The sequence below is a fragment of the Streptomyces desertarenae genome, from assembly GCF_042681365.1.
Classification (GTDB): Bacteria; Actinomycetota; Actinomycetes; order Streptomycetales; family Streptomycetaceae; genus Streptomyces; species Streptomyces desertarenae.
The window spans coordinates 167,903-223,868 of record NZ_JBHUFU010000006.1 but is presented as its reverse complement, the minus strand read 5'-3'; the positions used below and the strand labels follow the sequence as shown (position 1 = coordinate 223,868).

General features: G+C 74.3%; 51 protein-coding genes (2 of these 51 cut by a window edge). 26 read left to right on the top strand and 25 right to left on the bottom strand.

What is annotated here, in order from left to right; genetic code table 11:
* Window positions 1–422, top strand: the final stretch of a protein-coding gene (locus ACFSJS_RS12560) for an ABC transporter permease (protein ID WP_380899475.1). 484 nt of this gene lie to the left of the window's left edge; the window shows 422 of its 906 coding nt (coding positions 485–906); its start codon lies off the left edge, out of view; it ends in the stop codon at window positions 420–422.
* A 145-nt stretch (window positions 423–567) separates the two neighbouring features.
* On the opposite strand, the gene ACFSJS_RS12555 is transcribed toward ACFSJS_RS12560, so the two are convergent.
* Window positions 568–2,220 carry a family 20 glycosylhydrolase gene (locus ACFSJS_RS12555; RefSeq protein ID WP_380899473.1) on the bottom strand — a complete coding sequence of 551 codons (1,653 nt, stop codon included), beginning with the start codon at window positions 2,218–2,220 and terminating at the stop codon, window positions 568–570.
* 256 nt (window positions 2,221–2,476) lie between these two features.
* On the opposite strand from ACFSJS_RS12555, the gene ACFSJS_RS12550 reads away from it, so the two are divergent.
* From ACFSJS_RS12550 to ACFSJS_RS12530, 5 genes are all read left to right on the top strand, one after another.
* The gene (locus tag ACFSJS_RS12550) at window positions 2,477–3,115 is read left to right on the top strand and encodes a 2-oxo-4-hydroxy-4-carboxy-5-ureidoimidazoline decarboxylase (RefSeq protein ID WP_380899471.1); all 639 of its coding nucleotides are present in this window, start codon (window positions 2,477–2,479) and stop codon (window positions 3,113–3,115) included.
* A gap of 137 nt (window positions 3,116–3,252) precedes the next feature.
* On the top strand, window positions 3,253–3,633 hold the full coding sequence (sdhC, locus tag ACFSJS_RS12545; RefSeq protein WP_093661581.1) for a succinate dehydrogenase, cytochrome b556 subunit: 381 nt from the start codon (window positions 3,253–3,255) through the stop codon (window positions 3,631–3,633).
* A gap of 4 nt (window positions 3,634–3,637) precedes the next feature.
* Window positions 3,638–4,069, top strand: coding sequence for a succinate dehydrogenase hydrophobic membrane anchor subunit (locus ACFSJS_RS12540; RefSeq protein WP_380899469.1), 432 nt, complete (start codon window positions 3,638–3,640; stop codon window positions 4,067–4,069).
* Between the two features lie 25 nt (window positions 4,070–4,094).
* Window positions 4,095–5,849: a succinate dehydrogenase flavoprotein subunit gene (sdhA, locus tag ACFSJS_RS12535; protein ID WP_380899467.1), complete on the top strand. Its 1,755-nt coding sequence runs from the start codon at window positions 4,095–4,097 to the stop codon at window positions 5,847–5,849.
* Window positions 5,849–6,613: a succinate dehydrogenase iron-sulfur subunit gene (locus tag ACFSJS_RS12530; RefSeq protein WP_380899465.1), complete on the top strand. Its 765-nt coding sequence runs from the start codon at window positions 5,849–5,851 to the stop codon at window positions 6,611–6,613. Before sdhA ends, ACFSJS_RS12530 begins: the two co-directional genes overlap by 1 nt.
* Window positions 6,614–6,762: 149 nt before the next feature.
* Here ACFSJS_RS12530 and ACFSJS_RS12525 read toward each other — a convergent pair whose 3' ends face one another.
* The gene (locus tag ACFSJS_RS12525; RefSeq protein WP_380899463.1) at window positions 6,763–8,142 is read right to left on the bottom strand and encodes a metallophosphoesterase; all 1,380 of its coding nucleotides are present in this window, start codon (window positions 8,140–8,142) and stop codon (window positions 6,763–6,765) included.
* 57 nt (window positions 8,143–8,199) lie between these two features.
* On the bottom strand, window positions 8,200–8,451 hold the full coding sequence (locus ACFSJS_RS12520) for an SCO4848 family membrane protein (protein WP_380899461.1): 252 nt from the start codon (window positions 8,449–8,451) through the stop codon (window positions 8,200–8,202).
* 171 nt (window positions 8,452–8,622) lie between these two features.
* Here ACFSJS_RS12520 and ACFSJS_RS12515 point away from each other — a divergent pair, with 171 nt between their 5' ends.
* Complete coding sequence (locus ACFSJS_RS12515) at window positions 8,623–10,104, top strand: D-alanyl-D-alanine carboxypeptidase family protein (RefSeq protein ID WP_417823718.1); 1,482 nt, start codon at window positions 8,623–8,625, stop codon at window positions 10,102–10,104.
* A gap of 93 nt (window positions 10,105–10,197) precedes the next feature.
* Here ACFSJS_RS12515 and ACFSJS_RS12510 read toward each other — a convergent pair whose 3' ends face one another.
* Window positions 10,198–10,779 carry a 2'-5' RNA ligase family protein gene (locus ACFSJS_RS12510; RefSeq protein WP_380899459.1) on the bottom strand — a complete coding sequence of 194 codons (582 nt, stop codon included), beginning with the start codon at window positions 10,777–10,779 and terminating at the stop codon, window positions 10,198–10,200.
* 56 nt (window positions 10,780–10,835) lie between these two features.
* Complete coding sequence (gene trpS, locus ACFSJS_RS12505) at window positions 10,836–11,849, bottom strand: tryptophan--tRNA ligase (RefSeq protein WP_380899457.1); 1,014 nt, start codon at window positions 11,847–11,849, stop codon at window positions 10,836–10,838.
* A 213-nt stretch (window positions 11,850–12,062) separates the two neighbouring features.
* Between trpS and rocD the strand changes: the two genes are divergently transcribed.
* Complete coding sequence (gene rocD, locus ACFSJS_RS12500) at window positions 12,063–13,304, top strand: ornithine--oxo-acid transaminase (protein ID WP_380899455.1); 1,242 nt, start codon at window positions 12,063–12,065, stop codon at window positions 13,302–13,304.
* Between the two features lie 40 nt (window positions 13,305–13,344).
* On the opposite strand, the gene pdxR is transcribed toward rocD, so the two are convergent.
* Window positions 13,345–14,778, bottom strand: coding sequence for a MocR-like pyridoxine biosynthesis transcription factor PdxR (pdxR, locus tag ACFSJS_RS12495; protein WP_380899453.1), 1,434 nt, complete (start codon window positions 14,776–14,778; stop codon window positions 13,345–13,347).
* A 47-nt stretch (window positions 14,779–14,825) separates the two neighbouring features.
* Here pdxR and ACFSJS_RS12490 point away from each other — a divergent pair, with 47 nt between their 5' ends.
* The 9 genes from ACFSJS_RS12490 to ACFSJS_RS12450 all read left to right on the top strand — a co-directional run bounded on the left by ACFSJS_RS12490 (window position 14,826) and on the right by ACFSJS_RS12450 (window position 22,452).
* On the top strand, window positions 14,826–15,320 hold the full coding sequence (locus ACFSJS_RS12490) for a carboxymuconolactone decarboxylase family protein (RefSeq protein WP_380899451.1): 495 nt from the start codon (window positions 14,826–14,828) through the stop codon (window positions 15,318–15,320).
* A complete protein-coding gene (locus tag ACFSJS_RS12485) occupies window positions 15,317–16,054 on the top strand; it encodes an isocitrate lyase/PEP mutase family protein (RefSeq protein WP_380899449.1) in 738 nt (245 codons plus the stop codon). The genes ACFSJS_RS12490 and ACFSJS_RS12485 overlap by 4 nt, the downstream gene beginning before the upstream one ends.
* Window positions 16,055–16,344: 290 nt before the next feature.
* Complete coding sequence (locus tag ACFSJS_RS12480; RefSeq protein ID WP_380899447.1) at window positions 16,345–16,899, top strand: ParH-like protein; 555 nt, start codon at window positions 16,345–16,347, stop codon at window positions 16,897–16,899.
* Window positions 16,896–18,083 (top strand): MAB_1171c family putative transporter, encoded by a 1,188-nt coding sequence (locus ACFSJS_RS12475; RefSeq protein WP_380899445.1) that lies wholly within the window; start codon window positions 16,896–16,898, stop codon window positions 18,081–18,083. Before ACFSJS_RS12480 ends, ACFSJS_RS12475 begins: the two co-directional genes overlap by 4 nt.
* Complete coding sequence (locus tag ACFSJS_RS12470; protein ID WP_380899443.1) at window positions 18,014–19,006, top strand: DNA-binding protein; 993 nt, start codon at window positions 18,014–18,016, stop codon at window positions 19,004–19,006. The genes ACFSJS_RS12475 and ACFSJS_RS12470 overlap by 70 nt, the downstream gene beginning before the upstream one ends.
* Window positions 19,007–19,043: 37 nt before the next feature.
* Entirely contained in the window at window positions 19,044–19,538 is a 495-nt protein-coding gene (locus tag ACFSJS_RS12465) for a DUF3574 domain-containing protein (protein ID WP_380899441.1), read from the top strand.
* Window positions 19,539–19,825: 287 nt separating this feature from the next.
* A complete protein-coding gene (locus tag ACFSJS_RS12460) occupies window positions 19,826–20,725 on the top strand; it encodes a macrolide 2'-phosphotransferase (protein WP_380899439.1) in 900 nt (299 codons plus the stop codon).
* 142 nt (window positions 20,726–20,867) lie between these two features.
* Window positions 20,868–21,920: a DNA polymerase III subunit beta family protein gene (locus ACFSJS_RS12455; RefSeq protein WP_380899679.1), complete on the top strand. Its 1,053-nt coding sequence runs from the start codon at window positions 20,868–20,870 to the stop codon at window positions 21,918–21,920.
* Window positions 21,921–21,942: 22 nt separating this feature from the next.
* Window positions 21,943–22,452 carry a hypothetical protein gene (locus ACFSJS_RS12450; RefSeq protein ID WP_380899437.1) on the top strand — a complete coding sequence of 170 codons (510 nt, stop codon included), beginning with the start codon at window positions 21,943–21,945 and terminating at the stop codon, window positions 22,450–22,452.
* 159 nt (window positions 22,453–22,611) lie between these two features.
* On the opposite strand, the gene ACFSJS_RS12445 is transcribed toward ACFSJS_RS12450, so the two are convergent.
* On the bottom strand, window positions 22,612–24,744 hold the full coding sequence (locus tag ACFSJS_RS12445; RefSeq protein ID WP_380899435.1) for a choice-of-anchor L domain-containing protein: 2,133 nt from the start codon (window positions 24,742–24,744) through the stop codon (window positions 22,612–22,614).
* Between the two features lie 419 nt (window positions 24,745–25,163).
* Between ACFSJS_RS12445 and ACFSJS_RS12440 the strand changes: the two genes are divergently transcribed.
* Together ACFSJS_RS12440 and ACFSJS_RS12435 are read left to right on the top strand one after the other, a co-directional pair.
* Window positions 25,164–25,760, top strand: coding sequence for a TetR/AcrR family transcriptional regulator (locus ACFSJS_RS12440; RefSeq protein ID WP_380899433.1), 597 nt, complete (start codon window positions 25,164–25,166; stop codon window positions 25,758–25,760).
* A gap of 106 nt (window positions 25,761–25,866) precedes the next feature.
* A complete protein-coding gene (locus tag ACFSJS_RS12435; protein ID WP_380899431.1) occupies window positions 25,867–27,051 on the top strand; it encodes an MFS transporter in 1,185 nt (394 codons plus the stop codon).
* Window positions 27,052–27,219: 168 nt separating this feature from the next.
* On the opposite strand, the gene ACFSJS_RS12430 is transcribed toward ACFSJS_RS12435, so the two are convergent.
* Window positions 27,220–27,708 (bottom strand): hypothetical protein, encoded by a 489-nt coding sequence (locus ACFSJS_RS12430; RefSeq protein WP_380899429.1) that lies wholly within the window; start codon window positions 27,706–27,708, stop codon window positions 27,220–27,222.
* Entirely contained in the window at window positions 27,705–27,950 is a 246-nt protein-coding gene (locus tag ACFSJS_RS12425; RefSeq protein ID WP_380899427.1) for a hypothetical protein, read from the bottom strand. Before ACFSJS_RS12425 ends, ACFSJS_RS12430 begins: the two co-directional genes overlap by 4 nt.
* 163 nt (window positions 27,951–28,113) lie before the next feature.
* Between ACFSJS_RS12425 and ACFSJS_RS12420 the strand changes: the two genes are divergently transcribed.
* Window positions 28,114–28,371, top strand: coding sequence for a GntR family transcriptional regulator (locus tag ACFSJS_RS12420; protein ID WP_380899425.1), 258 nt, complete (start codon window positions 28,114–28,116; stop codon window positions 28,369–28,371).
* Window positions 28,372–28,441: 70 nt separating this feature from the next.
* Here ACFSJS_RS12420 and ACFSJS_RS12415 read toward each other — a convergent pair whose 3' ends face one another.
* From ACFSJS_RS12415 to ACFSJS_RS12395, 5 genes are all read right to left on the bottom strand, one after another.
* Window positions 28,442–29,413, bottom strand: coding sequence for an ABC transporter substrate-binding protein (locus ACFSJS_RS12415; RefSeq protein WP_380899423.1), 972 nt, complete (start codon window positions 29,411–29,413; stop codon window positions 28,442–28,444).
* A 74-nt stretch (window positions 29,414–29,487) separates the two neighbouring features.
* Window positions 29,488–31,581 carry an ABC transporter permease subunit gene (locus ACFSJS_RS12410; RefSeq protein ID WP_380899421.1) on the bottom strand — a complete coding sequence of 698 codons (2,094 nt, stop codon included), beginning with the start codon at window positions 31,579–31,581 and terminating at the stop codon, window positions 29,488–29,490.
* A complete protein-coding gene (locus ACFSJS_RS12405; protein ID WP_380899419.1) occupies window positions 31,578–32,708 on the bottom strand; it encodes a quaternary amine ABC transporter ATP-binding protein in 1,131 nt (376 codons plus the stop codon). Before ACFSJS_RS12405 ends, ACFSJS_RS12410 begins: the two co-directional genes overlap by 4 nt.
* Window positions 32,705–34,273, bottom strand: coding sequence for a GMC family oxidoreductase (locus tag ACFSJS_RS12400; protein WP_380899417.1), 1,569 nt, complete (start codon window positions 34,271–34,273; stop codon window positions 32,705–32,707). Before ACFSJS_RS12400 ends, ACFSJS_RS12405 begins: the two co-directional genes overlap by 4 nt.
* A 91-nt stretch (window positions 34,274–34,364) precedes the next feature.
* The gene (locus tag ACFSJS_RS12395) at window positions 34,365–35,849 is read right to left on the bottom strand and encodes an aldehyde dehydrogenase family protein (protein ID WP_380899677.1); all 1,485 of its coding nucleotides are present in this window, start codon (window positions 35,847–35,849) and stop codon (window positions 34,365–34,367) included.
* A 443-nt stretch (window positions 35,850–36,292) separates the two neighbouring features.
* On the opposite strand from ACFSJS_RS12395, the gene ACFSJS_RS12390 reads away from it, so the two are divergent.
* Window positions 36,293–37,147: a metalloregulator ArsR/SmtB family transcription factor gene (locus tag ACFSJS_RS12390; RefSeq protein ID WP_380899415.1), complete on the top strand. Its 855-nt coding sequence runs from the start codon at window positions 36,293–36,295 to the stop codon at window positions 37,145–37,147.
* Window positions 37,144–37,743: a dihydrofolate reductase family protein gene (locus ACFSJS_RS12385; protein ID WP_380899413.1), complete on the top strand. Its 600-nt coding sequence runs from the start codon at window positions 37,144–37,146 to the stop codon at window positions 37,741–37,743. The genes ACFSJS_RS12390 and ACFSJS_RS12385 overlap by 4 nt, the downstream gene beginning before the upstream one ends.
* Before the next feature lie 267 nt (window positions 37,744–38,010).
* On the opposite strand, the gene ACFSJS_RS12380 is transcribed toward ACFSJS_RS12385, so the two are convergent.
* From ACFSJS_RS12380 to ACFSJS_RS12365, 4 genes are all read right to left on the bottom strand, one after another.
* Entirely contained in the window at window positions 38,011–39,000 is a 990-nt protein-coding gene (locus tag ACFSJS_RS12380; protein ID WP_380899411.1) for a malate dehydrogenase, read from the bottom strand.
* 273 nt (window positions 39,001–39,273) lie between these two features.
* Complete coding sequence (locus ACFSJS_RS12375; protein WP_380899409.1) at window positions 39,274–39,741, bottom strand: DUF2690 domain-containing protein; 468 nt, start codon at window positions 39,739–39,741, stop codon at window positions 39,274–39,276.
* 351 nt (window positions 39,742–40,092) lie between these two features.
* On the bottom strand, window positions 40,093–40,560 hold the full coding sequence (locus ACFSJS_RS12370; RefSeq protein WP_380899407.1) for a DUF3017 domain-containing protein: 468 nt from the start codon (window positions 40,558–40,560) through the stop codon (window positions 40,093–40,095).
* Complete coding sequence (locus ACFSJS_RS12365) at window positions 40,550–41,419, bottom strand: bifunctional methylenetetrahydrofolate dehydrogenase/methenyltetrahydrofolate cyclohydrolase (RefSeq protein ID WP_380899405.1); 870 nt, start codon at window positions 41,417–41,419, stop codon at window positions 40,550–40,552. Before ACFSJS_RS12365 ends, ACFSJS_RS12370 begins: the two co-directional genes overlap by 11 nt.
* 426 nt (window positions 41,420–41,845) lie before the next feature.
* Between ACFSJS_RS12365 and ACFSJS_RS12360 the strand changes: the two genes are divergently transcribed.
* On the top strand, window positions 41,846–42,505 hold the full coding sequence (locus ACFSJS_RS12360; RefSeq protein WP_380899403.1) for an RDD family protein: 660 nt from the start codon (window positions 41,846–41,848) through the stop codon (window positions 42,503–42,505).
* Between the two features lie 206 nt (window positions 42,506–42,711).
* Window positions 42,712–43,293 carry a hypothetical protein gene (locus ACFSJS_RS12355; RefSeq protein WP_380899401.1) on the top strand — a complete coding sequence of 194 codons (582 nt, stop codon included), beginning with the start codon at window positions 42,712–42,714 and terminating at the stop codon, window positions 43,291–43,293.
* A 138-nt stretch (window positions 43,294–43,431) separates the two neighbouring features.
* On the opposite strand, the gene purH is transcribed toward ACFSJS_RS12355, so the two are convergent.
* Together purH and purN are read right to left on the bottom strand one after the other, a co-directional pair.
* Window positions 43,432–45,009, bottom strand: coding sequence for a bifunctional phosphoribosylaminoimidazolecarboxamide formyltransferase/IMP cyclohydrolase (purH, locus tag ACFSJS_RS12350; RefSeq protein WP_380899400.1), 1,578 nt, complete (start codon window positions 45,007–45,009; stop codon window positions 43,432–43,434).
* Window positions 45,002–45,655, bottom strand: coding sequence for a phosphoribosylglycinamide formyltransferase (gene purN, locus ACFSJS_RS12345; RefSeq protein ID WP_380899399.1), 654 nt, complete (start codon window positions 45,653–45,655; stop codon window positions 45,002–45,004). Before purN ends, purH begins: the two co-directional genes overlap by 8 nt.
* 304 nt (window positions 45,656–45,959) lie before the next feature.
* Here purN and ACFSJS_RS12340 point away from each other — a divergent pair, with 304 nt between their 5' ends.
* Complete coding sequence (locus ACFSJS_RS12340; RefSeq protein WP_380899398.1) at window positions 45,960–46,910, top strand: hypothetical protein; 951 nt, start codon at window positions 45,960–45,962, stop codon at window positions 46,908–46,910.
* 21 nt (window positions 46,911–46,931) lie between these two features.
* On the opposite strand, the gene ACFSJS_RS12335 is transcribed toward ACFSJS_RS12340, so the two are convergent.
* Window positions 46,932–48,239: a cell division protein PerM gene (locus tag ACFSJS_RS12335; protein WP_380899675.1), complete on the bottom strand. Its 1,308-nt coding sequence runs from the start codon at window positions 48,237–48,239 to the stop codon at window positions 46,932–46,934.
* Between the two features lie 162 nt (window positions 48,240–48,401).
* Here ACFSJS_RS12335 and ACFSJS_RS12330 point away from each other — a divergent pair, with 162 nt between their 5' ends.
* On the top strand, window positions 48,402–49,379 hold the full coding sequence (locus ACFSJS_RS12330; protein ID WP_380899397.1) for an RNA polymerase sigma factor: 978 nt from the start codon (window positions 48,402–48,404) through the stop codon (window positions 49,377–49,379).
* 129 nt (window positions 49,380–49,508) lie between these two features.
* Here ACFSJS_RS12330 and sucD read toward each other — a convergent pair whose 3' ends face one another.
* The 4 genes from sucD to ACFSJS_RS12310 all read right to left on the bottom strand — a co-directional run.
* Window positions 49,509–50,393 (bottom strand): succinate--CoA ligase subunit alpha, encoded by an 885-nt coding sequence (gene sucD / locus ACFSJS_RS12325; RefSeq protein ID WP_380899396.1) that lies wholly within the window; start codon window positions 50,391–50,393, stop codon window positions 49,509–49,511.
* Window positions 50,394–50,418: 25 nt separating this feature from the next.
* Entirely contained in the window at window positions 50,419–51,591 is a 1,173-nt protein-coding gene (gene sucC / locus ACFSJS_RS12320; protein WP_380899395.1) for an ADP-forming succinate--CoA ligase subunit beta, read from the bottom strand.
* 268 nt (window positions 51,592–51,859) lie between these two features.
* Window positions 51,860–54,772, bottom strand: coding sequence for an NHLP bacteriocin export ABC transporter permease/ATPase subunit (locus tag ACFSJS_RS12315; protein ID WP_380899673.1), 2,913 nt, complete (start codon window positions 54,770–54,772; stop codon window positions 51,860–51,862).
* A 172-nt stretch (window positions 54,773–54,944) separates the two neighbouring features.
* Window positions 54,945–55,966: the final stretch of an NHLP family bacteriocin export ABC transporter peptidase/permease/ATPase subunit gene (locus ACFSJS_RS12310; RefSeq protein ID WP_380899394.1), read on the bottom strand. The gene runs 1,273 nt beyond the window's last position; only the last 1,022 of its 2,295 coding nucleotides appear in the window; its start codon lies off the right edge, out of view — the gene reads right to left on this strand; the stop codon is at window positions 54,945–54,947.

Here is a 55,966-nt window from a genome sequence, read left to right as displayed (position 1 = left end):
TGGCACTGGTGACGGGCACGGTGGCGTACGGCTGGGGCCCGCTGGAGCTGCCGACGGGCGGGACGCTGCCGGCGGGCGAGGCGGTGGGGCGGCTGGCGGTCGCGGTGGCGTACATCTTCACCGCCCAGCTGGTGACGGCCGCGCTGGCGTTCTGGCTGTCGACCGCCACCGACGCGCCGCTGGGCGCGGTGGGCGGCGCGATCGGCCTGACGATCGTCGGCACCATCCTGGACGCGGTCACCGCGCTGGGCGACTGGCGCGAGCTGCTGCCCGCCCACTGGCAGTTCGCCTGGGTGGACGTGTTCAACAGCGAGGTGGAGTGGGGCGGGATGGTCCGGGGCGCCTCGGTGTCGGTGGCGTACGCGGTGGTGCTGTTCGCGCTCGCCTTCCGCCACTTCCGGGCCAAGGACGTGGTGTCCTGACGCCGGCGGGCGCGGGGGCGCCCGGCGCCCGTGCGGTCGTCCGGCGGTGCGGCGGCGCTCCGCCGGGCCGGCCCGGCGGAGCGGCCCCCCGCGGCCGCCGGCGTCGGCGGTCCGACGGTCCCGGCCGCACCGCACCGGCGCCGCCTCACGTCACGCGGTCGGCCAGCTCCCGGAAGTCCGGCCAGTCCAGGGCGGGGGGTCCGGGGTTCCACAGCTTCTGGGCCAGGGCCCGCAGCGGCATCCGCACCCCGCGGGCGACCTGCTCGGCGGTCTGGGCCCCGGCCAGGTCGCACCAGACGGCCAGCCGTCCTCCCGGGACGCGGTCCGGTCCGGCCAGCTCGCCGGGGACGGGTTCGGTGCCGCGCAGCACGGCCGGGGTCCACTCCTCGTAGATGCGCTCCCCGGTGGGGTAGGTGAACTCGTTGGGTTCGCCGAGGACGTAGTAGAGGTACTCGTCGTTGAGGTTGACCACCTCCCAGCCCTCCTCCAGGTACTCCTCGGGCTCGCGGGCGCCGATCTCCTTGCCCGTCCAGTAGGTCACCTGGCGGGGCTCGCTGGGCCGCACGACCCCGCCGGGGTGCTGCCCGTCGTTCCACACCTGGGGAGTGAAGCCCTCCTTCCGCACGGTGGCGGCGCGGTCGTTGAGCCAGGCCGCCGCCAGGTCCCGGATGCCGGCGCGGGAGCCGTGCTCGCGGCGGGCGGCCCCGGCCAGCTCCGGGTAGGAGGCCTCGGGGTCGGAGGCCGCGAGCGCCCGGTACTCGTCGCCGCCCAGGTGCCAGTACGGGCCGGGTCCGGGCTGGTCGCGGAAGAGGGGGGCGTACTCGCGCAGCAGGTCGTCCACGAGGCGCGCCGAGCGCGGGTCGGAGATGTCGATCGCGCCGGGGGCGGGGTCGCCGTCGGCGTCGCGCAGCCGGAGCTCGGGGTGGGCCTCCAGGACGGCTCCGAGGTGGCCGGGCGAGTCGATCTCGGGGATGACGGCGATGTGCCGGGAGTTGGCCAGCTCGACGATCCGGCGCAGTTCGGCCTTGGTCAGGTGGGGGTCGGAGACGACCTCGGGGTGCGAGGTGCTCTCGACCCGGAAGGCCTGGTCGTCGGAGAGGTGGAGGTGGAGCTGGTTGAGCTTGAGGTCGGCCATCTCCCGGATGCGGTCCTCGATCCAGCCGGCGTCGAAGTGCTTGCGGGCGATGTCGAGCATGAAGCCGCGCTGGGGCCGGTCGGGCCAGTCCCGGACGGTGCCCGCGGGCATCCGCCCCCCGCCGCGGACGGCCTGGAGGAGGGTGCGGGTGCCGTGGAAGACCCCGGTGTCGGTGCGGCCGGTGACGGTGACCCTGCCGAAGGCGGCGGTCAGCGCGTAGCCCTCGCGGCCGCGCACCTCGTCCTCGGGGGCGTCGGGGTCCAGGACGAGTTCGACGTCGCCGGGCCCGGCGGGGCCGCCGGAGCGTCCGGCCTCCAGCTCCCCGGCGAGCAGGTCGGCCTCGTCGTCCAGCTCCCCGCCGGGGTCGGCCACGACGCGGGTGCCGGGGCCGGGCTGCCAGCCGATGCCGGGCTCGGGCTCCCACTGCCGCACGGCGGGGACCGCCCCGGGGGCCGGGGGCAGGAGGACGGCGGGGACGTCGGCGGCCTCCCCGGCCCAGCCGCCTCCGCCGTCTTCCCCGCCGTCGCCTCCGTCGCCGCCTCCCCCTCCGCCGCCGTCCGGCAGCACCAGGACGGCCGCCAGCACGGCGGCGGCCAGGGCGGCGAGCACGGCGGCGACGGCCGGCGGCTTCATGCGGGAGGTGCGCCTGCGTCTACGTCCCATGGGGTGACCGTATTGCCCCTTTCCAGTACTCAACCGTCAAGCATGCGCCCCAAGTCCTTCTCGTCCGGGTGAAAACCCACTTTCCACCGGGCGCCCTCTTCCGCGTATCGTTACCGTTGCGTCATCTTCCGTCACACGATCACCTCAGTCACCGGCACCATCACCAGAACGCACCGGTGCGGCCGCCGGACGGCCGCCGGCACCGCCGCCCGCGTCCCGTGACGCCCCCGACATCTCCCCCGTGCCCGAGGAGTCCATGCGCCTGCCCCCTCAGCGAAGCGAGGCGACGCCGCTCCACCGCCTCAACAGCGCCTCGCCCGCCGAGCTGCGGGACGCCCTGCTCACCTGCTGCGGCAGCCCGCGCTGGGCGGACAGCATCATCGAGCACCGCCCCTACCCGGACCTGGAGGCACTGCTCGCCGCGGCGGACGAGGCCGGCTACGACCTCACCGACGAGGATCTGTCCGAGGCGCTGAGCAGGGAGTCCTCGCCGGGGCCGGGCCACGGGGACCTGCTGTACGGCGGCCACCGGCTCACCATCTCCGGGCCGGGCGCGCTCGCCGCCCACACGGCGTTGCGCGCCGCGCACGCCGCGTACGAGAGCCGCTTCGGCTACGCCTTCGTCCTCTGCGTGGACGACGTCAGCGAGGAGGAGGCCGTCGGCCACGTCCTCGCCGCGATCCGCACGCGGCTGGGCAACGAGGCCGAGCAGGAGCGCGCCGTCGCCGCCGACGAGCTGCGCCGCATCGCGCGCGGGCGGCTGGCCCGGCTGGTGCTGGAGGGGCGGATGCCCCCCGGTCCGGGCGGTGGAACGGGGTCCGGACGCCAGGCCCCGGGGTCGGGACCGGGCACGGTTCCGCGGGATCTGGCTCCCAGCCCGGCCGTGCCTGATTGATCACATCTGGCCCCCCGGGGGAACCGTCGCCCCGGTATCTCGTTACCATGGCCATCGGCCGGTGGACCGTACCCGGCCGGGCCAGACCGACACCGAAGCCGGCCGGCCCCGTGATACCGCTCCCGGAGGGGATTTCCGTGCCGGCTGGAACGCTGTACCGCGGCCGGGAAGGCATGTGGTCCTGGGTGGCTCATCGAGTCACCGGCGTCCTCATCTTCTTCTTCCTGTTCGTGCACGTCCTGGACACGTCGCTCGTCCGCGTCTCCCCCGAGGCGTACGACGACACCGTGGCGGTCTACAAGACGCCTATCGTCGCGCTGCTGGAGTACGGCCTGGTGGCCGCCATCCTCTTCCACGCGCTCAACGGCCTTCGGGTCGTCGCCGTCGACTTCTGGTCGAAGGGCACCAAGTACCAGCGCCAGATGCTGTGGACCGTGATGGGCATCTGGATCGTGCTGATGATCGGGGCGCTGTACCCGGTCCTCGGGCACGCCGTGAGCGAGCTGTTCGGGAGCTGACGACATGGCCTTCGACGTAGACAACCCCGCCCCCCTCATCGAGCCGCCCCGCGCCCGCACGAGCCGGACCCCCAAGGTCACGCGCGGCAACTTCGAGATGCAGGCCTGGCTCTTCATGCGGCTGTCCGGCATCGTGCTGGTACTGCTCGTGGTGGGCCACCTGCTGATCCAGCTCGTCCTGGACGGCGGCGTCAGCAAGATCAACTTTGCCTTCGTGGCCGGTCGCTGGGCCTCGCCCTTCTGGATGACGTGGGACCTGTTGATGCTGTGGCTGGCGATGCTGCACGGCGCCAACGGACTGCGGATCGTCATCAACGACTACGCCGAGCGGGACGGCACGCGCTTCTGGCTGAAGATGCTGCTGTACACCGCCACGGTGTTCACCGTCCTGCTGGGCACGCTGGTGATCTTCACCTTCGACCCGAACATCCGCTAGAGCCGGGGCTGAGGCACAGACTGTCATGAAGATCCACAAGTACGACACCGTCATCGTCGGCGCCGGCGGCGCCGGCATGCGCGCCGCCATCGAGGCGACGAAGCGCAGCCGCACCGCGGTGCTGACGAAGCTCTACCCCACCCGCTCCCACACCGGCGCCGCCCAGGGCGGCATGGCCGCGGCCCTCGCGAACGTCGAGGAGGACAACTGGGAGTGGCACACCTTCGACACGGTCAAGGGCGGTGACTACCTGGTCGACCAGGACGCCGCCGAGATCCTGGCGAAGGAGGCCATCGACGCCGTCCTCGACCTGGAGAAGATGGGCCTGCCGTTCAACCGGACCCCGGACGGCACCATCGACCAGCGCCGCTTCGGCGGCCACTCCCGCAACCACGGCGAGGCCCCGGTCCGCCGGTCCTGCTACGCCGCGGACCGCACCGGCCACATGATCCTCCAGACGCTGTACCAGAACTGTGTCAAGGAGGGCGTGGAGTTCTTCAACGAGTTCTACGTCCTGGACCTGCTGCTGAACGAGGTCGACGGGGTCAGGCGCACCGCGGGCGTCGTCGCCTACGAGCTGGCCACCGGCGAGATCCACGTCTTCCAGGCGAAGGCCGTCATCTTCGCCTCGGGCGGCAACGGCAAGTTCTTCAAGGTCACCTCCAACGCGCACACCCTGACCGGCGACGGCCAGGCCGCCGCGTTCCGCCGGGGCCTGCCGCTGGAGGACATGGAGTTCTTCCAGTTCCACCCGACCGGCATCTGGCGCATGGGCATCCTCCTGACCGAGGGCGCCCGCGGCGAGGGCGGCATCCTGCGCAACAAGAACGGCGAGCGCTTCATGGAGAAGTACGCGCCCGTCATGAAGGACCTGGCCTCGCGCGACGTCGTCTCCCGCTCGATCTACACCGAGATCCGCGAGGGCCGCGGCTGCGGTCCCGAGGGCGACCACGTCTACCTGGACCTCACGCACCTGCCGCCGGAGCAGCTCGACGCCAAGCTGCCGGACATCACCGAGTTCGCGCGGACCTACCTGGGCATCGAGCCGTACACCGACCCGATCCCGATCCAGCCGACCGCGCACTACGCGATGGGCGGCATCCCGACCAACGTCATGGGCGAGGTGCTGGCCGACAACACCACGGTGGTGCCGGGCCTGTACGCGGCCGGCGAGGTCGCCTGCGTCTCCGTGCACGGCGCCAACCGCCTGGGCACCAACTCGCTGCTGGACATCAACGTCTTCGGCCGCCGGGCGGGCATCGCCGCCGCCGAGTACGCCGCGACCGCCGACTACGTCGACCTGCCGGACGACCCGGCCGCGTTCGTCGTGGAGCGGGTGGAGTCGCTGCGCTCCTCGGAGGGCACCGAGCGGGTCACCGAGATCCGCAAGGCGCTCCAGGAGACCATGGACAAGAACGTCATGGTCTTCCGCACCGAGCAGACGCTGAAGGAGGCCGTCGAGGAGATCGGCGCCCTGCGCAAGCGCTACCTGAACGTGTCGGTCCAGGACAAGGGCAAGCGGTTCAACACCGATCTGCTGGAGGCCATCGAGCTGGGCAACCTGCTCGACCTGGCCGAGGTGACGGCCGTCTCCGCGCTGGCCCGCAAGGAGTCCCGCGGCGGCCACTACCGCGAGGACTACCCGAACCGCGACGACGTCAACTTCATGCGCCACACCATGGCGTACCGCGAGGTTGGCGACGACGGCACCGAGTCGATCCGGCTGGACTACAAGCCGGTCGTGCAGACCCGCTACCAGCCGATGGAGCGTAAGTACTGATGGCCACTCCCGTCATGGAAAAGGCCGAGGCCGGCGCCCCGGCCAACGACAGCCCCTACATCACCGCGACCTTCCGCATCCGGCGGTTCAACCCGGAGGTCTCCGACGAGGCCACCTGGGAGGACTTCCAGCTCGAGATCGACCCCAAGGAGCGCGTCCTGGACGCCCTCCACAAGATCAAGTGGGAGATCGACGGCACGCTGACCTTCCGGCGCTCCTGCGCGCACGGCATCTGCGGCTCCGACGCGATGCGCATCAACGGCCGCAACCGGCTGGCGTGCAAGACGCTGATCAAGGACGTCAACCCGGACAAGCCGATCACCGTCGAGCCCATCAAGGGCCTGACCGTCCAGAAGGACCTGGTGGTCGACATGGAGCCGTTCTTCCAGGCGTACCGGGACGTGATGCCCTTCCTGATCACCAAGGGCAACGAGCCGACCCGTGAGCGCCTGCAGTCCGCCGAGGACCGCGAGCGCTTCGACGACACCACCAAGTGCATCCTGTGCGCCGCGTGCACGTCCTCGTGCCCGGTGTTCTGGAACGACGGCCAGTACTTCGGCCCGGCGGCGATCGTCAACGCGCACCGCTTCATCTTCGACTCGCGCGACGAGGGCGGCGAGCAGCGCCTGGAGATCCTCAACGACCGCGAGGGCGTGTGGCGCTGCCGCACCACCTTCAACTGCACGGAGGCCTGCCCGCGCGGCATCGAGATCACCAAGGCCATCCAGGAGGTCAAGCGCGCGCTGATCACGCGGCGCTACTGAGTCCCCCCGTCCGGGCCGCCGGCCCGGCACGGAGAAGGCGCCCCTCCGGGTTCTCCCGGAGGGGCGCCTTCTCCGTGCCGGGCGGCCGCCGGCGGCCCCGTGCCCCGGCCGGCGGCGGTGCGCCGGGACCGGCCGGGGCGCGGGACCGCTCAGGCCTGCGCGGAGGCGAGCTGCACCACGGTGATGTCGGACTCCGCGCCCACCCGCACCGGCGGCCCCCAGGCGCCCGCGCCCCGGCTGACGTACAGCTGGGTGTCGCCGTAGCGCTCCAGGCCCGCGAGGGTGGGGTTGGCGGCCTGGGCCGCGTAGGTGAACGGCCACATCTGGCCGCCGTGGGTGTGGCCGGAGAGCTGCAGGTCGACGCCGTGGTCCACGGCGTCGTGGATCATGACCGGCTGGTGGGCCATGAGCACCACCGCGCGGGAGGCGTCACGGTCGCCGAGGGCCCGCCCGAAGTCCGGCCCCTCGCCCTCCTCCTCGCCGGCGAGGTCGTTGACGCCCGCGAGGTCGAAGTGGGGCAGCTCGCGGCGGGCGTTCTCCAGGGGCTCCACGCCCAGCTCGCGGACGTGGTCGATCCACTCGCGGGCGTCCCCGAAGTACTCGTGGTTGCCGGTGACGAAGTACGAGCCGTCGCGCGAGCGGAGCTGCGCCAGCGGCTCCGCGGCCGGGCCGAGGTCGGCAACGGTGCCGTCCACCAGGTCCCCGACGACGGCGACCAGGTCGACGTCCGCCCGGTTGATGGTGTCGACGATCCGCTGGGTGTGGGAGCGGCCGAGAATCGGGCCCAGGTGGATGTCGCTGACCACGGCGATGCGGTAGCCGTGGGCGGCGCGGGGCAGCTTGGCCAGCGGCACGGTGACGCGCTTGAGCTTCGGTCCTCCCAGCACGCCGTACGCGCCGTAGCCGACCGTCCCGGCTCCCGCGACGGTCGCGGCGGCGGCCACGGTGCGGGCCACGAACAGCCGCCGCGACGGTCCCGGGGGCACCGGGTGCTCCGCGGTGCCGGTTCCGCCCCCGTCGCCGCCTCCGTCGCCCTCGTCGCCGCGGACGGCGAGGGCGGTGCCCGTTCCGGCCGTCCCCGCGCGCGCGCCGGCCTGTGTGCCGTCGGACCCCGCCGGCGCCGCCGGCCCGCCCGCGCGGACGGGCGCGGCCGCCTCGTGCTCCTGCTCGCCGCCCCCCAAAGCGGCGGGCGCCCGCCGGGCGGCGTCCCGTCGCTCCAGGGCGCGCCGCAGCAGCGGCCGCACCGCCTCGCCCACCACCAGGGCCAGCAGCAGGTACAGCAGCAGGGCGAGCCAGAGGTAGCCCGGCCAGGCCAGGATCCGCTTGAGGGCGAAGGGCGCGTCGGAGCGCCCCACGACCTGCGACCCGACGGTGGTCAGGGGCAGCAGGACGACCAGTGCCGTGCCCACCCGCCTGTACCAGCCGCCGCGCCGCGACACGTCGCGGACCAGCCGCCGCCACAGATACCAGTGCGCCGCCACCAGCACGCACACCACCAGCAGCGCGACCCCCGCGTAGACCACGACCATCCTCGGTTCAGCTCCCCTGCCCTGTTGTCCGTCCTCCCCGCAACGCTTCGCGGGTGGTCAGGCGTTCCTCCGCCCGCGCCGCAGCGCCCGCAGGCCGCGCAGCCCGACGATCCCGATCGCCGTGCCCAGCGCCAGGGAGGTCACGGCCAGCAGCAGGTGGACCCAGAAGTAGGCGGTGGGGTCGCCCGCGTCGTCGAACGCCAGGCCGCTGGCGTCCTTCCACAGGTTCCTGACGAAGGTGGTCCACACGAACCAGCTCCAGATGCCGAAGGCGAGCAGGAACCACGAGACGGGGCGGGAGAGTTTCACACCTCCAAGTATGTCTATCGGACCAACGGAATCACCGGCAGGGGCGGTAGGAACCACCGCGATGGTCCCCTCGCGGGCCCGTCCGTGCTCCGGGACCGGTACGTTCGCTGCGTGTCGAAGACTCACCGTGCTGTCCCCCGCGCGCACCGTGTGCGCAGCGCCCGCGGCCGGCTGGCCGCCACCGCCGTCCTGTTCCTGCCGTGCCTGCTCGCCACCGCTCCGGCCGCCGCGGCCGGGGCCGCGGAGGAGAAGCCCGGGGAGCCCAGTCCGCCCGCGCTGATGTCCACGGTGGGAGGCGACCGGCTCGGCCTGCCCGGGACCCAGATACAACCGCGGGCCGGTGCCGGCGTCCCCGAGCTGCCCGCCTCCCTCACCTCCCGGTCGTGGATCGTGGCGGACGCCGAGACCGGCGACGTGCTCGCGGCCAAGAACGCGCACTGGCCCCTGGCTCCGGCCAGCACCCTGAAGATGCTGTTCGCCGACACCCTCCTGCCGAAGTTCGACCCCGAGACCGTCCACCGGGTCACCCGGGAGGAGCTGCTGGAGGTCGGTCCGGGCAGCAGTCTGGTGGGCGTCAAGGAGGGCCTCACCTACACCGTCCGCGACCTGTGGCTGGGCGTCTTCCTCCGTTCGGGCAACGACGCGGTCCACGTGCTGGCCGAGATGAACGGCGGCAAGGAGGAGACCGTCCGCGAGATGAACGAGCACGCCCGCGAGCTGGGCGCGCTCGACACCCACGTCGTCAGCCCCGACGGCTACGACGCCGAGGGGCAGGTCTCCTCCGCCTACGACCTGACCCTGATCGCCCGCTCGGGCATGCAGAAGCCCGACTTCCGCGCGTACGCCGCGACCGTCCGGGCCACGTTCCCCGGCGACGTGGAGAAGGGCGAGGACGGCGAGAGGAAGCGCGGGACGTTCGAGATCCAGAACACCAACCGCCTGCTGACCGGCGACGTCGGCCTGGAGCCGTACGAGGGCATCGCCGGGGTCAAGAACGGCTACACCTCTCAGGCCGGGTCCACTTTCACCGGGGTCGCCCAGCGCGGCGACCGGGTGCTGCTGGTGACCGCCATGCACCCCGAGGGGAACGGCGTCCGCGTCTACCAGGAGACCGCCGCCCTCCTGGACTGGGGGTTCGAGGCGGCCGACGACGTCGTCCCCGTCGGGCAGCTGGTGCCGCCCGAGGGCGTGCGGGACGGCAGCGGCAAGAACACCGACGGCCGGCCCGCCGGACAGCGGGAGGACACCGCCGCCGCCCCCTCCGGCCACACGGCGGCGGGTGCGCACGGGCCGTCGGGCGGGGCGGACACGGCCCTGCTGGTCGGCGCCGCGGCGCTGCTGGCGCTGGGCGCGGGGGCGTACGGGGTGCACCGCCGCTGGCCGCTGCCGAGCCTGTCCGGTTCGCCGGGTGCGGGACGCGGCAGGCGGGCCCCGGCGGCCCTGGGCAGCCCGGAGAACCCCGGCACCCTGGAGCGGCTGCTGGGCAGCGCGGCGGCCACGAAGTTCGTGGTGGTGCTGCGGCGGACGGGCGCGTCCGCGGAGGCGCCCCCGGCGGCGGCCGCGGACGGCGGGGGGCCCGGTCGCGGGGGGCCCGCCGCGGACGGGAAGGCACCGGCGGCCCCCGGGGCCCCGGACGGCCCCGCAACCCCCTAGGACCGCAGGAGGACGCCTCGGGCCCCCTGGAGGGGGGCCCGAGCGATCACGGCGAGCGGTTCCCGGCCCCCGGCCGGCGAGAGCGGCGGCGCGTCAGAGCGAGGGGGCCGGCGGTCTGGAGAAGGCCGGCCGGTGCGGCCGCGGCAGGGAGTGGGCGCCGAAGGCGAACTCCCTCTGGAGCCGCCAGACGCCGTCCCCGCCCTGCTCGTACAGGGCGAAGCCGGTCGTCGTCCACGACGCCTCGAAGTCGGCCAGCTCCTCGTAGGCCCGGTCCATCGCCTCCTCCGCGATGCCGTGCGCGACGGTGACGTGCGGGTGGTACGGGAACTGGAGTTCGCGCGCGAGCGGGCCGTCCGCGGCGCGGACGCGCTCCTGGAGCCGGCCGCAGTCCGAGGCGCCCTCGGCGACCCGCACGAAGACCACCGGCGAGAGCGGGCGGAAGGTGCCCGTGCCCGACAGCCGCATCGGGAAGGCCTCCCCGGCCGCGGCCACCCGGGCGAGGTGCTCCTCGATCTCCGGGCGGCGGCCGGGGTCCACCTCGGTCGGCGGCAGGAGGGTCACATGGGTGGGGATGCCATGGGCCGCGAGGTCGCCGAAGCCCGCGCGACGCTGCTGGAGCAGGCTGCCGTACGGCTCCGGGACCGCGATCGATACGCCGAGCGTGACGGTCCCCACGTGCGTCTCCTTCCTGGTCTGCCTCGTGCCGTCCCCCTGGCCGTTCCCGCAGCCGATCAGTGCCCGGCGGGTACGAAGCCCACCTTGTCGTATGCCCTGGCGAGGGTCTCGGCGGCCACCTTCCGGGCCTTCTCCGCCCCCCTGGCCAGTACGGAGTCCAGCGTCTCGGGGTCCTCCAGATATTCCTGGGTGCGCTCCCGGAAGGGGGCCACCCAGGCGGCGACGACCTCGGCGAGGTCGGTCTTGAGCGCACCGTAGCCCTTGCCGGCGTACTGCTGCTCCAGTTCCGCGATACCGGTGCCGGTGAGGGTGGAGTAGATCACCAGCAGGTTGCTGATGCCGGGCTTCTCCTTCTCGTCGTACCGGATCTCCGTGCCGGTGTCGGTCACCGCGCTCTTGATCTTCTTCGCGGAGACCTTCGGCTCGTCGAGCAGGCTCACCACGCCCTTGGGCGAGGCGGCGGACTTGCTCATCTTCACCGTCGGCTCCTGGAGGTCGTAGATCTTCGCCGTCTCCTTCAGGATGTGGGCCGAGGGGACGGTGAAGGTGTGGCCGTAGCGGCTGTTGAAGCGCTCGGCGACGTCGCGGGTCAGCTCGATGTGCTGGCGCTGGTCCTCGCCCACGGGCACGCTGTCGGCCTGGTAGAGCAGGATGTCCGCGACCTGGAGGACCGGGTAGGTGAACAGGCCGACCGTCGTGGCCTCGGCACCCTGGCGCGCGCTCTTGTCCTTGAACTGCGTCATCCGCGACGCCTCGCCGAAGCCGGTGAGGCAGTTCATCACCCAGGCGAGCTGGGTGTGCTCGGGGACGTGGCTCTGCACGAACAGGGTGCAGCGCTCCGGGTCCAGGCCGGCGGCCAGCAGCTGGGCGGCGGCCAGCCGGGTGGACGCCCGCAGCTCCTTCGGGTCCTGCGGGATGGTGATGGCGTGCAGGTCGACCACGGCGTAGAAGGCGTCGTGGGTCTCCTGCAGGTCGACCCACTGGCGGACGGCGCCGAGGTAGTTGCCGAGGTGGAAGGAGCCCGCGGTGGGCTGGATGCCTGAGAGAACACGGGGACGGTCAGTGGCCATGGCGTCATTCTCGCAGAGCGCTCGCCGCGGGCTCATCCGCGTTCCGGCCCCCGCGGGCGGGTGACGGATCCGGGAACACGCCGGAAACGGCCCGCGCCGCAGGGTTTCCGCGCGAAGCGGACGTACGACGATAGAGACAGGCGTCGCGTGCGGCGACCGCCGCACGATCGCCGGTGCTTCCGTCCACTCCGCCCACCCGATACGGAGCGTCCCATGGCCACTTCGACGCAGCCGCCCACCGGACCGTCCACCGGACGGTCCGCGGAGCTGATCGCGACAGCCGACGCGCACAGCGCGCACAACTACCACCCCCTGCCGGTCGTCGTCGCCTCGGCGGAGGGCGCCTGGATGACGGACGTCGAGGGCCGGCGCTACCTCGACCTGCTCGCCGGCTACTCGGCTCTCAACTTCGGCCACGGCCACCCCCGGCTGCTGGCGGCCGCCCGGGCCCAGCTCGACCGGCTCACCCTCACCTCGCGCGCCTTCCACCACGACCGCTTCGCCGCCTTCTGCGCCGAGCTGGCGGAGCTGTGCGGCATGGAGGCGGTGCTGCCGATGAACACCGGCGCGGAGGCGGTGGAGACCGCCGTGAAGACGGCCCGCAAGTGGGGCTACCGGGTCAAGGGAGTGCCCGGCGGGCGGGCGAAGATCGTCGTCGCGGAGAACAACTTCCACGGCCGCACCACCACGATCGTCAGCTTCTCCACGGATCCGGAGGCGCGCGCCGACTACGCCCCGTACACCCCGGGCTTCGAGATCGTCCCCTACGGCGACCTGGAGGCGCTGCGGGCCGCGGTCGACGAGGACACCGTCGCCGTGCTGCTGGAGCCGATCCAGGGCGAGGCCGGGGTGCTGGTGCCGCCGCCGGGCTACCTGGCGGGCGTGCGGGAGCTGACCCGCGAGCGGAACGTGCTGTTCGTCGCGGACGAGATCCAGTCGGGCCTGGGCCGCACCGGGCGGACGTTCGCCTGCGAGCACGAGGGCGTGGAGCCCGACGTGTACGTGCTGGGCAAGGCGCTCGGCGGCGGCATCGTGCCGGTCTCGGCGGTGGTGTCGTCGGCGGAGGTGCTGGGGGTCTTCCGGCCCGGCGAGCACGGTTCGACCTTCGGCGGCAACCCGCTGGCGTGCGCGGTGGCGCTGGAGGTGATCGCGATGCTGCGGACGGGCGAGTTCCAGGAGCGGGCCGCCGAGCTGGGCGACCACCTCCACCGCGAGCTGGGCCTGCTGGCCGGCGGCGGCGCGGTGGAGGCGGTGCGCGGCCGGGGCCTGTGGGCGGGCGTGGACGTCGCCCCGTCGCTGGGCACGGGCCGCGAGGTCTCCGAGCGGCTGATGGAGCGGGGAGTGCTGGTGAAGGACACCCACGGCTCCACCATCCGCATCGCCCCGCCGCTGGTGATCTCCAAGGAGGACCTGGACTGGGGCCTGGACCGGCTCCGCGCGGTGCTGGGCGTCTGAACCCCGCGGCGAGGGCCCGTCCCGGCCGCCGGACGGGCCCTCAGTCCCCGCCCAGGGCGTCGCGCAGCGCCCGGCACAGGGCGTCCACGGCCGCGGCGAAGCCGTGCTCCGGCGGGGTGCCGTAGCCGACGACGATCCCGTCGGGGCCGCTGCCGGCGCTCTCCGGGTGCCGGAAGCGGGCGAGTTCCTCCACGGCCACTCCCGCCCGCCGCGCCGCCCGCATCACCGCCTCCTCCGTGCCCGGCGGGAGTTCCAGCACGACGTGCAGCCCGGCCGCGATGCCGGTGACCCGCACGGCGGGCACCCGCTCGGCGAGCGCGGCCACCAGCCGGTCGCGGCGGCGCCGGTAGCGCAGCCGCATGGCGCGCACGTGCCGGTCGTACGCGCCGGACTCCACGAAGTCGGCCAGGACGACCTGGTCCAGGGTGCCGCAGGTCTCCACCGTCTCCTTCCGGGCGGCCAGCACCGCGTCCACCAGCTGGCCGGGCAGCACCATCCACGCCAGCCGCAGCCCCGGCGCGAGGCTCTTGCTGGCGGTGCCGAGGTAGACCACCCGCTCCGGGTCGAGGCCCTGGAGCGCGCCGACGGACCGGCGGTCGTAGCGGAACTCCCCGTCGTAGTCGTCCTCCAGCACCAGCCCGCCGGTGGACCGGGCCCAGTCGACGACGGCCGCGCGCCGGTCGGGGTGGAGGGGGACGCCGGTCGGGAACTGGTGGGCCGGGGTGAGGAGGACGGCCCGCGCCCCGGTGCCGGGCAGGGCGGTCACGTCGGCGCCCCGGTCGTCCACCGGCAGCGGGACCGTCCGGGCTCCGGCGCGGGCGAGCAGGTCGCGGTGGAACCACAGGCCGCGGGACTCCACCGCCACCGTCCGTCCGACCAGGCCGCCCAGCAGCGCCAGGGCCCGGACGAACCCCGCGCAGACCACGATCCGGTCCGGCTCGGCGCGCACCCCGCGCGCCCGGGCGAGGTAGCCGGCCAGGGCCCGGCGCAGCTCCGGGCGCCCGCGCGGGTCCTCGTAGTCGTAGCCGAAGGCGGTGCCGGGCGCGGCGGTCAGGGCGCGGCGCGCGGAGGTGAGCCATGCGGACCGGGGGAAGGCGGAGACGTCCGGCCACCCGGGGCGCAGGTCGTGGCGGGGGCGCGGCGCGCGGGCGGACGCGGACGGTGTCCGGCGCGCGGCCGCGAGGCGGCGCGCGGCCGGTTCGGCCCGGGGGGCGACGCGGGTGCCGGAGCCCTGCCGGGCGGCGAGCCAGCCCTCGGCGACGAGTTCGGCGTAGGCGTCGGCCACGGTGTTGCGGGCGACGCCGAGGTCGGCGGCCAGCGAGCGGGAGGACGGCAGCCGGGTGCCGGGGGCGAGCCGGCCGGTGCGGACCGCCTCGCGCAGGGCGCGCGTCAGCGAGGCGCGCACCCCTCCCGGGCCTGCGAGGTCCAGATGGAGGTCGCTGCCGCCGCCCGAAGTGGCCCACGATTCCCGCACGGAAGTGGACCATACCCGTGGGCCGACACCCGCCTACGGTCTTTCCCATGACGACTCCTCACGAACACGGTCCCCGCATGAACATCTGGAAGGTCGTCCCCCAGGTCTACCGGGGCATGGCCGCCTTCCAGGCCGCTGCCGCCGAGGGGCTGGACCCGGTCATCGCCGAGCTGGTCAAGATCCGCGCCTCCCAGCTCAACAAGTGCGCCTTCTGCATCGACATGCACCTCAACGACGCGCGGAAGATGGGCGAGTCCCAGCTCCGGCTGGACCTGGTCGGCGCCTGGGAGGAGGCGCCCGGCCTGTACACCGAGAAGGAGCAGGCGGCGCTCGCGCTCACCGAGGCGATCACGCGGCTGGACGGGGGCACGCCCCAGGGGCACTTCGTCCCGGACGCGGTGTACGAGCGGGCGGCGAAGAACTTCGACGAGACCGAACTGGCCCACCTGATCTCCCAGATCATCGCCATCAACGCCTGGAACCGCTTCCAGGTGGCCACCCGCGCGGTCCCCGCCTCCCTGCAGCAGAGCGAGCCGCGGTGACGGACGGGGCCGCGGCCCGCGCCGCAGCGTTCCGCGCCCTCCACCACGGTGGCGGGCCGCTGGTCCTGCCCAACGCCTGGGACGCGGTGAGCGCCCGCGCCTTCGCCGGCGCGGGCTTCCCCGCGCTCGCCACCTCCAGCAGCGCGGTGGCCGCCGTCCTGGGGTACGCCGACGGCGAGGACGCACCGGCGGACGAGGTGTTCGCCGCCGTCGCCCGGATCGTGCGGTCGGTGGACGTCCCGGTGACGGCGGACGTCGAGCGGGGCTACGGCCTGGCCCCGGAGGAACTGGTCGGACGGCTGCTGGAGGCCGGGGCGGCGGGCTGCAACCTGGAGGACTCCGTGCCGGCCACGCGGAGGCTGGTCGACCCGGACCGCCAGGCGGAGTGGCTGGCCGAGGTGTGCTCCGAAGCCGGTGGGAACCTGCTGGTCAACGCCCGGATCGACACCTACGTGCGCGGTGCGGGCGATCCGCTGGCCGAGGCCGTGGAGCGGGGGCGGCGGTACGCGGCGGCCGGCGCCGGCTGCCTCTACCCCATCTTCGCGCCGCCGGAGCACCTGGCGGTGGTCGCGGCGGAGACCGGCCTGCCGGTGAACGCCCTGTGCGTCCCCGACGGCCCCTCCCCCGCCGCACTGGGCGCCCTCGGCGCCGCCCGCGTCACCTTCGGCGGCACGCTCCAGGCTCGCGTCGCCGCCGGGATCGCGGAGCTGGCCGCCGGGCTGCGCACCGGCTGACCGCCGCTCCACCGCCGCACGGCCGCCACCGGGACGCCCGGTGGCGGCCTCGCCGTTCCGCGCGGGCGCTCGACGTCCACGGGCGCGTACGGCACGGCGGACGGGGAGCGGGCCGCGTTCGGGCCGGCGTGCCGCGGGCCCCTCGATTCCCGGTGAGGGCTTGCGCACGGAGCGTTGTTTGGCGACGATCACCGGAAGGCGTCGCGACCGCGGCCGGAGCGCCGCGTGACGCCCCGCCCCCCGCGGGACGCCGACGGTACCGCCGACCCGAAGCCGAAAAGGACATGCTGGTGGCAGCGACTCGCCCGCGCACTCCCGGCCGCCGTGCCCGGTTCCGGGAGATCCAGCGCACCTGCGACAGACTCCTCACCGAGGCCGGCATCACCTCCTGCTCCGGCGACGTCACGGCCATGTGCGAGCAGGTCAGCAGGTGGCGCGGCCGGGACATCCGCCTCACCCCGATGGTGCTGGAGGAGCCGATGCTCCACGGACTGTGGATCGCCCTGGACGACACGGACGTGATCGTCTACCGGAAGGACACCAGCAGATCCCACCGGGAGCACATCATCGCGCACGAGCTCTCCCACATCATCTGCGGGCACGGCCGCGACGGCGCCTCCGGGCCGCCCGTCCTGGCCCGGTTGTTACCGGACATCACCCCGGACCTCGTCCGCAGGGCCCTGCGGCGCTCCGCCTACCACGACCGGGAGGAGCAGGAGGCGGAGACGATGGCCTCGCTCATCCTGGCGCGCGCCCACCGGGCCACCCCCGAGGGCCCCGCCGCCCTGGCCCCCGGGGACGCCACCGTCATGGCCCGCGTGGAAAGCGTCATCGGCCGCGGATGATCTACGACGTCCTCGCACACGTCTGCGCCCTCGCCGGGCTCGCCGCGTTCTGCTACAAGCTCCCGGAGCTCCTCCAGCGCAGGAACGACCCGGCACTCCGGGCGCTCGCGGTCTACTTCCTCTGCTCCGGCCTGAGCTTCCTCATCGACCTCAACTGGCTGCGGGGCCACGTCTCCGGCCTCTTCGACTACCCGAACCTCACCACGATCATGACGCAGTCCGCGGTGGTCGTGCTGACGGCGGCGCAGCAGGTCGTGCTGGTCCACTGGTCCCACCCACCCGAACAGGCCCGGCTCCGGGCGAAGCGGCGCGTCCAGGCGTTCACCGTCGCGCTCGTGGTGCTCGTCGCCCTGTTCTTCCTCGTGGAGCCCTACCGGCAGTCCCCCTCCGCGGAGGGCACCCTGCTGCACAACATGCGGGACGCCGACTACGCCGGCTACCTGTTCTTCTACATCACCATCTGCGCGGTGGGGCAGGTCGGGGCGGTGCGGCTGTCCTACCGCTACGCACGCATCGCCCGCCGCACCTGGCTGCGCACGGGCATGTGGACGGTCACCGCGGGCGCGTCGTTCGTCCTGCTCTACTGCGCCATCCGCTACATCCAGACGGCCGGCGTCCGGCTCGGCTTCGACATGAGCGCCTGGGAGCCGGCGTACTGGCTGGCCGGCAATGTCGGATCGCTCCTGCAGCTGTTCGGCTGGACCGTCCCCTCCTGGGGCCCGGCCGTCTCCGCCTGGGTGACGAACTACCGGTCCTACCTGCGGCTGCGCCCCCTGTGGTGGGCCCTGTACGACGTGGTGCCGGCGATCGCGCTCGAACCGCCGTCGAGCAGGGTGCTGGACCGGCTCCCGCCCTCCGACCCGGAGTACCGGCTCTACCGGCGCGTCATCGAGATACTCGACGGCTACCACGCCCTGCGGCCGCACCTGGCCCACGCCGCGGCACGGGACGGCCGTCCGCCGGACCGGGCGCGGCACTCCCCCGCCGACGAGGCCCGCTTCCTGAAGGCGGCCCTCAGGGCGCGGGCCGAGGGCTCCGCGGCGCCTCCGCCCTCCGCCGCGTCCGCCCCGCCCCCGTTCGCCGGACACCGGGACGACTTCGCGGAGGAGGTGGCATGGCTGACCGAGGTGGCGAGGTCCTTCTCCCGGATCTCCTCCTCCCGGGGCTCCGCGCGCGGCGGGTGACGGGCCCGCACCGCACGGCGCGGACCGGGCCCCCACCGGACGTACGCGCCCTGACGGCCGAACTCCTGGTGCTCGACCGGACGCACGGTGCGCGCCGGGCGGCCCCCGAGGCGGTGCGCGCGGTGGGGGCGGTCGCGGGGCACCCCTGCCCGCCGTCCGCGTCCGGCCCGGACCGCGCGGCGCTCACGGAGCTGTTCCAGGTCGCCGCGTGGATCCTGTTCGACGCCGAGCGGCACGGCCTGTCGCAGCGCCTCGGCCTGCGGGCGCTCGCCCTGTCCCGGGGCCTGCCGGAGGAGGAGCGCTCCCTCGAACTGCTGGTCCTGTCGGTGCTGAGCATGCAGCAGGCCCATCTCGGGCGTCCCGTGGACTCCCTGCGCATCTCCTCGTCCGTCCTGGCCAGAGGGGGTCTGCCGGTGCGGGTGGCCGCCCTGTTCCACGTGCGCGAGGCGCGCGCGCACGCCCAGCTCGGCAGGCGACGGGACGCGCTGCGGTCCCTGAGCACCGCCCGGGAGCTGTGCGCGGACGGGCCCTCGGCCCAGGACCCGCCCTGGGCGTGGTGGTTCGACCGCGCCGAACTCGACGGCCACCACGGGCTCGTCCTGGCCGACCTGGGAGACGTGGACGGTGCCGCGGCCCTGCTGCACGCGGCGGTGGAGTCGGGCGACGGGCCCGCCTACCGCTCCCTGTTCGCCGCCGACCTCGCCCGCGTCCTCGTGCGCGCCGGCGCGTGGCGGGAGGCGGGCACCTGGCTGTCACCCCTGGCCGAGACCGCTCCCCGCATGGGCTCCGTACGGGCCCTGAACTCCCTGGGCCGGGCGCTCGACGCCGTCGAGCACGGCCGCCGCGTACCCCGCGGCCTGCGGGACACGGCCCGAGACCTCGCCGGCCTGCTCGGGCGGGAGATCCCGTCCGGCGGCCGGTGACGAACAACGCCCACCACCGAGCCCCTGGGAGACCCCCATGACGTCACGGACATCCCGCCGCCTCCGCCTCACCGCCGCCCTCGCGGCCCTCGTCTGCGCGGCGGGCGCCTCCACCGGCTGCACGGCGATGCTCCAACAGCCGTACGACAGAGTCGCCGCCTCCGCCCGCGCCGAGCCGCACGGGCCCGCCTCCTCCCACACCCGGCCGTACGTGCGGACGCAGCTCTTCTTCGGCACCGGTCGCCACCACGGCGAACCGCCGATCACCGAGGAGCAGTTCATGGCCTTCCTGAAGGAGCACGTCACCCCGCGCTTCCCGTCCGGCCTCACCCTCCAGGAGGGGTACGGCCAGTGGCGCGACAGGACCGGCTCCATCAACAGCGAGCACTCCTACGAACTCATCCTGCTCTACCCGAGGGAGACGGCGAGGGCCCACGACGCCGACATCGAGTACATCCGCGACACGTACACCGAGATGTACGGCCTGGAGTCCGTGGGCAGGGTGGACGAGGCGGTCCGGGCCGACTTCTGACCCCGCGCCCCGTCGCCGCCCCTGTGGGGGCGGCGACGGACGGGCCGCTGCGGCCCCAGGCGGTCCGGACGGGCGGGTGCGGGGATGCCGCCACGGCGGCCGCCGGTGTCGCCGGCGGCGGCGTCGCCGCCTTCCCCACCGGCGGACCCGCCAGGTGAGCGCACGGTCGATCCGGCGGGCGAGGACGGACGAGGAGCAGGCCGTGCCGCTCCGGAACAGCCCCCGGCGGCACGGCGGGGAAGGAAAAGCACTGGAAGTGGCGCGGGCGCGGGTGGGAGCTTGGCCCCATGGACACGATCGACGACGTCATCGCCCTGGCCGCCGCCCACGGCCTGCACCTGTCCGCGCAGGACGCCACCGTGAACGAGGCGGGCCTGGACTACCGCGTCGTCATGACCTCCGACACCACCGGCCGGAGGTGGGTGCTGCGCGTACCGCGCCGCGCCGACGTCTCCGAGGGCATGGCCGCCGAGACGCGCGTCCTCGACCTGGTCGCCCCCGTCCTGGCCGAGGACGGTGTCGCGGTCCCCGACTGGCAGGTCCGCCTCCCCGGGCTGATCGCCTACCCGGCCCTGCCCGGCGCCCCGGGCCTGACCCTGACCGACGCCTGGGAGCCCGACTGGCACATGGACCCCGCCAGCCCGGACTACGCCGAGCGCCTGGGGCGCCTGCTGGCCCGGCTGCATTCCATCACCCCGGAGCAGGCCGAGGCCGCGGGCGTCGAGGTCCGCACCCCGGACCGGGTGCGTCAGGCGTGGCGGGACGACGTCGCCCGCGTGAGCGAGGCCTTCACCGTCTCCCCCGCCCTGGCCGAGGCCTGGCAGGCCTGGCTCGAGGACGACAGCTGCTGGCCCGAGCGGACCGTGATGACCCACGGCGAGATCTACCCCGCGCACGTGCTGTTCGACGAGGAGGGCACGATCACCGGGGTCCTGGACTGGACCACCGCCCGCGTGGACGACCCCGCCCGTGACCTGTCAGCCCAGTACGGCGCCGCGGGCGAGGAGATGCTGCAGGCCACCCTCACCGCGTACGAGCGGGCGGGCGGGCACGTCCACCCCGGCCTGGCGGCCCAGGCGAAGCACCTGTGGGACGCCTCCCCGATCGGGTACGCCCTGTACGCGCTGGCCACCGGCGCCGAGACCGACCGGGCCACCGCGGCGGCGATGCTGAACCCCGGGGCCTGACGCCCCGCCCGCCGTCCGCGGGCGGGGAGTCCCCGGTGACGGCCCGGACGCCGGCGGCCACGGGGCTGGCGGCGCCGCTCGCCGGTGTTGACCTTCGAGTTGGTCGAGACCCGATGATGGCGAGGTGCCTGATCCCGAGCTGATGCCGATCGGAGTCTTCGCCCGACGCAGTGGTCTGACTCCCGGCGCGTTGCGGTTCTACGCCGACTCCGGTCTGCTGCCCCCTGCCGAGGTGGACCCGGTCTCGGGCTACCGCTACTACAGTGCCGACCAGGTGGCACGGGCGACCGTGCTGCGCCGGCTCCGCGAGATCGCCATGCCCCTCGCGGAGGTCGAGGTGGTCCTCGCCTCCGGGGCCGACGAGGCATCCCGGCTGCTCGACGAGCATGTCGCGAGGGTCGTCGGGGACGCGGTGGCGGCGCAGCAGAAGGCCGCCGCCATCAAGGCCGCGCTCGGCAGCGCGCCGGGTCTTCCGATCGCGGCGCTGAAGGGTCCCGTGCTGGCCGACGCGATCGAGCAGGTCCTGACCGCGACCGCACGCGAGCCCGGGATGCCGGTGCTCGCCGGCCTGCGCATCGAGGCGGGCCGCGGGGCGGTGAACCTGACCGCGACAGACCGCTACCGGCTCTCCACCCGGACCCTGGTGCCGGTCGAACCACCGAGGCGTACGTGGGCCGGCACGGTCGACGGCGACGAGTTGCGGACCGCGGTCACCGAGATCCGACGTAGCGCGCTGGTGCGGCTCGAAGCGGTGCCGCACGGGATCTGGCTCCGCGTGACCGGCCGGGAGGACCGGCACTGCCGGTTGCTGTCCGAGGAGTTCCCCGACCATCGGCGGGTGCTCGCGTCGCTGGGCGAGGCCACCACCCGCGTGACGGTCCCGAAGGAGCTGTTGCTGCGCACCTTGGAGGACTGGCCCGGCGAGCGCGTCGCGCTGCACATCACCGACCGGGGAGTGAGCGTCGCGTCAGCGGACGGCGGGCACCCCGGCCCTCCTCTCCCGGCCACCGTGACGGGGCGGCCTCTTCGGATCCGGTTCGAGCTGACCACGCTCTATCCCGCCGTGAGCACCGCGATCGGTCCGGACGTGCTGCTCGACCTGAGGGGGGACGACCGGCCGGTCACGGTCCGCTCCGCCGACCGCGGCGATCTCACCACCCTGGCCATGCCCGTCGGGCCCGACCACTCCGCCTGAGCGAGACGACGAGGAGAACCCCATGACCACCGCACCCGCCGGCTCCGATCCGACCATGGAAGCCATCGGCCGGGCCGTCGCCGAGGGCCGAGCCGGTGACGCCGCCTCCGTCCGCCGGAGACTCCTGAGCCTGTGGTCCGCGATCGGTGTCACCGGCGACCCGCTGCACCGTTGCTCCCTCGCGCACCACCTCGCGGACCTCCACGAGGATCCCGCCCAGGCCCTGGCCTGGGACATCCGGGCCCTGGACGCCGCCGACGCCGTGACCGATCAGCGCGTCCAGGAGCACCACGCCGGCCTCCGCATCGCCGGCTTCTACCCCTCCCTGCACCTCAACCTGGCCGACGACTACCGCCGGCTCGGTTCCTTCGAGGCCGCCACCGAGCACATCGACGCGGCCAGAGCGCATGCCCCCGGCCTTCCCCGGGGTCCCTACGGTGACCTTCTCCGCGACGCCATCCACGAGGTCGCCGAGGCCGTCGCCGGCCGGGACCGCACCCGGCGGGCGTCCGCGCCCGGCTCCCCCGCATGACGCGCTCGACGAGGCGCGGGGGCTCCAGGTGGCGCGTCCGAGCGACTCGGCCGCCTCGGTGAGGTGGTTACCGGCCGCCGGGCCGGGCGGGCCGGTACGACGCGACCGGGGTGTGCCGTCGTCCGCGACGGCACACCCCGGCCCCTTCCGTGCGGCCGGTCAGCTGTGGATCACGATGGACCCGCGGCTGATCGCGGTCGTCGCCGCGGCGCCGTCCGCGGCGCCCGGCTGGTTGTCGAACACGACGGTGCCGCTGTCGGCCTTCCAGACCTTGATCCGGTAGGTGTCCTCACCGCCGTTCTTGTCGGCGTCCACCACCGAGACCAGGAACCTGTAGCCGTCCTCGCCGTTGACCGTCCCGGTCCCCTTGTAGATCGCCTTGCTCCCGCTGACGACCAGCCAGTCGTAGGACGTGGAGTGGAAGTTCAGGCTTCCGGCCTTGAACTGGAACTCGGTCTGCCCGTTGGGAGTGGTGGCGCCCTTCTGGTACTTCGAGACGAAGCCGAACCGTCCGGGACCGCTCACGGAGGGATCGGCCGGGTAGGAGCCCTCGGGGACGTCGATCCAGCCGCCGCCGGTGACGAAGCCGGCCGACGGGTCGTAGACGACCACGTAGTTCGGTGCGCACTTCTTGTCGGAGGCGCCGTCGTCGTCGGTCACCGTGAGGCAGATCGTGTAGATGCCGGCCGCCGTGTAGGTGTGGGAGGTGTCGACCTGGCCGGCGGTGGCCGCGGGCTCGCTGGTGGAGCCGTCCCCCCAGTCCACGGAGGCGGTGTGGGTGTCGTTGGCGCCGGGGTCGGTGTAGTCGGCGTCCAGGGTCACGGGGGTGCCGACCGCCACCGGGTCCACCGGGGTGGAGATCTCGCCGATCGACGGTGCCACGTTCGTCACCGTCAGGTCGGCGGTGTTGGACACCGGCGCGTTGAAACCGTCGTCGGTGGTGAGCGTCAGCCGGTACTCGCCGTCGTCGGTGCAGGTGACGGTGGTCTCCAGGGCCGAGTCGTCCGCGAAGGAGCAGACCGCTCCGGCGTCCACTCCGCCGGCCGGCTCGTAGGTCCACTGGTGGGTGAGCGGGTCGCCGTTGACGTCACTGGCGGTCGCGCCGAGGGCGACCGCGGAGCCCTCGGCCCCGGAGTAGGGCCCTCCGGGGTCGTTCACCGGCGGTGTGTTCTTCCAGGTGGCCTTGGCCGAAGCGAAGGGTTCACCGGCGCCGCACGTTCCGCTGCCGTCGATGTCGTAGCAGGCGCTGATCGAGTCGGCCCCGACCGTCGTGCCGGTGTAGGTGAAGGTCGCCTGGCCCGCGGCGTTGGTGGTGCCCGAACCGGAGACGGCGTGCGCACCCGAGGTCTGGAAGAGGATCGGCGCGCCGGAGACCGCCGGCGGCTCCGCACCGATCTCGGTGAGCGTCGCGGTGACGGTGTGGTCCGTGCCGGTGTCCAGGGTCGCGTCGACCGGCGCGAGGTCGAGCTGGTACGGCTTGGGCTGCGCGCCCGACTTGCACTGGGTCGCCGGGTCTGGCACGAATCCCACGCGCAGGTTGTCGACGAACGTCGCCGAGTCGAGGACGCGGTCGCCCTGGTCGAAGATGGACAGGTAGAGCGTGTGGGCGCCCGGGGTGACCTGCTTCGCGGCCGACAGGAGCGGGGTGGCCCCGTCGTAGGTGGTGCCCGCCGCGTTCTCCGCGCTGAAACCGCCGAGGCCGACCGCGTTGACGCTCACGACGTCGTTGTCGGCGTCGAAGGCGAAGTTGTTCGGCGCGCTGATCTCACTGCCCGACGTGGTCCAGTTGCTGTTGTCCAGCTCCGCGATGAAGGCGTCGTTGAAGGCGCTGCCGACCCATTCCGGGTATTCCTCGCTGTAGAACTGGAAGTCGAAGCTCAGGCAGTTCGCCGTCTCGGGGACCTGCAGGTCGACCGTGAAGACCGACACGTCGAGATCCGTGTCGCCCCGGACGTTTCCGCCGGACAGGTCGGTCGTCTTGTGCCCTTCCGCGTTCGGGTCGTCGGCCGAGGCGGCGTCGCCGCTGGTCAGGATGGTGAACGTGGAGCCGTTGGTCGGGAAGCTCGACAACGGCGAATCCCCGACACCGTTGGCCACGGCACCGGCCAGGCTGTCGAATCCGGCACCGGTGACGTTCGCTCCCGGTCCGGCCAGGGACGAGGCCATGGCACTCGCGTTCGAGTTGTTGCTGATGGCCGCGACGGCCGGCGATGCCATCAGCAGCGTCGACGTTCCGGTGAGGGCCAGAACGCCGGTACCGGCGATCAGACCGCGTGCCCATACCCGCTTCACGGCATGCGGAAGCGATTTTCTCGACATGATCCCCCCAGCTGTTTCCGGGGGACCGGAAGACAATTGCGCGAAAGCGCCCCGCCCCTGTGAGCGAGAAACCGGCCCCCTGGAACTCGCTTGACACCGAGGGAAGCTAGCACGCGCCCAATCGGGTGGGACAGATGATTGGCATCCGCAGGTGTCGCACGAAGTGAGCGGATTCCTCCCTCCGCACCCACGCGCCGATTGACTTTTCTTCCGCGCTCCCCCTTACCCCTGAGAGAAGAGAAACAGCGCGCATTCCGGGACACCTGTGAAAGGGGAGGCTTCCGCTTCCGCACCACCGGTTCCCGGGGGCGGAGGGCAGGGACGGGGGCGGAGGCGGCGGGGCGGGGGACCGAGTATTGAACCGAACAGTACAGAACTGTTACGGTCGGATCATGGCCCGACCGAGGACCTTCGACGAGGAGCGGGCTCTGGACGCGGCGATGCGCACCTTCTGGAAGAAGGGCTACGAGGCCACTTCGACCCAGGACCTGTGCGATGCCACCGGCCTGGGCCGCAGCAGCATCTACAACACGTTCAAGAGCAAGCACGACCTGTTCGAGCGCGCCCTCACCCGCTACATCGACGCCATGACGAGCGCTCAGACGGCGATCCTGGAGAACCCCGCGCGAACGGCGGCCGACCGCATCCGCGACCTGCTCGCCAGGATCGTCGAGAGCGAGGCGGACCATCGGACCGGGGGCCGCAGCATGGGCTGCCTGACGGTGAACACCACCGTCGAACTGGCGGCCCGCGACGCCGAGGTGGCCGGGACCCTGGAGCGCGGCACCGCCCGCCGGCTGGCCGCCCTGCGCGCCGTGATGGAGGCCGGCCGACGCGACGGGAGCATCACCTCCACGCGGGACCCGGAAGCACTGGCCCGCTTCGTCGACGCGGCGATCGGCGGCATGCGGATCTCCGGCCAGGGCGGCGCCGACCGCGCCGCGCTGGAATCCGTCGCCGAAGTCGTCATGGACGCCCTGACCCGCTGAACCGGGCGCGGTCGGCGCCCTCCGGCGAGGGCGCACCCGCACGCCCAAGTTTTGTACTCATCATTCCATAACGCTCTCGGAGCACCGACCTCCAAGGAGTTCGATCGTGCCTCGTGCCGTGTACGTCCTGGCGCTCGGCATCTTCGCGATGGTGACCGGCGAGTTCGTGGTCGCCGGGCTGATGCCGCAACTCGCCGAGGGGCTGGACGCCACCATCCCCCAGATCGGATATCTGATCACCGCCTTCGCGGTGGCCATGGCGTTCGGCGGCCCCTTACTGACCGTCGCGGTACTGAGGGTCCCGCCGCGCAGGGCCCTCATGGTGCTGTTCGCGGTCTTCCTCGCCGGCAACGTGCTGGCCGCCGTCGCGACCGGCTACCCCACCATGGTGGCCGCCCGGATCGTCACCGGCGCCGCCTCCCAGGCGTTCTTCGGCGTCGCGGTCTCGCTGTGCGCGCAGCTCACCCGTCCCGAGGTCCGGGGCCGGGCGATCGCGGTGGTCATGAACGGCCTCATGCTCGGCACCCTGCTCGGCCTCCCCCTGTCCACCCTGGTCGGCGAGCGGTTCGGATGGCGCGCCGCGTTCTGGGCCGTCTCCGCGCTCGCCCTCGCCGCCGCCCTGGCCACGCCGGCCGGCGTGCCGCGCGTGGGCCGCGCGGAGGGCGGAGGCGACTTCCGCCGGGAACTCCGCGTCTTCAAGAACCCCCGGCTGTGGCTGGTCCTGAGCACCAGCACCCTGATCATCGGCGCCACCTTCTCCGCCTTCAGCTACCTCAACCCCATCCTCACCGAGGTCACCGGGTTCTCCCCCGCCGCCGTCCCCCTCCTGCTGACCGCCTACGGAGCCGCCACCGTCGTCGGCAACACCGTCGTCGGCCGCCTCGCCGACCGTCACACCCTGGCCGTCCTGGTCTGCGGCCTCCTGCTCAACGCCCTCTTCCTCACCGGTTTCGCGCTCCTCGCGGGACTCCCCGTCCCCGCCGTGGCGTGCATGACGGGCATCGGCCTGGTGGGCGTCACCATGAATCCGGCCATGGTCACCCGCGTCCAGCGCACCGGCAACGCCCGTCCGCTGGTCAACACCGTCCACTCCTCCTTCATCACCCTCGGCGTCATCCTCGGCTCCTCCGTCGGGGCCGTGGTCATCGACGCCTGGGGCCTGCGCGCCCCCCTCTGGCTCGGTGCCGCCATGGCCCTCGCCGGCCTGGCCACCCTGCTGCCCGACCTGCTCCGCCGCCCCTCCGCGGGCGTCGCCCCCGCCCCCGCCGTGGAGCAGGGGGAACGGGCCTGAGCCGCCGTGTCCGTCCGGGCGGGAAGGGACCTTCCCGCCCGGACGGACGCGGTCACCCGGTCCGGTGGGCGGCGTGCAGGAGCAGGAGCAGGGCGACGGTGGAGGCCGCGACCAGGCAGGTGGTCCAGGTACACGACCCCAGGCGCCCGCGGCGGGTGTGGCGGGACGTCACCGGGCGGCCCCCCGCCGGGGGTCGGGGCAGGCGAGCAGCGCCGCCCAGGGGGCGGGGCCGGCGATGCGGCGGGCGTGGACGGCGACGGCGTCGGTCGCGTACGACCAGCCGCCCTCGGCGCAGGCCCGCTCGCGCACCCGGGCGGGGTCGTGGAAGACCAGCGGGGCCAGGCAGCCGCGCATCCCGCGCAGGATCGCCGCGACGTCCTGCCCGACCAGCACCCCGTGGACCGCCCCCGGGAAGAGCCGGTCGCGCTCGGCGTCCGGGCGCGCCGACCAGCACAGCCGGTACCAGCCCTCTTCCCCTGGTTCCGGCGGGGCGGGGGCGGATGCCGCGCGCGTCTGCGGCGCGGGGTGGCAGGGGCAGGCGCACGCCAGGTGGCGCACCCCGGGCACTCCGGTCTCACCGGGCTCGGCCTCCGTGCACGCGTCGTGCACCCCGATCGCGCACCGCGCCGAGAGGTGTCCCGCAGCGGCCCCGCTCACGCCTCCAGCCCCGGGAAGGTGACCTTCCAGGTCAGGCGAACGGCGTGCGGGTTGTAGACGTACCGCTGCCGCGGCCGGAAGCCGTGGCGGTCCGCGTCCAGCCCCTGCGGCAGCACCAGCAGCGTCCGCCGGCGCGCGAGGACGCCCCGGTGCCGCCCGGTGGCCGGAAGCACTCTGCCCAGCAGCCGCAGAAGGGCGGAGCTCCCCGCTCGCCCCGTGCGGCGCGCGATAAGGTCGCGCACGTCATCAACTCCTTGTCGGTTGGTGGCCGCGCCCCCGGACCGGTTGCGTCGGTCGCGGGGGTTCTCTGCACGGCCGAGCATACATAGAGCATGCTAGGCATGCTAGGGGCACTATGGTTTGCAGTAGCTCGCACTGATGTGCAGTGAATGCCAATGTGACCTCGTGATCGACTTCGCTTCCGACGTGCCCAGGTGGATGCAGGTGGCCGACGTGATTCGGCAGCGGATCGCCGACGGCACCTACCCGCCGCGCACCCGTGTGCCCTCTGTGATCCAGTTGCAGGCCGAGTTCGGTATCGCACAGGCCACTGCCCAGAAGGTGCTCACCCGGTTGCGCGCAGAGGGCGCCACCTACACGGTTCCGGGGCTTGGCAGCTTCGTAGCCGAGTCGAAAGGTGCCGACGCCCCGCAGGGAGAATAGGCCCCGGAGCACACGGCGGGCCCGGAACGCCGGTGCGTTCCGGGCCCGTGGCCGTACGACCCCTACGGGGTCACTTCTTCGGGAGCCACTTCTCCCAGGTGTCCTTGTTCTCCTTCACCCACTTGGCCGCCGCGTCCTCGGCGGACATGCCGTCGCCGGCGATCCACTTGGCGACCTGGTTCTGCTGCTCGGTGGACCACCTGAAGTTCTTCAGGAACTCCGCGGCGTCCCCGCCGTTCTCGGCGAAGTCGGCGTTGAGGTACTTCTGCAGCGGGGTGTCGGGGTAGCCGCAGGCGACCTCCTCCGGGTCGGCGTCGCAGCCCTCGGTGTGCTCGGGCAGCTCGACCTCGACGAAGTCGATCTCGGCGTTCAGCCACTGCGGCGTCCACCAGTACGTCAAGAAGGGCTTCCTCTCCTCGACGTACTTCCGGATCTGGGTGATCTGGGCGGACTCGCTGCCCGCGTAGACCGTCTTCAGGTTCAGGCCGAGGTTCTTGATGATCGCGTCGTCGTGGGTGGTGTACGACGGCGAGCCCTCCAGGAGCTGGCCCTTGCCGTTGCTCTCGGTGGTCCTCAGCTCGTCGGCGTACTTGTCGAGGTTCTTCCAGTCGGTGACGTCGGGGTGCTCGTCCGCGAAGTACTTCGGGACGAACCAGCCGATGTGGCCGGTCACGCCGAGGTCGCCCGCCGGGACGACGGTCTTCCTCTCCTCGACGTAGCGCTTCTCCTTCTTGGGGACGCCGCCCCAGTCCTCCAGGATCGCGTCGGCCTTGCCGCTGTCGAGCGCGTCCCAGGCGACCGGCTCGTCCATCTGCCGGAGCTCGGCCTCGACGTCGAGCTCCTCCTCCAACAGGTGCTTGGCGACGGCCGCGTTGGCCTCGGCGCCGACCCAGGAGGGGACGGCGATGGTGACGGTGTCCGAGCCCCCGGAGGCGGCGCCGGTGTCGGCGGCGCCGCAGGCGGCGAGGGCCGCCATGCCGAGCGCGCTCGCGCCGGCGGTCAGGGTGGTGCGCATGCGTCTGCTGGTGTTGCCGGTGTTCATGCCGGGTCTCTCCTTTGCGTGTGCGCGACGGCGCGGGGACCGCCGCGGGGACGGGGTGCGGGGTCGGTCGGGTCTCAGCGGCGGTCGCCGCGGCCGCGGGCCGCGGCGGGCTGGGTGACGCGGTCCAGGAGCACGCCGAGGCAGACGATCGCCGCGCCGGAGGTCAGGCCGATGCCCAGCTCGCTCTTCTGGAGGGCGTAGACGACGTCGTAGCCGAGCGCCCCACCGCCCACCAGGCCGCCGATGACGACGATGGCGAGGACGAGGACGACGCCCTGGTTGACCGCCAGCAGCAGGGCGGGGCGGGCCAGCGGGAGCTGGACCTGGCGCAGTTGCTGGCCGGTGGTGGCGCCCATGGAGCGGGCGGCCTCCAGCGCGGCCGGGTCGGTCTCCCGGACTCCCTGGGCGGTGATGCGGACGACGGCGGGCAGCGCGTAGACGACCGCGGCGATGATCGCGGCGGTGCGGCCGACGTTGAACAGCGCCACCACCGGGATGAGGTAGATGAACTGCGGCATCGTCTGCATCACGTCGAGCACCGGGCGGATCGCCCGTTCCACCCAGGGCACGCGGGCCGCCAGGACGCCGACGGTGACGCCCAGGAGCAGGGTGACCACCAGGGCGGCGAGTACCTGCGAGAGGGTGTTGAGGGAGGCGTTCCACAGGCCCATCGCGCCGATCGCCGCCAGGGCGGCGGTGGCGGTGACGGCGGTGCGCCAGGTGCCGGCCAGCAGGGCGAGGGCGGCGGCGGCCAGGAGCAGCAGCCACCAGGGGGCGCCCTGGAGGCCGTCGCGCAGCGGGTTGAGCACCCAGCGGGCGAAGTTCTCCGACCAGGCGGCGGTGCCGCCGATGACGGGGATGCCGGAGCCGAGGTGCTCGGTGATCCGGGCGACGGCGGTGTTGACCGGTTCGGAGACGTCCACGGTCCACGTCTCCGGCCACTCGCGGCCCAGCGCGGCCGACCCGGCCGCGGCGGCGGCCGCGACGGCGGCGAGGGCGCCGCCCCGGACGGCCCGGGCGCGGGTGCGGCTCGGGGGGCGGGAGGCGGCGGTGTCGTCCAGCCGCTCGCCCGCGGCGGCGGTCGTGCGGTCCAGCCAGACGGCGATCAGCACGATGGCGACGCCGGGGACGAGGGCCTGCCCGACGTCCACCCGGGACAGGCCGGTGAAGACCTCGTCTCCCAGGCCGCCCGCGCCGATCACCGAGGCCAGGACGACCATCGACAGGCACATCATGATCGTCTGGTTGAGGCCGAGCAGCATCCGGCGGCGGGCCAGCGGCAGCCGGGCCGTCCACAGCCGCTGCCAGGCGTTCGCGCCGAGCGAGGTGGACGCCTCCAGGGCGGCCGGGGAGGCGCCGCGCAGGCCGAGCGAGGTGAGCCGGGCCATGGGCGGGGCCGCGTAGATGACGGTGGCGATCAGGGCCGAGGGCGTGCCGATGCCGAAGAGCAGGACGAACGGCAGCAGGTAGGCGAACGCCGGCATCACCTGCATGGTGTCGAAGGCCGGGCGCAGCAGCTTCTCGCAGCGGTCGGAGAGCCCGGCGGCCAGGCCGAGCAGTACGCCGATCCCGGCGGAGGCGGCGACCGCGACGATCATCAGCGCCAGCGTCTCCATCGCCGGTTCCCACATGTCCAGCAGCCCGATGACGGCGAAGGTGCCCAGGGCGGTGGCGGCGGTGCGCAGGGCCCGGCGGCCGGTGTCCGCGCCGCCCGCGTACCAGCCCAGGGCGGTGGCGGCGGCGGTGACGCCCGCCCAGCCCAGTCCTTCGAGGGCGGCCAGGACGCCGTCGACGGCGAGGACGGAGTTGTTGCCGATGTGGAGCAGGAAGTACAGGAACACCCAGTGCGAGTCGCGGTTGTCGACCAGCCAGGCGTCCAGCTCCTCCAGCGGCGGGCGGACGTCGTGGGTGAGGGCGGCGGGCCAGGTGCCGCTGCCCCACAGGGAGGCGGCCGCCGGGACCGCGACGGCGGCGATCAGGGCGAGGGCGAGCAGTTTCCGCGCGGCGGTCCGCTCACCGGCCCGGGCGGGGAGGCGGCGCAGGAGGCCCGGGGGCGCCGGAGGCGCCGGGGGCTTCTTCTGCCGGGCCGCGCCCGTCGCCGGGCCGGTGCCGGCGGACGCGGCCGGGTTCTCGGTGGACGGGGAGGGGGTGGGCATGGTCGTGGTCATACGGCGGCCTCCTCCCCGCCGGTGGTATGGGACCTCCCGGGGTCGGGCTCCACTCCGGCGACGACGGCCAGCAGCCGGGCGTGGTCGACGACGCCGAGGGTGCGGCCGCCCTCCACCACCCGGACGTGCCCGCCGCCGCGGGCCACGGCCCCGATGGCGTCGGCGACGACGGTGTCGGGGCCCAGCGGGACGCCGCCGTCGGCCTCGCCGGCCCGTGCCGGGCGCATGGCGCGGCGCACGGAGATGACCTGCTCGCGGGGGACGTCGCGGACGAAGTCGCGCACGTAGTCGTCGGCCGGTGCGGCCACGATCTCCTCGGGGGTGCCGAGCTGGACGATCTCGCCGTCGCGCATCAACGCGATGCGGTCGCCGATGCGCAGCGCCTCGGCCAGGTCGTGGGTGATGAAGACCATCGTGCGGCCCTCCTCGCGGTGGAGCCGGATGACCTCCTCCTGCATGTCGCGGCGGATCAGCGGGTCCAGGGCGCTGAACGGCTCGTCGAACAGCAGGACCTCGGGGTCGACGGCGAGCGCGCGGGCCAGTCCGACGCGCTGCTGCTGGCCGCCGGAGAGCTGGCCGGGGCGGCGGTCGCCGAGGCCGGACAAGCCGACCTTCTCGACCATCTCGGCGGCGCGGGCGCGGCGTTCGGCCCGTCCCACGCCCTGGATCTCCAGCCCGTAGGCGACGTTGTCGAGCACGGTGCGGTGGGGCAGCAGGCCGAAGTGCTGGAAGACCATGGCGGCGCGGCGGCGGCGCAGTTCGCGCAGCCGGACCCGGTCCATGGCCAGGACGTCCTCGCCGTCGATGTGGAGGGTGCCGCCGGTGGGCTCGATGAGCCGGGTCAGGCAGCGCACCAGAGTGGACTTGCCGGAGCCGGACAGGCCCATGACGACGAACACCTCGCCGCGGGCCACGTCGAAGGAGACGTCGCGCACGGCGGCGGTGCAGCCGGTCCGCTCGCGCACCTCGGCGGCGGACAGGCCCTTCAGGGAGGCGTCGCCGGGGACGCGGTGGGCCCCGGGTCCGAAGACCTTCCACAGGTTGCGGACGGAGAACACCGGGTCGGCGCCCGCGGCGGGGGCCGGATCGTCGTGCGGTCGGGGGGCGGTCCTGGCAGCGGTGGTCACGCGGCACCTCCGGGGGCCGTGGCGGGCTGGTCGTCGCGGAGCAGGTCGGCGGCCTTCTCCCCGACCATCAGCACGCCGATCATGGGATTGACGGCGGGGATGGTGGGGAAGACGGAGGCGTCGGCGATGCGGACGCCGTCCAGGCCGCGGATGCGCAGGGACGGATCGACGACGGCCGTCTCGTCGTCGGCGGCCCCCATCCGGCAGGTGCCGGCCGGGTGGTAGACGGTGTGGGCGGCCTTGCGGGCGTACTCGCTGATCTCCTCGTCGGACGTGACGTCCGGGCCGGGGCAGACCTCGCGCTTGAGCCAGTTCGCCAGCGGCTGGGTCCTCGCGATCTCGCGGGCGATGCGGATGCCGTCGACGAGGGTGCGGGCGTCGTAGTCCTCCTCGTCGGTGAAGTACCGGAAGTCCAGGGCCGGCTTGACCGAGGGGTCGGCGCTGGTGAGGTAGAGGCGGCCGCGGCTGCGCGGCTTGGGGATGTTGGGGGTCATCGACACGCCGTGGGCGGGCTTCTCGTAGCCGAGCCGCTCGGGGTTGTCGGTGAAGGGGATCTGGTAGAAGTGGAACATCAGGTCCGGACCGGGCGAGTTCGGGTCCCGGCGGACGAAGAGCCCCGCGTCGGAGTCCATCGCCGAGTTCTCCGGAATGGGCCCGTCGGTCTCCCAGACGATGACCGACTCGGGGTGGTCGAGCAGGTTCTCGCCGACGCCCGGCAGGTCGTGGACGACGGGGATGCCCAGCGCCGCCAGGTCTCGGGCCGGTCCGACGCCGGAGTGCAGCAGCAGCCGCGGGGTGTCGACGGCGCCGGCGCACAGCACCACCTCGCGCGCGGCGGTCACCAGCGTCTCCTCGCCGTCGGCGGTGCGGACGTGGACGCCGGTGACGCGGCGGCCGTCGGCGCCGCCGAACTCCAGGCGGTACGCCCAGGTCTCCAGCCACAGCTCCAGGTTGGGGCGGTCACCGGCCTCCATGTGGGGGTGGAGGTAGGCGACGGAGGCGGAGGAGCGCTTGTTGGTCTCCGGGTGGTAGGCCAGGTCGAAGAAGCCGACGCCCTCGTGGAACGGCTTGGCGTTGAAGCCCTCCACGCGCGGCACGCCGAGCGCGGCCTGGGCGGCGTCGACGAAGTCGCGGGCGATGGCGTTCCGGTCCTTCTCGTCGACGGCGACGATGTTGTTGCGGAGCCGGTGGAAGTAGGGCTCCATGGCGATGGCGTTCCAGCCGGCGGCGCCGGCGGCCTCCCACTCCTCCCAGTCCGAGGGCAGCGGCTTGAAGGAGATCAGGGTGTTGTGGGAGGAGCAGCCGCCGAGCACGCGGGCGCGGCTGTGCCGGATGTGGGAGTTGCCGCGTGGCTGCTCGGTCGTGGGGTAGTCGTAGTCGAGGTCGCCGCCGAGCAGGCCGAGCCAGCGGCGCAGGGTCAGCACGTCGGGCCGGTCGATGTCGGAGGGGCCGCCCTCGATGACGGCGACGGTGGTGTCGGGGTCCTCGGCGAGCCGGGAGGCGATCACCGAACCGGCCGTGCCGCCGCCGATCACCACGTAGTCGTAGGCGGTGCTGCTGGGCATGGGGTGTTGCTCCTGTGTCGGTGGTGCGTGCGCGGCCCGGTGTGCGGGGCGCGCACGGGTGTCGGTCGGGTGGTGAGGCGGTGCGGGCGCCTCAGCCGGCGAACCAGCGCACGGGGGCGGGGCGCAGGTTCTCGTAGACGTGCTTGGTCTCGCGGTACTCGTCCAGGCCGGAGGGGCCGAGCTCCCGTCCGACCCCGGACTTGCCGAAGCCGCCCCACTCCGCCTGCGGGAGGTAGGGGTGGAAGTCGTTGATCCACACGGTGCCGTGCCGCAGCCGGGCGGCGACGCGGCGGGCGCGGGCGGTGTCGGCGGAGAAGACGGCGCCGGCCAGTCCGTACTCGGTGTCGTTGGCCAGGGCGACGGCCTCGTCCTCGGTGCGGAAGGTCTCCACGGTGAGGAGGGGGCCGAAGGTCTCCTCGCGGACCACCCGCATGTCGCGCCGGCAGCGGTCCAGGACGGTGGGCTCGTAGAAGTAGCCGGTGGCCGGGCGGACGTCGGAGGGCTCGGGCCGCTTCCCGCCGCAGCGCACCACGGCGCCCTCGGCGACGGCGGAGGCGACGTAGTCCTCGGTCTTGTCGAGCTGCTGCTGGGAGGCGAGCGGGCCGCACTCGACGCCGGGCTCGGTGCCCCGGCCGAGCCGGATGCGGCGGGCGCGGCGGGCGAGTTCGGTGACGAAGCGGTCGCGGACGGACTCCTCGACGATGAGGCGGCTGCCCGCCGAGCAGACCTGGCCGCTGTGGACGAAGGCGGCGTTGAGGGCCTGGTCGACGGCGGTGTCGAAGCCCTCGTCGGTGGCGCAGGCGTCGGCGAAGACGACGTTGGGGTTCTTGCCGCCCAGTTCGAGCGCGACCTTCTTCACCGTCGGGGCCGCGGCGGCGGCCACCGCGGTCCCGCTGGCCAGACCGCCGGTGAAGGAGACCAGGTCCACGGCCGGATGGGAGGACATCCGGGCGCCGACCGGGTCCCCGGGGCCGGTGACGAGGTTCGCCACACCCGCCGGGAGCCCGGCCTCGGTCAGCAGCCTCACCAAGTGGACGGTGGACAGCGGGGTGATCTCGCTGGGCTTGATCACGAAGGTGTTGCCCGCGGCGAGGGCCGGGGCGATCTTCCAGCTCGCCTGGAGCAGCGGGTAGTTCCAGGGGGTGATGAGCGCGCAGACGCCGACCGGCTCGTGGACGACGACGCTGTGCACGTCGGCGCTGCCCGCGTCGACCACCCGTCCGCCGGAGGTGTTCACCGCCAGATCGGCGAAGTAGCGGAAGGCGGCCGTGACGTCGTCGACGTCGACGCGGCCCTCCTCCAGGGTCTTGCCGGTGTCGCGGGACTCGGTCAGCGCGATCTCCTCGCGGTCGCGCTGGAGGAGATCGGCGGTGCGGCGCAGCAGGGCCGCCCGCTCGGCGGTGGGGGTGGCGGGCCACTCGCCGGCGTCGAAGGCGCGGCGGGCGGCCTCGACGGCGGCGTCGGTGTCCTCGACGCCGCCCTCGGAGACGACCGCGAGCACCGTCGCGTCGGCCGGGTCGAGGATCTCCCTGGTCGTTCCGGCGGCGGCCGGCCGCCACTGCCCGCCGATGTGCATGCTCTCGATTGCCGACACGTTCCGTACTGCCTTCCTCGCATGGTGCTGTCGCCGCCCGGCGGAGCCGAGCGACCCCGGCCCATGCCCGGTCTCTTCCATTTCATGCTTGTAATCCATGTCAAGTGGCGTGCTTCACACAAGAAAGCATGATCAACTCGGCGTTTATGTAAATGGATGTAAGGGGATGTCGGGGTATAGAAGGCATACCGGGCAGTACGCGCCGCATCCGGGCGCCCACGGGGAGCAGCCGGTCCGGCGGGGCGGGGAACGGCGCGCGGAAGCGCCCGGGGAGAGGCGGGGCGGCCGGGCCGGGAACCCGCCGCGGGGCCGTCGCGGCGCCGCCGCTCCGCGGCGGCCGGGAGGACCCTCCGGCCCCGCCCCGGCCCGGCGGCGCAGAAAATATTCCTTGCCGAGAATATTCGTTGTCAGGAATACTTGCCGTCATGGACGCACTCCTCACCGCACTGGCCGACCCGGCCCGTCTGCGGCTCGTGAGCCTCCTCGCCGAGCGGCCACGCCCGGTCGGAGTCCTCGCCCGGCTCGCCGGGGCGCGCCAGCCGCAGACGACCAAGCACCTGCAGACCCTTGAGCGCGCCGGCGTCGTCACCTCCCAGCGGACCGGCCGGCGCCGCATCTACGCGCTCCGGCCCGGCCCCCTGCGGGAGCTGGCGGCTGCGCTCGGCCGGCTCGCCGACGCCGCGGAGCAGGCCGGCGGCCCGCACGAGACCTACGACCGCTACGGGGCCGGCCTCCGCGCGGAGCGGCTCGCCGCGGTGGAGCCGGGGTGGGCGGACGGTCGTTCGTTCGGCTTCCACCGGTCGCTGACGGGCCGCCCCGAGCTGGTGTGGCGCCACCTGACCGAGGCCGCCCTGCTCACCCGCTGGTGGACGCCCGACGACCTCCGCGTCTCCGAACTCGTCTTCGAGGCGCGCGAAGGCGGGCGGATCGTCCAGGAGTACCGCGACGCCGAGGACGCCGACGGCTCCGACCCGGTCGCCGGGCGCGCGGAGGGGGTCGTCGACGAGGTACGCCCCGGTGAGCGCCTCGCCTACCGGCTCTCCCCACGGCTTCCCGGCGGCGGCCTCGCCTTCACCGCCCACGTCGCACTCGACCTGCGGCCCGCCGGGACCGGCACGGACCTCGACGTCCACTGGCGGATCACCGACAGCACCGTCGACTCCGCCGACTTCATCGCTGGCATCGAGATCGGCTTCGGCCAGAGCCTCGACAAGCTCGCGGCGGCCCTCGCCGCGGACGCACACGACACCGACAGCATCGACGCAAGGGGCACGCCATGACCGACTCGACCGGCCGCAGGGTGGCCGCGAACCTGAGCCTCTCCCTCGACGGGCGCTACCACGGCCCCGGCGGGCCCGGTGATTTCAGCATGTTCGCGCCGTACGTGACCTCCGAGGTCGCGCGGAACCAACTCGCCCGCATCTGGGAGGGCGCGACGACGGCGCTGCTCGGCCGGATCAACGCCGAGGGGTTCTTGGGGTACTGGCCGCCGGTCGCCGGGGACGAGAACGCCGACCCGCGTGACCGCGGATACGCGAAGTGGCTGGTGGACACGGAGAAGGTGGTCTTCTCGACCACCCTGACCGAAGCGCCGTGGGAGCGCACCCGCGTGGTGAACGCCCCGGCCGCCGACGTCGTCACCGAACTCAAGGCCACCGACGGGGGCGACATCCTCGTCAACAGCTGCCCGAGCGTCATCAAGCCGCTCCTCGCGGCGGACCTGCTCGACCGGCTGTACCTCATGGTCTTCCCCGAGATCGCCGGAGGCGGGCAGCGGCTGTTCGACGACGGCCTGCCGGCTTCGACGTGGGCGCTCACCCACCAGGAGGCCGGCGAGCTGGGCGAGATCGCCATGGTCTACGACCGAGTCCGCTGAGCCGGCCGACCGGCGCGGCCCGGCCGGCGAAGCGGCCCCGGCCCGCGGGCGGCCCTCCCGCGCGAACCCGCGCGCGGACGCCGCGGCAGCGTGGGGAGAGGGAGCCCGTCCTCGCGCGCGAGGCCGCCGGCTCGTCCCCGCCCGCGCCGCCGGCGGCTTGCGCCCGGAGGCCCGGAACGCGGCGGGGCCCCCGGCCGTCTCCGGCCGGGGGCCCCGCGCCGGCGGGCCCGCGAGGGGCCGCCGGCCAAGACCGCGGGTGGGTGCGGATCAGATGAGGCCGAGGCCGCGGACGGCCTCGCGCTCCTCCTCCAGCTCCTTCACCGAGGCGTCGATGCGGGCCCGCGAGAACTCGTTGATCTCCAGGCCCTGGACGATCTCGTACGTCCCGCCGGAGCAGGTGACCGGGAAGGAGGAGATCAGGCCCTCCGGCACGCCGTAGGAGCCGTCGGACGGGACGCCCATGGAGGTCCAGTCGCCCTCCGGGGTGCCGTTGACCCAGGTGTGGATGTGGTCGACGGCGGCGTTGGCGGCGGAGGCGGCCGAGGAGGCGCCGCGGGCCTCGATGATGGCGGCACCGCGCTTGGCGACGGTCGGGATGAACTCCTCGGCCAGCCACTTCTCGTCGTTCACGGCCTCGGCGGCGTTCTTGCCCGCGACCTCGGCGTGGAAGATGTCCGGGTACTGGGTCGCGGAGTGGTTGCCCCAGATGGTGAGCCTGCGGATCTCCGACACCGGGGTGCCGGTCCTCTTCGACAGCTGCGACAGCGCCCGGTTGTGGTCCAGGCGGGTCATGGCGGTGAAGCGCTCGGCCGGTACGTCCGGGGCGGCGGCCTGGGCGATCAGGGCGTTGGTGTTGGCCGGGTTGCCCACCACCAGGACCTTGATGTCGTCCGCGGCGTGGTCGTTGATGGCCTTGCCCTGCGGCTTGAAGATGCCGCCGTTGGCCTCCAGCAGGTCGCCGCGCTCCATGCCCTTGGTGCGGGGGCGGGCGCCGACGAGGAGGGCGACGTTGGCACCGTCGAACGCCTTGTTCGGGTCGTCGGTGATCTCGATGCCGCTGAGCAGCGGGAAGGCGCAGTCGTCCAGCTCCATGGCGGTGCCCTCGGCGGCCTTCAGCCCCTGCGGGATCTCCAGGAGGCGCAGCGCGACCGGCACGTCCGCGCCGAGCAGCTGACCGGAGGCGATGCGGAACAGCAGCGCGTAGCCGATCTGGCCGGCGGCGCCGGTGACGGTGACATTGACGGGAGTGCGGGTCATGGCGATCTCCGTAATACCTGACGGTGGCGGCTGGGTCCCCAACGTATCTCCACATCAAGAGACCCGGCGTCAGGCTATCCGACGGGCCGCGTGCGGAGGCAGCCGCCCGCGGGGGGATCGCGGGCGGCTGCCGGAGGGCGGTGCCGTACCCGTGGGGGGATACGGTGCTCCGTCTGCCCCGCCCCGGCTGCGCCATGCCGCCGCTCGCCGGTCCGGGCGCGCGGGGCGCGGTGGCACGGGACGAGGGAGCGCGGCGGCGGACCGCGCTCCGCCTCAGCCCTCGACGCACCCCCGCGGCCCGGCCGCGGACACCACGCAGGCGGACGGCGCCGCGGGGTCGGCGGCCGCGACCATCGGGGTGTAGGCCTCGCCGGCCTCCCCCACCGTCTCCTCCTGCGCCGCGTCCCGCGCGGTGACGCTCAGCGTGTCGCCCCGCGCGGCGCCCGTGACCCGGGCCCAGGCCGCCCGGCACGCCCCGCTGTAGCGGATCTCCACGTGCGCCCCGTCCACCGGGGCCTGCGCGACGGTCCTCGCGTGCGGACCGCCGCACCCCATGGCCTCCGGGTCGTGCCCCGTGCAGTCGTCACCGGAGCACCGCACGCCCCCGGACGGCCCCTGCGTCCCGGGGACCGCGGGCGAGGCCGCCGGCGCGGCGTCCCCGGCCTTCCCGCTCCCGTCGGTGCCCACGACGAAGGCACCCACCGCCACCAGGACCAGCACGCTGGCGGCACCCGCGAGCACCGCCCCCGGCGAATGCCGGCGCGCCGGCTCCGGCGGCGCTCCGGCAGATCCCGCCGGCCGTCCGGACCCGCCGGAACCCCGTGGTGCGGCGTCCCGGCCGGCTGCGGCGGGAACCCGGAGCACCACCGTGCGCTCCGGCTCGTCCTCCGGCAGCACCTTCCCCTGAGGCATTCGCCCTCCCCCCTCGTGCGCCCATGCGTCCGTACCCCTCCCGCGCCGCACCGGTTCCGCGCCCGCGCGGCCGGCCGTGTTCACGGGGATGACCGCACCCGGGCGGTGGTTCCCGGCCGTCGCACGGGAGTGAATGCGGCACATTGTCGCACCATATGGGCACGGCCCGGACGGCGCGGGTCAGCGGATCGTGAAGTGGACGATGTCCTCCAGGAAGGGGACCTCCAGCCACGGCCCCGGCTGCGCCATCATCGCCAGCAGCACGATCGCGGTGCCCAGTACGCCGTAGGTCAGCACGTCGGTGTAGCGGGAGCGCACGGCGAGCAGCCCGACCGACGGCACCGCCCAGCGCAGCACGGCCCCGGCCAGCACGGACAGGCCGACGACCAGGATGCCCGCGCGGAAGTTGGCGAGCGTCACCAGCAGTCCGGCACCCGCCGCGGTCAGCACGCACAGCATCGGCCACTGCCGCGCGGGGGCGGGGGCGTCACCGGGGGCCGCCCGGCCCCCGCCCTCGGGGCGTGCGGTGTCCCGGGTGATCAGCGGGAACCGCCGGGAGCGCCGCCCGGGCCCGCCGGCGCGGTTCCGGGCGCCTCCGTCCGCACGGCCGTCCGGCGCTCCGCCGGTCCTGTCCTCCTCAGCCGGCACGGCCCGTCCCCGCGGCCCGCTCCGCCGCCTCCACGACGTTCGCCAGCAGCATCGCCCGCGTCATCGGGCCGACGCCGCCCGGGTTCGGGGAGAGCCAGCCGGCCACCTCCGCCACGTCCGGGTGCACGTCGCCGACGATCCTGCCCTCCGCGTTCCGGCTGACGCCCACGTCCAGCACGGCCGCGCCCGGCCGGACGTGCTCGGGCCGCACCAGGTGCGGGGAGCCGGCCGCCGCCACCACGATGTCCGCCTCGCGCAGGTGGGCGGCCATGTCGCGGGTGCCGGTGTGGCACAGGGTCACCGTCGCGTTCTCCGAGCGGCGGGTGAGCAGCAGGCCGATGGAGCGGCCGACGGTGATGCCGCGGCCGACGACCGCGACGTTCGCCCCGTCGATCGCCACGCCGTGGCGGCGCAGCAGCTCGACGATGCCGTTGGGGGTGCACGGCAGCGGCGCGGGCTCGTTCAGCACCAGGCGGCCCAGGTTCGTCGGGTGGAGCCCGTCGGCGTCCTTGGCCGGGTCCATCAGCTCCAGGACGCGGTTGGTGTCGATCCCGCGCGGCAGCGGGAGCTGGACGATGTAACCGGTGCAGGCCGGATCCTCGTTCAGCTCGCGGACGACCGCCTCGATCTCCTCCTGGCTCGCGGTGCCGGGCAGCTCGCGCTGGATGGAGGCGATGCCGACCTGGGCGCAGTCGCGGTGCTTGCCCGCCACGTACTTCTGGCTGCCGACGTCGTCGCCGACCAGGAGCGTGCCCAGGCCGGGCTGGACGCCCCGGGCCCTGAGGGCCTCGACACGGGCGGTGAGTTCGGACTTGATCGCGGCTGCGGTGGCCTTGCCATCGAGAATCTGGGCGGTCATGGCCCCATCCTCGCGGATGCGGGGGCCGGGTCTCCACTCGCCCGGCCACCGGTGCGCCCGCGCCCACCCGGCGTCACCGCGGTGTCGCGCTCCGGAGCGCCCGGCGGGCGCGCGCACCGGCGCGCTCCCCGGCGGCGGCGTCCCGGAACCGGCGCGCCCAGGTCAGCATCCCGTACCGGCGGAGTTGCGGATTCGCCACATTCCCCGGTCCCGGCTGGACAGTGTCGGCCGCTCCCACCAGCATGGTCGCCGGTGCCGCACCCGCGGGGGGCCGACGGGCACGGCACACGGGGGAGGCACGCTCATGTACGACCCGATCCTCGCGCAGCGGAGCTGCGGGGGCGCCGCGGTGGTCCTCCGGACGTCCCCCGGGACATCCACTCGGCCCCGACCGTCCCCGTCCCTTCCGCTCGGAGGAAGACCCGCATGAGCTATCCGCAGCAGCCCGGCGGCCAGCCGCAGGACCCGTACGCCCAGCCCCCGCAGCCCGGCTACGGCTACCCGCAGCAGGGAGCGCCGCAGCCCGGCTACGGCTACCCGCAGCAGGGGGCGCCGCAGCCCGGCGGGGCCTACCCGCAGTACCCCCAGCAGCCCTACGGCGGCGGCATGCCGGCCTACGCGAGCTGGGGCGCCCGGGTGGGCGCGACGCTGCTGGACGGCCTGATCGTCAACCTGCTCCCGATGATCCTCGTGATCGTCGGCTACGTGCAGATCATCGGCGCCGCCGTCGACGCCACCGACAACTGCCCCCTGGGTGACACGGCCTGCGCCGAGTCGGCCATGCAGGTGCCCGGCAGCGCCTGGGTGCTGATCTCCATCGGCGCCGTGCTCGGCCTGATCGGCATGCTGTGGCTGGTCTACAAGGAGGGCACCACCGGGCAGACCCCCGGCAAGAAGGCCCTGAAGATCAGCGTGCTGAAGGAGGCCGACGGCAGCCCCCTCGGCTTCGGCATGGCCTTCGTGCGGCGGCTATGCCACATCCTGGACGGCCTGCCCTGCTACATCGGCTACCTGTGGCCGCTGTGGGACGCCAAGAAGCAGACCTTCGCCGACAAGGTCGTCAGCAGCGTCGTCGTCAAGCGCTGACACCGCCTCCCCTCCGGTACCCGGCGGCGCCCGCCGCCCGGCCGTCCCCTGCCTTGGTGTGTCGCCCCACCGGGCGGGGATGGTCCGGGCGGTACGGGGCACTTGTCGTCGGCAGGAGCGGCGAGGGACCGGGGGCCGTACCGCGCGCGCCGCGGTACGGCCCCCGGCGTCCGGCCGCCGCATCGACCGCGTCCGGAGGAACCGCCATGAGCCACTCCGATCCGAACGACCGCAACGGCCCCACCGGCCCCACCGGCCCGAACGACCCGTACCGGAAGAACCCCTACGCGGAGGGCCCCGGGCAGCCGCCGGGGCAGTACGGCCCTCCGCCCGACCGGCCCGGCGGCGAGTACGGGCAGCCCCCCGCGGGGCCCTTGCAGGCGCCGCCCGGGACGATGCCGGGCAAGGTGAGCTCGGCCCGGCTGGTCTTCCTCGTCGCGGGCGGCATCCAGGCGCTCTTCTCGGTGCTGCTCATGATCGCCTTCGCCTCGGCGAAGAACCGCCTGGAGGACACCTACGGCGATCTGGACGGCACCGGCACCGGCGCCTACTACACGCTGTTCGCCTTCTTCCTGCTCCACGCGCTCGCCGGCATCGCGCTCGCCGTGAGGTTCCCGCGCCGCGGCGGCGGTCTGCGGACCGCGGCCATCGTCTGGTCGGCGCTGCTGATCCTGCTCGGCATCGTGGCGCTGCCGCTCGGACTGCTGTGGATCGCCCTGGGCATCGTGTGCGTGGTGCTGCTGGCCTCCGCCGAGTCGGCGGCGTGGTTCGACCGCCGGCACGCCTGAGCCCACCGGGCGGCGACCGCCCCGGGCGCCCGCGCGGCACCGCACCGGGACGCGCCGGGGGCCGCACCTCCGGCAGGGGCGCGGCCCCCGGCGGGCCCGCTGCGCCGCCCGGCCGGGCGGCGCAGCGAAGCGGTGCCGTCAGTGGAAGAAGTGCCGCGTACCGGTGAGGTACATCGTCACGCCCGCCGCCTTGGCGGCCTCGACCACCTGCTCGTCGCGGACCGAGCCGCCCGGCTGGACCACGGCCCGCACGCCCGCGGCGGTGAGGACCTCCAGGCCGTCGGGGAAGGGGAAGAAGGCGTCGGAGGCCGCGTACGCACCGCGCGCCCGCTCCTCGCCGGCGCGCCGGACCGCGAGCTTCGCGGAGTCCACGCGGTTGACCTGGCCCATGCCGACCCCGACGGTGGCGCCGTCCTTGGCCAGCAGGATCGCGTTGGACTTCACCGCCCGGCAGGCCCGCCAGGCGAAGGCCAGCTCGGCCAGCTCCGCCGCGTCCAGCGCCTCGCCGGTGGCCAGGGTCCAGCCGGCGGGGTCGTCGCCGTCGGCCTGGAGGCGGTCGGCGACCTGGAGCAGCGCGCCGCCGTCGACCGGCTTGTGCTCCAGGCGCGCGGCCGGGGCCTCGGGACAGCGCAGCACCCGGATGTTCTTCTTGCGGGCCAGCACCTCCACCGCGCCGTCCTCGTAGCCGGGGGCGACGATGACCTCGGTGAAGATCTCGGCGACCTGCTCGGCCATCGCCACCGACACCGGGCGGTTGACGGCGATCACGCCGCCGAAGGCGGAGAGCGGGTCGCAGGCGTGGGCCTTGCGGTGGGCCTCGGCGACGTCCGCGCCGATCGCGATGCCGCAGGGGTTGGCGTGCTTGATGATCGCCACGCAGGGCTCGGCGTGGTCGTAGGCGGCCCGGCGCGCGGCCTCGGTGTCCGTGTAGTTGTTGTAGGACATCTCCTTGCCGTGCAGCTGCTCGGCGTCGGCCAGGCCGCCGCTGCCGTCGCTGTAGAGGGCGGCGGGCTGGTGCGGGTTCTCGCCGTAGCGCAGCACGTCCGAGCGCCGGTAGGCGGTGCCGAGGAAGTCGGGGAAGCCGGAGTCGTCGGCCGGGGCGTAGTCGCCCGCGAACCAGGAGGCGACGGCCACGTCGTACGCCGCGGTGTGGGCGAACGCCTCGGCCGCCAGCCGCCTGCGGGCCGCGAGGTCGAAGCCGCCGTTCCCGACGGCCTCCAGCACCTCGCCGTAGCGGCCGGGGTTGACGACGACGGCCACCGACGGGTGGTTCTTGGCGGCGGCGCGGACCATCGAGGGGCCGCCGATGTCGATCTGCTCCACGCACTCGTCGGGGGAGGCGCCGGAGGCGACGGTCTCGCGGAAGGGGTAGAGGTTGACGACGACGAGGTCGAAGGGCTCCACCTTCAGCTCGTCGAGCTGCCGGCGGTGGTCCTCCAGGCGCAGGTCGGCGAGGATGCCCGCGTGGACGCGCGGGTGCAGCGTCTTCACCCGGCCGTCCAGGCACTCGGGGAAGCCGGTCAGCTCCTCCACCGGAGTGACCTCCACGCCCGCGGCGGCGATCCGCGCGGCCGTCGAGCCCGTCGAGACGATCCGCACGCCCGCCGCGTCCAGACCCCGGGCCAGCTCCTCCAGGCCCGTCTTGTCGTAGACGCTGACCAGCGCGCGCCGGACGGGGCGCCGGGTGGTCGCAGTGCCCTCAGAGCCATCAGTCATGACCGAGAATGACCTTTCTTCCCTCAATGCGGTAGCCGTGGCGGGCGAGCCGTCCCACGGTGTCGACGAGCAGTCGTCGCTCGACTTCCTTGATCCGCTCGTGGAGCGTGGATTCGTCGTCCGCCTCCCGCACCTCGACCACGCCCTGGGCGATGATCGGGCCGGTGTCGACGCCGTCGTCGACGAAGTGGACGGTGCACCCGGTGACCTTCACGCCGTACGCGAGCGCGTCGCGCACGCCGTGGGCGCCGGGAAAGCCGGGGAGCAGGGCGGGGTGGGTGTTGACCAGGCGTCCGCCGAACCGGGCCAGGAACTCCTTGCCCACGATCTTCATGAAGCCCGCGGAGACCACCAGGTCCGGCTCGTGCGCCGCGGTCGCCGCGGCCAGTGCGCGGTCCCAGGCGGCCCGGTCGGCGTGGTCCCGCACCCGGCAGACGAAGGTGGGCAGTCCGGCGCGCTCGGCGCGCTCCAGCCCGGCGATGCCGTCGCGGTCGGCGCCCACGGCCACGACCTCGGCGCCGTAGGCGGCCGGCCCCTCCTCGGCCACGGCGTCCAGCAGGGCCTGGAGGTTGGTGCCCGAACCGGAGACGAGGACGACGACGCGGGCCGGGGAGTGGGCGGCGGCGAAGCGGGAAGCGGAAGCCACGACGAGGCTCTCTCTCGAAGGGGTGGTGCGGCTTTGTGCGGTCGTACAAGTCCAGGGGCCGGGTGATTCCGGGGAACCCTACGAAGCGGCCGACCGTCAGCAACGATACCGGCACACCGGAAGGCCCCCTCGGGACGGGTGGACGGCCGCCCGGTAGCGTCTGGGCCACGTGCACCGCCGCGCACCCCGCGGCGCGCGCCGCAGCGCGCGTCACCGGGGGCGTCGCCGCGCACGCCACGCACCACACAAACGCACATCCGCACGGCCCCGCGCCGGGACGACACCCAGGGGAAGACGCAGAGCAATGACGGACCGACGCCGCCGCGCAGCCCTCGCCACTCCGACCGGAATCCCGGCCGGCACCGCCCCGGTCCTGCTCCGGCTGCGGCGGTCGCCGTCGGACCCGTCCGGGTCCCCGGGGGCGTCCGGCGGGTCCGGGGGCCAGGACGGCGGCTCCCGCGGCGGATCGGACGACAACCCCTTCGCGCCGCCGCCCGAGGACCGCCCCGAGCAGCCGTGGCGCCCGCGCTTCCCGGCGGGCTCCGGCCGGAACGGGGGCGGCGACGGCGACGGCCGGGGCGGCGGGGACCGCCCACCGCAGTGGGGCGGCCGGTGGAGCAGCCGCCAGCCGCACCGCCAGAGCGGCGGCCTCGGCGGAGGCGGCCGGGAGGAGGGCCCCGGCGGGCGGTCCGGCCCCGGCGGCCAGGGCGGCCCGCGCTGGGACCCGACCGATCCGGTCCAGCGGCGCGCCCGGTACGCCCTGCTGTCGGGCATGTGGGGCGTCTTCTTCGCCCTCTTCGGGCTGACCTGGCTGGCGGCCCCGCTGGGCGCGCTGGCCGTGTACTGGGGAATCGACTCGCTGCGGGGCAGGGGCGGCGGGGACGGCGGGACGGGCGGCCCGGACGCCCCGCGTGCGGCGACCCGGCCGGAGGACGTGGCGGGTTCGAGCGGCTCGCCGGGCCCGTCCGGGGCGGACGGCGCCGCCGGGCCGTCCGGGGCCCCCGCCTGGAGCCCCGGCGCGGGGCCCTCCGCGCAGCCGGGGCAGGGCCCCCGGCCGCAGACGGCGGCGGCGGTGAGCGGACTGGTCACGGGCGCCGTCGCGCTGCTGATCATCGCGGCGCAGTTCACGGTGCAGCTCGTCTACCGCGACTACTTCGTCTGCGTCGAGGACGCCCTCACCACCTCCTCCCGCGAGGCGTGCGAGCGGCACCTGCCCGAGGAGCTGCGGCCCCTCTTCGGCGAGCGCGACGGCTGACCGGACCGGCGGGGCCGCCCGTCAGCGGGTGCCCTGGCGCTGCGGGCCCCGCAGCCGCAGGGCCCGCAGCGCCAGGGCACCCGGCACGCCCAGGACCACGGTCCACACCAGCGCGGCCGCCCCGGTGAGCGCCCAGTCCGGGCCGAGGTGGGCGAGGGCGCCCGTGCCCAGCGGCCCGCCCGCCCACGCCGCCAGCAGCGCCGTCGCGGCCCCGCAGCCGCAGGCGGCCAGAGCGGCGGCGCACGCCGTCGCCCCTGCGCCCAGCGCGCACCTGCCCCGCTCCGGTGCGGCGGTGCGCGCCACGCTCCGGGCCGCGGCCGTGCCGGCCGCCAGCGGCACCGCGGCGGCCAGCGCCCACGCCGCGGGCGAGCCGGGGCCCTCGGCCGGTACGGCGGCCAGCAGCGGGAAGTCCGGCAGCGGCGGCACGGCGGTCACGGCCGACGGCCCCACGGCGCTGCCGCCGCCGAGCGTGAAGCCGGGGCCGAGGCCGTAGGCGGCCCCCCACACGGCCGCGTTCGGCACCAGCGCCAGGGAGAGCAGCAGGGTCGCGGCGTACCCCGACCAGGTGGGGGTGATCGGCGGGAACGCCGACCGCTGGGCCGTGGCCACGTGCCACAGCAGGGAGCCCGCCGCCAGCAGCGCCCCGGCGGCGCACAGGGCGGCGGTCGCCGCGAGGGTGCCGCGGACGGCCGCGAGGGCGCCGGTCCGGGTCAGCACCGCGCGCAGGAGCGGCGGCGCGGCGGCCCGCAGGCGCCGGGGACCCCTCGCGGAGAGGCCGGGGAGCCTCCCCCGGGCCGTCCAGACCCCCGCGGCCACCGCGCCCGCCACCACGGCGGGCAGCCGCTGCGCGGCTCCCAGCGGGTCGACCCGGACGGGCCCGGAGGAGGCGTACGCGGTGACGGCGGCGGCGACCAGCAGGTACCCGGCGGCGATCCAGCACGCGGACCGCCAGGGCGAGCCGTCCGGCCCCCCGCCGAGCGCCGCCGCCCGGGCCGTGCGGTGCAGCAGCCACAGCGGCACGGCGCACAGCAGCAGCGGCGTCAGCCCGACGGGTGCCGGTGTCCCGCCGAGGGTCTCGGTGCGGACGAGGGGGGCGCCGTGGCCCATCAGCCACAGGTCGGCGGCGATGTGCAGGGCGCCGCCGGGGCCGTCGTCCGGGTAGGGGGAGGCGATCCACAGGACCAGGACCACAACCGTGATCCCTCCCAGGCCCAGCCCGGCGGCCATCGCGCCGTCGAGCAGCCGCTCCCGGAGGGGGACGGGGGCGCGGCGGGGCGCCGCGGGGGCGCGACGGGGCGGCGGGGGCGGCGACGTCTCCTGACGGGTCATCGAGTGCACGCCGACATGCTGCCAACACCACGTGCTTCGCCCGGGTAGCGGGGAAACGATCGATGTGTCGCACACGATCCTCTATGGACTTTTCCATACAGTGCACCTGTACGTATTTCGTACGGCGCAGCCGTCGACGACCTCCAGGGAGCGGGCAGCCCCATGACCGAGACAGCCTCCGTCCGCGCGCCCGGCAGCGGCACACGGACCGGGAGCGGCGGCGGGACCGGTGCCCGGGCGGACGGGACGGGCGGGAAGGCCGGGGCGGCCCGCGGGGCCGGAGCGGCCGGAGCCGGGGGCCGGGGCGCCCCCGCCGCGGAGCCGCCGCCGCCCCCGTCCGGGCCGCCGCACGGCCCGGAGGCGGCGGATCCGGTGGCGGCGGGCCCGGTGGCGGGCCCGGGGACGGACGGCCCGGCCGCCGCGTTCGACCTGCTGTACACGCGGCACGCCGATCCCCTGTTCCGGCAGGCGTACCTGCTCACCGGCGACCGGGACCTGGCCGGGAGGGCGGTGGCGCACGCCTTCCGGCGGGCCTGGGAGCGGTGGCCCGAGGTGGCCGTGGACCCGGATCCGGCGGGCTGGGTGCGCGCCGCGGCGCACGACTACGCGCTGGCGCCCTGGCACCGGCTGCTCCCCCGCCTCCGCACCCCGCCGCGGCGCGGGACGAGCGGCCCGGAACTGCTGCTGGAGGCACTGCTGCGGCTGCCGCCGGTCTACCGGCGCACGCTGCTGCTGCACGACGGGCTGGGCCTGGACCTGCCGGAGACGGCCGCCGAGTGCGAGGCGAGCACCGCGGCCGCCGCCGGCCGGCTGATGCACGCGCGCGAGGGACTGGCCGAGTACGTCCCCGGGCTGACCCGCGTGGCTCCGGAGCGGCGCCGGAGGATGGTCCGCGGCCTGCTGGAGGGGACGGCCGCCGCCGGACCCGCGCCCCGGACGGTCCCCGCCCGCGCGGTGCGCGGCATGAGCGAGGGCCGGGTGCGGCTGCGGACGGGTGCCGCGGTGGGGCTGACGGCGCTGCTGGCGGTGGCGGTGGGGCTCACCGCCGCGGCCGGACCCCAGGGGTACCCGGCGCCCGGGCGGGCACCCGCCGTCTCCGTCCACTCCCCTGGCGGCGGCGGGACGGCGGACGGCGACTGACGGCGGCGGACGGCGGCTGACGCGTCGGAGGGGGACGGCCGGGCGCCCCGCACCGGCCCCGGAACGGCCGCGGGCCCGCACCCCGGAGGGTGCGGGCCCGCGCCGTGCGGCGTTCCGCGGGGGACGGCGTCAGCCGGCGAGCACCTCGCGCGCCAGGCGGGCGGTCTCGGACGGGGTCTTGCCGACCTTCACGCCCGCGGCCTCCAGGGCCTCCTTCTTCGCCTGGGCGGTGCCGGAGGAGCCGGAGACGATGGCGCCGGCGTGGCCCATGGTCTTGCCCTCCGGCGCGGTGAAGCCCGCGACGTAGCCGACGACCGGCTTGGTGACGTTGGCCTTGATGTACTCCGCGGCCCGCTCCTCGGCGTCGCCGCCGATCTCGCCGATCATCACGATCAGGTCGGTGTCGGGGTCGGCCTCGAAGGCGGCCAGGGCGTCGATGTGGGTGGTGCCGATGATCGGGTCACCGCCGATGCCGACGCAGGTGGAGAAGCCGATGTCGCGCAGCTCGTACATCATCTGGTACGTCAGCGTGCCGGACTTCGACACCAGGCCGATGCGGCCGGGCTTGGTGATGTCGGCCGGGATGATGCCCGCGTTGGACTGGCCCGGGGTGATCAGACCGGGGCAGTTCGGGCCGATGATGCGGGTCTTGTTGCCCTTGGAGCCCGCGTAGGCCCAGAACTCGGCGGTGTCGTGGACGGCGATGCCCTCGGTGATCACCACGGCGAGCGGGATCTCGGCGTCGATCGCCTCCTTCACCGCGTCCTTGGTGAACTTCTCCGGGACGAAGACGACGGTGACGTCGGCGCCGGTGGCCTCCATGGCCTCCTTGACCGTGCCGAACACCGGTACCTCGGTGCCGTCGAAGTCGACGCTCGTGCCCGCCTTGCGCGGGTTGACGCCGCCGACGATGTTGGTGCCGGAGGCCAGCATGCGCCGGGTGTGCTTCTGGCCCTCCGAGCCGGTCATCCCCTGGACGATGACCTTGCTTTCCTTGGTGAGGAAGATAGCCATGGTTCTTCGGTGTCCTCGTCCCTCGTTACTTCGCGGCCAGCTCGGCGGCCCGCTCGGCGGCGCCGTCCATGGTGTCGACCTGCTGCACCAGCGGGTGGTCGGCGTCGTTCAGGATCTTGCGGCCCAGCTCCGCGTTGTTGCCGTCGAGACGGACGACCAGCGGCTTGCTGACCTCCTCGCCCTTGGACTTGAGCAGCTCCAGGGCCTGCACGATGCCGTTGGCGACCGCGTCGCAGGCGGTGATGCCGCCGAAGACGTTGACGAAGACGGACTTCACGTCCGGGTCGCCGAGGATGATCTCCAGGCCGTTGGCCATGACCTCGGCGGAGGCTCCGCCGCCGATGTCGAGGAAGTTGGCGGGCTTGACGCCGCCGTGGTTCTCGCCGGCGTAGGCCACCACGTCCAGGGTGCTCATGACGAGGCCCGCGCCGTTGCCGATGATGCCGACCTGGCCGTCGAGCTTGACGTAGTTCAGGCCCTTGGCCTTGGCCGCGGCCTCCAGCGGGTTGGCGGCGGCCTTGTCCTCCAGGTCCGCGTGGTGCGGCTGGCGGAACTCGGCGTTGGCGTCCAGGGACACCTTGCCGTCCAGGGCGATGATGTCACCGGCGCCGGTCTTGACCAGCGGGTTCACCTCGACCAGGAGGGCGTCCTCCTTGACGAAGACCGTCCACAGCTTCTGGAGGACGTCGACGATCTTGTCGGCGACCTCGGCGGGGAACTTCGCGGCCTCGACGATCTCGCGGGCCTTGGCCTCGGTGACGCCCTCGACGGCGTCGACCGGGATCTTGGCGAGGGCCTCGGGCTTGGTGGCCGCGACCTCCTCGATGTCCATGCCGCCCTCGACCGACGCCATGGCCAGGAAGGTGCGGTTGGCGCGGTCCAGCAGGAAGGAGACGTAGTACTCCTCCGCGATGTCCGCGGTCTGGGCCAGCATCACCTTGTGGACGGTGTGGCCCTTGATGTCCATGCCCAGGATCTGGCCGGCCTTCTCGACCGCGTCCTCCGGGTCGGAGGCCAGCTTCACACCGCCGGCCTTGCCCCGGCCGCCGGTCTTCACCTGCGCCTTGACGACCGCGCGACCGCCGAGTCGCTCGGTCACCTCGCGCGCCGCCTCGGGCGTCTCGATGACTTCACCGGCCAGCACCGGCACGTCATGCTTGGCGAAGAGATCCCTCGCCTGGTACTCGAACAGGTCCACGCGCGTCCGTCCCTAGTTTGGTATCGCGGTTCGTTGTCAGCGTGGGCGTGCCGCGTGGCCGCGGCGTCAGCGGGGGCGCGCGGCATGTCCGCCTTGCAGGTTAGCCCTGTCCGTGTGCCCGGCATAAATCACAGCTCACACCCGTGCGGTGACAACGGTCACAGATGCGCGCCCCCGCCCGGCATCCGGGGCCGGGCGGCCCCCCCCCCGTCCGGCCCGGATGCCGGGCGGGGGCACTCGCCGGCGGGGCGGGGCGGCGGGCGACCGGTCAGCGGAGCTGGCGGCGGACCAGTTCGTGGAAGAGGCCGCCGGTGTCGGCGAGCAGGTCGGCCGGGGCGCCCTGCTGGACGATCCGCCCCTCGGCCATGACGACCACCCGGTCGGCGTCCATGACCGTGGAGAGCCGGTGGGCGATCACCACCCGGGTGCAGCGCAGGGCGCGGGTGGACTCCATGACCACGCCCTGGGCCTCGTTGTCCAGCGCGCTGGTGGCCTCGTCGAGGAAGAGGACGCGGGGCCTGCGGACCAGGGCCTGGGCGATCATCAGCCGCTGGCGCTGGCCGCCCGAGACGGTGCCGCCGCCCTCGGAGAGCATGGTGTGCAGGCCCATCGGCATGGCCTTGACGTCCTCGGCCAGGCCCGCCATCGCGAGCGCCTCCCACACCTCCTCCTGCGTGTACGTCTCGGCGCCCGAGACGCACTCCAGGATCGAGCCGTTCAGCGGCCGGGCGTTCTGGAGCACGACGCCGCACTGGCGGCGCACGGCCACCCGGTCGAGCGCCGCCAGGTCCTGCCCGTCGTACAGGACGCTGCCGGAGGTGGGCCGGTCGAAGCCGATGAGCAGCCGCAGCAGCGTCGACTTGCCGCAGCCGCTGGCGCCGACGACGGCGACGAACTCGCCCGGGCTGATGCGGAGGTCCACGCCGTCGAGCACCAGCGGGCCGTCCTCGGTGTACCGGTAGGAGAGGTCCCTCACCTCGATCGCCCCGCTCAGCTCCCCCGGCCGCACGCTGCCGCCCTCCACCTCCGGCATCTCCCGGAGCACCGGCCTGACCTGCTCGAACATCGGCAGCACGGCGGCGGCCGAGATGAGCGCGCCGGTCAGCTGGGTGACGGAGGTGAGCATCATCGTCACGGCGGTGCCGAAGGTGAGGAAGGCGGCGGCGGACATGCTGCCGCGGGCCGGCCCGGCCAGCAGCGCGAACATCACCAGCGTGCACAGCGGCAGGTAGACCGCGTTGAGCACCGAGAGGACGTTCGCGATCCGCCCGGCGCGCTGCTGGAGCCTGCGGGTGCGGGCGAACTCCCGCGCCCAGGCCGCGTAGGCGAAGCTCTCGGCGGCGGCGACCCGCAGCTTGGGCAGGCCGCGCAGGGTCTGGAAGGCCTGGTTGTCGAGCCGGTGGTTCAGCTTGACCAGCTGCCGCTGGTAGCGCAGCTGCCACAGGCCCAGGCCGAGGAAGACCACCGCGATCACCAGCAGCATGGCGATCGCCGCCAGGGCCAGCGGCACGCTGTGCACGAGCAGCACCACCAGGTTGACCGCGCCGACGGTGACCGACTGGAGGGCCACCGAGCCGATGCCGGACACGGTGCGGCGGATGGTGCTGATGCCCATGGCCGCACCGGCCAGCTCACCGGTGGAGCGGCTCGCGAAGAACGGGGCGGGCAGCCGCAGCAGCCGGTCCCACACGGCCGGCTGCAAGGTGGCCTCGATGCGCCCCTCCATCCGCAGGACGGAGACGTTCTGCAGCAGGGAGAAGGCGGCCGAGAGGACGGCGGCGGCGACGAGTGCCAGCGCCGTCTGCACGATGAGGCCGGTCTCGCCCTCCGGCACGTACTCGCCGAGCACCCGGCCGGTGGCGACGGGCACCAGGGCCCCCAGGCAGACCGCGACCAGGCCCCCCAGGACGAGGGCGCGCAGTTCGCCGCGGACGCCGCGGACGCTGAAGCGCACCAGGCCGAGCAGGCCCAGGGGGCGGTCGGGCAGCGGCCGGTAGAACATCACGGCGCCGGTCCCGAAGTCCGCCGCGTTCCCCCCGCCGACGCGCTCGCGGTCCCCGGTGGCCGGATCGACGGCCTCGTAGCCGCCGCGCCGCCACAGCAGCGCGACCGGCGCCCCGTCCCGCGCGCGGTGCCCCACCAGGGGGCCGTGGTCCTCCTTCCACCAGCGACCGGAGAGCCTGACGGTGCGGGTGCGGATCCGGGAGGCGAGCGCGACGCGCTCGACCGGGTCCGTGCGGCCGGGGTCGCCGTCGGTGCCGGCGGGCCGCTTCAGGGCGATGCCGGCCCGCTCGGCCACCAGGCGGCACGCGGCGAAGGTGGCGTCGTCGTCCGCGGTGTCGCGGGGGACGCCGCGGGGGCGGCCGATGGAGGCGAGCAGCGTGCGGTCCGCCCGGGTGCGGGCGGCCTCGCCGGCCTCGATGCCGGCCGCGGTGCGGTCCTCGTGGGCGCGCTCGGCCTCCTCGATCCGGTCGTCCAGGGCGTACATCAGCCGGTACTGCCGGTCGACCATGCCCTGCCACATCGCCGGGTCGACCAGGAGGGTGCCGGCGGCCTCCGCCTCGTAGGCGGCGCCGTACGCCACGCTGCCGGGGGTGATCTGCATCCACAGGATGTCGTCGTCGGTGCCCGGCTGCCCGGTGGCGGCGGGGCCGTCGGCCGGTGCCTGGTAGAGGACCCGCAGGCCGCGGCCGATGCCCCGGGCGAAGGCCTCCTCCAGCGGGCTGAGCCGCGCCTGCGCAACGTGGTCCGCAGGGCCCCCGGGGCCGGTGTCCCACCGGCCGGCCGCCCACTGGGCCGTGTCCCAGCCCCACGGCCCGTCCGGGTGGGTCCCGGCGCCGCCGTGGCCCGCGTCCCAGGGGCCGGCCGGTGCGGGGACGTGCAGTTCGCGCAGTTCTATGCGGTGCAGGCGGCAGCCGGGCACGGGACGCGCGGCCAGGGTGTGCCGGGGCCCCTGGACCGGTCCCAGCAGCAGGGTGCCCGTGCCCACCCGGCCCAGGAAGTGCCACGGGCCGCCGGGTGCGGCGCCGGGCGCGGGCGGCCCGCCGGACGCGCCGTCCCGCTCGGTGCCGACGGCGAACAGGTCCAGGGAGCCGCCGGCCACGAGCCACAGCACGTGCGGGCCCTCCAGCGACAGGCTGCGCACGCCGGCGCAGTCCACCGCCGTGCCCAGCCGTCCCAGGGCCGCGACGACGGGATCGGCGGCGGGGTCGGCGGATTCGACGGGGCCGGCGGGGCCGCCCGCATGGCCGGCGGCTCCGTGGCCGGCGTACTCCCGCGTCCGGTCCCCGTACGGCTCCCGGGGCGGGTACGGCGGCTGCGCCGCGGGGGACGCGGGTCGGGGGGAGGCCACCTCAGCGCTCCCTGACCAGCTCGGCGTACGGCCCGCCCGCGGCCACCAGGTGCTCGTGCCGGCCCCGCTCCACGACGGTGCCCCGGTCCAGGACGACGATCTCGTCGCTGTCGCGCACCGTGCTCAGCCGGTGGGCGATCACCACGCAGGCGCAGCCCCGGCGCCGCAGGTTGTCGATGACGGCCTGCTCGGTCACCGCGTCCAGGGCGCTGGTCACCTCGTCCAGCACCAGCACGCTGGGGCGCCGCACCAGGGCGCGGGCGATCTCCAGCCGCTGCCGCTGCCCGCCGGAGAAGTTGCGGCCGCCCTGCTCCACCCGGCTGTGGATGCCGCCGGGGCGGCGGGCGACCACGTCGTACACGGCGGCGTCCCGCAGCGCGGCGACGACGTCCTCGTCCGGGATGGAGGGGTCCCACAGCGCGACGTTGTCGCGGACGGTCCCCTCGAAGAGGACGACGTCCTGGTCGACGAAGGCCACCGAGGCGGCCAGCGCGCCGCGCGGGATGTCCTCCAGCCGCATGCCGTCGATGCGGATCGTGCCCTCCCAGGGGCTGTGGAGGCCCGCGATCAGCCGGGAGACCGTGGACTTGCCGCTGCCCGACCCGCCGACGAGCGCGACCTGCCGGCCGGGGCCGACCGAGAGGGAGAAGTCCTTCAGCAGCGGCGGGTCCAGGGGGCTGTAGCCGAAGGTGATCCCCTCCAGCTCCACGTGCCCGGTGAGCCGCCGGGTGCTGGGGGCGGGCTCGTGCCGGGAGTAGACCGGGTCGACGGGGAAGTTCTCCACGTCCCGCAGCCGGGCCAGGTCGGCGGCGAAGTCCTGGATGCGGCCGGCCACGCCGTTGAGGCGGGTGATCGGCGCGGTGAAGCCGGCCACCAGGGTCTGGAAGGCGACGAGCAGGCCGACCGTCAGATGCCCCTCCACCGCCCGCAGACCGCCGATCAGCAGGATCAGGGCGCTGTTGAGGGTGGCCAGGGCGGGCGCGACGACCGCCAGCCAGGCGCTGGGCACGCCCAGGCGCTGCT

What these genes read in the sequence shown, in the direction of transcription:
- ACFSJS_RS12365 (WP_380899405.1), bottom strand. Translation starts at nt 41,419, where the DNA reads ATGACCGCCCAGATTCTCGATGGCAAGGCCACCGCAGCCGCGATCAAG.
- ACFSJS_RS12490 (WP_380899451.1), top strand. Translation starts at nt 14,826, where the DNA reads ATGACGACTCCTCACGAACACGGTCCCCGCATGAACATCTGGAAGGTC.
- ACFSJS_RS12470 (WP_380899443.1), top strand. Translation starts at nt 18,014, where the DNA reads ATGGCTGACCGAGGTGGCGAGGTCCTTCTCCCGGATCTCCTCCTCCCG.
- sucD (WP_380899396.1), bottom strand. Translation starts at nt 50,393, where the DNA reads ATGGCTATCTTCCTCACCAAGGAAAGCAAGGTCATCGTCCAGGGGATG.
- ACFSJS_RS12400 (WP_380899417.1), bottom strand. Translation starts at nt 34,273, where the DNA reads ATGCCCAGCAGCACCGCCTACGACTACGTGGTGATCGGCGGCGGCACG.
- ACFSJS_RS12450 (WP_380899437.1), top strand. Translation starts at nt 21,943, where the DNA reads ATGACCACCGCACCCGCCGGCTCCGATCCGACCATGGAAGCCATCGGC.
- ACFSJS_RS12385 (WP_380899413.1), top strand. Translation starts at nt 37,144, where the DNA reads ATGACCGACTCGACCGGCCGCAGGGTGGCCGCGAACCTGAGCCTCTCC.
- ACFSJS_RS12415 (WP_380899423.1), bottom strand. Translation starts at nt 29,413, where the DNA reads ATGAACACCGGCAACACCAGCAGACGCATGCGCACCACCCTGACCGCC.
- ACFSJS_RS12530 (WP_380899465.1), top strand. Translation starts at nt 5,849, where the DNA reads ATGGCCACTCCCGTCATGGAAAAGGCCGAGGCCGGCGCCCCGGCCAAC.
- ACFSJS_RS12410 (WP_380899421.1), bottom strand. Translation starts at nt 31,581, where the DNA reads ATGACCACGACCATGCCCACCCCCTCCCCGTCCACCGAGAACCCGGCC.
- ACFSJS_RS12525 (WP_380899463.1), bottom strand. Translation starts at nt 8,142, where the DNA reads ATGGTCGTGGTCTACGCGGGGGTCGCGCTGCTGGTGGTGTGCGTGCTG.
- ACFSJS_RS12540 (WP_380899469.1), top strand. Translation starts at nt 3,638, where the DNA reads ATGGCCTTCGACGTAGACAACCCCGCCCCCCTCATCGAGCCGCCCCGC.
- ACFSJS_RS12360 (WP_380899403.1), top strand. Translation starts at nt 41,846, where the DNA reads ATGAGCTATCCGCAGCAGCCCGGCGGCCAGCCGCAGGACCCGTACGCC.
- ACFSJS_RS12465 (WP_380899441.1), top strand. Translation starts at nt 19,044, where the DNA reads ATGACGTCACGGACATCCCGCCGCCTCCGCCTCACCGCCGCCCTCGCG.
- ACFSJS_RS12550 (WP_380899471.1), top strand. Translation starts at nt 2,477, where the DNA reads ATGCGCCTGCCCCCTCAGCGAAGCGAGGCGACGCCGCTCCACCGCCTC.
- ACFSJS_RS12555 (WP_380899473.1), bottom strand. Translation starts at nt 2,220, where the DNA reads ATGGGACGTAGACGCAGGCGCACCTCCCGCATGAAGCCGCCGGCCGTC.
- ACFSJS_RS12340 (WP_380899398.1), top strand. Translation starts at nt 45,960, where the DNA reads ATGACGGACCGACGCCGCCGCGCAGCCCTCGCCACTCCGACCGGAATC.
- trpS (WP_380899457.1), bottom strand. Translation starts at nt 11,849, where the DNA reads ATGGCCACTGACCGTCCCCGTGTTCTCTCAGGCATCCAGCCCACCGCG.
- ACFSJS_RS12455 (WP_380899679.1), top strand. Translation starts at nt 20,868, where the DNA reads ATGCCGATCGGAGTCTTCGCCCGACGCAGTGGTCTGACTCCCGGCGCG.
- ACFSJS_RS12440 (WP_380899433.1), top strand. Translation starts at nt 25,164, where the DNA reads ATGGCCCGACCGAGGACCTTCGACGAGGAGCGGGCTCTGGACGCGGCG.
- ACFSJS_RS12395 (WP_380899677.1), bottom strand. Translation starts at nt 35,849, where the DNA reads ATGCACATCGGCGGGCAGTGGCGGCCGGCCGCCGCCGGAACGACCAGG.
- rocD (WP_380899455.1), top strand. Translation starts at nt 12,063, where the DNA reads ATGGCCACTTCGACGCAGCCGCCCACCGGACCGTCCACCGGACGGTCC.
- ACFSJS_RS12390 (WP_380899415.1), top strand. Translation starts at nt 36,293, where the DNA reads ATGGACGCACTCCTCACCGCACTGGCCGACCCGGCCCGTCTGCGGCTC.
- ACFSJS_RS12380 (WP_380899411.1), bottom strand. Translation starts at nt 39,000, where the DNA reads ATGACCCGCACTCCCGTCAATGTCACCGTCACCGGCGCCGCCGGCCAG.
- ACFSJS_RS12335 (WP_380899675.1), bottom strand. Translation starts at nt 48,239, where the DNA reads ATGACCCGTCAGGAGACGTCGCCGCCCCCGCCGCCCCGTCGCGCCCCC.
- ACFSJS_RS12460 (WP_380899439.1), top strand. Translation starts at nt 19,826, where the DNA reads ATGGACACGATCGACGACGTCATCGCCCTGGCCGCCGCCCACGGCCTG.
- ACFSJS_RS12475 (WP_380899445.1), top strand. Translation starts at nt 16,896, where the DNA reads ATGATCTACGACGTCCTCGCACACGTCTGCGCCCTCGCCGGGCTCGCC.
- purH (WP_380899400.1), bottom strand. Translation starts at nt 45,009, where the DNA reads ATGACTGATGGCTCTGAGGGCACTGCGACCACCCGGCGCCCCGTCCGG.
- sdhA (WP_380899467.1), top strand. Translation starts at nt 4,095, where the DNA reads ATGAAGATCCACAAGTACGACACCGTCATCGTCGGCGCCGGCGGCGCC.
- ACFSJS_RS12355 (WP_380899401.1), top strand. Translation starts at nt 42,712, where the DNA reads ATGAGCCACTCCGATCCGAACGACCGCAACGGCCCCACCGGCCCCACC.
- ACFSJS_RS12330 (WP_380899397.1), top strand. Translation starts at nt 48,402, where the DNA reads ATGACCGAGACAGCCTCCGTCCGCGCGCCCGGCAGCGGCACACGGACC.